This window comes from Mycobacterium fragae (assembly GCF_002102185.1).
In the GTDB taxonomy this organism is placed as follows: Bacteria; Actinomycetota; Actinomycetes; order Mycobacteriales; family Mycobacteriaceae; genus Mycobacterium; species Mycobacterium fragae.
The window spans coordinates 278,892-333,403 of the sequence record NZ_LQOW01000024.1 but is presented as its reverse complement, the minus strand read 5'-3'; the positions used below and the strand labels follow the sequence as shown (position 1 = coordinate 333,403).

The following is a 54,512-nucleotide window of genomic DNA, read 5'->3' as shown; positions in this document are numbered from 1 at the left end:
CGACGAGGATCACTGGTGCCGGGATCTGAGTAGTCGCCGTGGTTTCGCTGTCCACCCGCGCCGAAGTTGCTTGGTAAAGGCGTTGCGCATCGGGCAGGATCTTCGCCTGCATGAGTGCCGAAGCCTCAGACAGATACGACGAGCCGACCGGGTTGCCCGCCCGGTTGTTGGTGCGGGCAATCTCGATCAACCCGGTGTAGACGGCCAGCTCGGCGTTGATCTTGCCCAGCAGTTGCAGGCAGGTCGACGATGTGAACGGCGCGCACGACGTCTCCTCGCTCAGCCCGCCCGACGCCCGGGTCACCGCCACCGCGGCATCGGTGATGGCCTGCTCGTAGCGCTGTCGGACGGCGCGCGGTTCGGCCTGGGCGATGAACGCGGTCGCGGCCGCGGCGTCGGCCACCGACAGCGTGGTGTACAGGCGTCCGGCCGCGAATGCCAGCGGCTCGGTGTGGTTCAACACGGTGGTCAGCGTGACCTGGCGCTGATTGATCGTTGTCGAGGTGGCGAACGCGCTGAGCACGCCCAGCGTTGCCAGGATCACGCCGATCGACAGAATGCGGCCCGGCGTCGTCGCGATGAACCACCACCGCGGATGCACGAATTCAGTCGGCGACCGCGAGCCCAGCGGCTCGGTCGATGGATGCGCCAACTCAACGGTCACGTGGCTCGGACCTCATCTTTCGGGCGTACGTGTCACGAACTCTATAAGCGAAGTCTAAGAGTTCGTTCGCCAGATGCGGGGAGGCGAGCGCTGCTTATCCTGAACGCGTGCGCGGCGACGGTGACGGGTGGGTGGTCTCCGACACCGGTATGCACTACTGGGGTCGCCACGGCGCGGCCGGTTTGCTGCTGCGAGCCCCTCGCCCCGACGGCACGCCGGCGGTGTTGCTGCAGCACCGGGCGCCGTGGAGTCACCAGGGCGGAACATGGGGTCTGCCGGGCGGCGCCCGTGACAGCCACGAAACCGCCGAGCAGGCCGCCGTCCGGGAAGCCCACGAGGAGGCCGGGCTGCCCAGCGAGCAGCTAACGGTGCGGGGCACGGTGATCACGGCCGAGGTTTTCGGGATCGGCGGCGCCCACTGGACCTACACCACAGTCGTCGCCGATGCCGGCGAATTACTGCAGACCGTGCCCAATCGGGAGAGCGCCGAGCTGCGCTGGGTGGCCGAGGAGGAAGTCGCCGAGCTTCCGCTACACCCCGGGTTCGCCGCCAGCTGGCACCGGCTGCGTACCGCGCCGGCAACCGTGCCGCTGGAGGTTGCCGACGAGCGACGGCGTCACTTGCCGCGCACGGTCGAGATCGAGGCGGGGGTCTTCGTATGGTGCACCGCGGGCCGGCCCGATCAGGCGCCGTCGCAGCTGAGCTGCCGGATCAGCTCGCTGCTGCCAGCGCCGAACTGAGCTGCTCGGCGGCCATCCGCGGGTCCTCGGCGGTGGTGATCGCCCGCACCACAACGACGCGGCGGGCACCGGCGTCGAGCACCTCCGGCAGCCGTGCGGAGTCGATACCGCCGATGGCAAACCACGGTTTTTCGCCGGCCAGTTCGGCGGCGCTGCGCACCAGCGCCAGGCCGGGCGCCGGACGGCCCGGTTTGGTCGGGGTGGGCCAACACGGCCCGACGCAGAAGTAATCGACCGCGTCGGTGACGGCGCCGGCCACCTGGTCGCGGGTGTGTGCCGACCTGCCGATCAGTGTGACCGGCCCGACGATGTCGCGCGCCACCGGCAGCGGCAGGTCGTCCTGGCCCAGATGCAGCACGTCGGCGCCGGCCGCGCGGGCGATGTCCGCGCGGTCGTTGACGGCGACCAGCGCGCCGTGCCGGCGGGCGGCGTCGGCGAGGATCTCCAGCGCCGCCAGCTCCGCGCGCGCCTCCAACGGGCCCAGCTGCCGCTCGCCCGCCGAGCCCTTGTCGCGCAACTGGATGATGTCCACCCCGCCGGCCAGGGCGGCGTCGGCGAACTCGGCCAGGTCGCCGCGCTCGCGGCGGGCGTCGGTGCACAGGTAAAGCCTGGCCGTTGCGAGACGTTCGTGCACACCGCGACGCTAGCGGCTAGCGTGGAAAACTGACCAACACGGGAGTCCCGGGAGCGGGGCTGAGAGTGGGCACACCCATCAGGACCTGCCCTTACCGTTCGACCTGATCCGGATCATGCCGGCGAAGGGAGCGAAGGATGCCGAACTCACTGGCCGTCATCGGCGGTGGGGTCATCGGGCTGTCGGTGGCGCGGCGGGCGGCTCAAGCCGGTTGGTCGGTGCGGGTGCACCGCAGCGGGCAGCGCGGCGCATCCTGGGTCGCGGCCGGGATGCTGGCCCCGCATACCGAAGGATGGCCCGGCGAAGAGCGGCTGCTGCACCTGGGGATGGAGTCGCTGCGGCTATGGCAGCAGGGGGGATTCACCGACGGACTGCCTGCGGGGGTGATCACCGCACGGGAGTCGTTGGCGGTCGCCGTCGACAGCGCCGATGTCGCTGATCTGCACACGGTGGCGGACTGGCTGTCCGCGCAGGGCCACCCGGTGATCTGGGAGCCGGCGGCACGCGACGTGGAACCGCTGCTGGCGCAGTGCATCCGGCACGGCTTCCGCGCGCCGACGGAGCTGGCGGTGGACAACCGCGCCCTGCTGGACGCGCTGGCGGCGGCGTGCGAGCGGCTCGGCGTCGAATGGGACGGGCCGGTGCACGACTTGGCCACCGTTGAGGCCGACGCCGTCGTGCTCGCCAACGGGATCGACGCGCCGGCGCTGTGGCCGGGCCTGCCGATTCGGCCGGTGAAGGGCGAGCTGCTGCGGCTGCGCTGGCGCAAAGGTTGTATGCCGGTGCCGCAGCGGGTAATTCGCGCACGTGTGCATGGGCGCCAGGTGTATCTGGTGCCACGCGCCGACGGTGTGGTGGTGGGCGCCACCCAATACGAGCACGGCCGCGACACCGCGCCGACGGTATCCGGAGTGCGTGACCTGCTTGACGACGCGTGTGCGGTGATGCCGGCGCTGGGCGAGTACGAGCTGGCGGAGTGCGTTGCCGGGTTGCGCCCGATGACACCGGATAATCTGCCGCTGGTGGGACGGCTGGACGCCCGAACCCTGGTTGCCGCCGGCCACGGCCGTAACGGCTTTCTGTTGGCACCCTGGACCGCCGAACAGGTTGTGTCCGAACTCATTCCGGTTGGAGCACACGCATGATGATCACGGTCAACGCGGAACGACTCGAGGTCGATGACCGGACCACCGTCGCTGCGCTTTTGCAGTCGCTGGGATATCCCGAGCGCGGTATAGCGGTGGCACTCGATCAGGCGGTTCTGCCGCGATCCGGCTGGGCGACAAGACTTTTCGATGGTGCTCGACTCGAGGTGGTGACGGCGGTGCAGGGTGGCTGACTCCAAACTCACCATCGCCGGGCGCAGTTTCACGTCGCGGCTGATCATGGGCACGGGAGGCGCGACCAACCTCGCGGTGCTGGAGGAGGCGCTGATCGCGTCGGGCACCGAGATGACCACAGTCGCGATGCGCCGGGTCGACGCCGAGGGCGGCACCGGGATGCTCGAGCTGTTGAGCAAGCTGGGCATCACACCGCTGCCCAACACCGCGGGATGCCGCAGCGCCGCGGAGGCGGTGTTGACTGCACAACTGGCCCGCGAAGCACTCGGCACCGACTGGGTCAAGCTGGAAGTGATCGCCGACGAACGCACGCTGCTACCCGACGCCGTCGAATTGGTGCGCGCCGCAGAGCAATTGGTCGACGACGGCTTTGTCGTGCTGCCGTACACCAACGACGACCCGGTGTTGGCCAAGAGGCTGGAGGACACCGGGTGTGCGGCAGTGATGCCGTTGGGCTCGCCGATCGGCACCGGCCTGGGGATCGCCAACCCGCACAACATCGAGATGATCGTCGAGGCCGCCGGTGTGCCCGTCGTGCTCGACGCGGGCATCGGCACCGCCAGCGACGCCGCGCTGGCAATGGAATTGGGATGTGAGGCCGTGCTGCTGGCCAGCGCGGTGACCCGAGCCGCCGACCCGCCCGCGATGGCCGCCGCGATGGCCGCCGCCGTCACCGCCGGCTACCTGGCCCGGCGCGCCGGGCGGATCCCGAAGCGGTTTTGGGCGCAGGCGTCCAGCCCCGCGCTATGACGGGGCGGTATGTCGCGCTGGGCAGTTCGATGGCGGCCGGTCCCGGTATCCGGCCCCGTGCGCCGGGCGCGCCGTGGGGGTCGGGCCGGTCGGCTCGCAACTACGCCCACCTGGTTGCCCAGCGCCTGAACCTCGACCTGGTCGACGTCACGTTCTCCGGTGCCACCACCGCCAATGTCCTCGCCGAACGTCAGCGTGGCGCGCCCCCGCAAATCGACGCGCTGGACGGCTCCGAAGTGCTGGTCACCATCACGATCGGCGGCAACGACGTCGGTTATGTGCCGCTGCTGATGGCCGCGGCGCTAGTGAGCCGGGTGCGCCCGGCTCGGCTGCTGCCCCCGATCGGCGAGGTGCTGAACCGCGACATGCGCGAGCAGGCGCTCGGCCAGGTCGGCGATTCATTGCGTGCGGTCGGCGCGACGGTGCGCAGGCGGGCGCCGCGAGCCCGGATGGTGTTCGTCGACTACCTCACGCTGCTGCCACCGGACGGGGTGAGCGCCGCACCGCTGTCGGCGGCCGACGCGGACCTGGGCCGATACGTCGCCGCGCGCTTGGCGGAGTACACCGCGGCCGCCGCCGCGGCCACCGGCTGCGACCTGGTGCCCGCCGCAGCCGCCAGCCGCGATCATCACCCCTGGTCGAACGACCCCTGGACGGTCGGCCCTGCCTGGCCGCTGCCTTGGCGCCCGGCGCCGTTTCACCCCAACGCCGCCGGTATGCGCGCCGTCGCCGACTTGATCGTGGCGCAAACCGGCGAGACGGGTTAACTCTCAGTGCCCCTGGGTACGCCTACCGAGGCGACACGCAGGAAAAGCACTGCTGAATGGGGACCATCCGTCGACATGTCGATCACCGTGCATCCCCACCGGCGCTCCTATGGTGGCTCCCACGATCACTCGGCGCTGCTATATCACTCGGAGGGCGAGTACATCGACTCGCTGACCCGGTTCATATCGGAGGGTTTGGACCGGGCGCAACCGGTGTTCGTCGCAATACCAGGGGACAAACTGGCGCTGCTCCGGGACGCGTTGGGCGATGCGGCCACACACGTGACCATGACCGACATCACGGAAATGGGCCGCAATCCGGGGCGGATCCTCGCTGCCGAACTCGGTTTTGTCGAACGCCACCGGCCGCGCCATGTCCGCATCGTCGGCGAGCCGGTGTGGCCCGGCCGCACCGCGGTCGAATATCCCGCGTGCGTGCAGCATGAGGCGTTGGTCAACATCGCGTTCGCGGGCTGCAACGCGACCGTCCTGTGTCCATACGACGCCTCCCGTCTTGGCGACAGCGTCCTGGCCGATGTGCGCGTCACGCATCCGCTGATCTGGCAGCGCGGGTCGCAGCAGCACAGCCGTGAGTACGCGCTCGATGCCGCGCTGGATCAGGGCAACCAACCGCTGCCGACCAACCCGGCCGCGGTGACCTACACCGTGTCCCGCCCGGACGATCTGGCCGGCGCACGCAGCCGCACTGGCCGGTATGGCCGGTTACTCGGCATGTCCGCGGAGAAAATCGCCGACCTCAAGCTGGTCGCCACCGAGCTGGCCACCAACAGTCTCGATCACGCCGGCGCGGCATGCCGGTTGGCGTTCTGGTACCAGGCCGGCCATGTGGTCTGCGAGGCGCGCGACATCGGGCGGTGGACCGATCCGCTGGCCGGGCGCCGGCCACCCGCCGCGGCGGGCTCAGGCCCGTACGGACTGTTCGTGGTGAACGCGATCGCGGACTTGTTGCGTACGCACACCACCCCTTCTGGCACCACCATCCACGCCTACCTGCGCCTCGACCACGTCCCCGCGCAGGCCAATTGACCCACTGGCGGCTAATCTGGTCGCGGTGGTCAACAAATGGAAGCCGGTGCTCGTCGTCGTTGCGGCGGTTGCATTGGTGGCTGTCGGGTGCACCTCGTCGGATACCGCGCCACCGGCGAAATCGATATCCGCCCAGGATTACGCGGTCTCGCTGGGTAAGCGAATCAGCACCGACGCGATGATGGCGCACCTGAGGAAGCTTCAGGACATCGCCCGGGCCAACGGCAACACCCGTGCGGTCGGCACCCGCGGGTACGACGCCAGCGTCGACTATGTGGTGGGCAAGTTGCGGGACAAGGGTTTTGACGTTCGAACCGCGCAGTTCGACGCGCGCGTGTTCCACTCCGAACCGGGGTCGGTGACCGTCGCCGACCACACCTTCGAGGCGCACGCACTGGAGTTCAGCCTGGCCACCCCGGCCGACGGCGTGCACGGCCCGCTGGTAGCGGCCCCTGTGGAAGACAGCCCCGGCTGCACCGCCTCCGACTACGACAACCTGCCGGTGCAGGGCGCGGTGGTGCTGGTGGACCGCGGCAGCTGCCCGTTCTTTCAGAAAGAGCAAGCCGCCGTGCAGCGCGGTGCCGTCGCGATGGTCGTCGCGGACAACGTCGTCGCGGAGAAGATGGGCGGCACGCTGGGCGAGAACGCCGACGTCAAGATCCCCGTGGTCAGCGTGTCCAAGACCGACGGGGCGCAGCTGCGGAAAAAATCGGGGATCACCACGGTGAAGCTCAAAGCGGACACCAAATCGGTCCATGCCCGCAATGTCATCGCGCAAACCAAGACCGGCTCGGCCACCGACGTGGTGATGGCCGGCGCTCACCTCGACAGCGTTCCTGAAGGGCCGGGAATCAACGACAACGGGTCCGGGGTGGCGGCGGTGCTGGAGACTGCGTTGCAGTTGGGAAGTTCACCGCCCGTGCGCAATGCGGTGCGGTTCGGCTTTTGGGGCGCAGAGGAACTCGGGCTGGTCGGGTCGCGCAAGTACGTCGAGTCGTTGGACGTCGACGCGCTCAAAGACATCGCCCTGTATTTGAACTTCGACATGTTGGGCTCGCCCAACCCCGGTTATTTCACCTACGACGGAGACCAGTCGCTGCCGCTCGACAAGCGGGGTAACCCGGTGGTGCCCGAGGGCTCGGCGGGCATCGAGCGTTCGCTCGCGGCCTACCTGAACTCGGCCGGCAAGAAACCGGAGGACACTTCGTTCGACGGCAGGTCCGACTACGACGGGTTCACGATGGCGGGTGTCCCGTCCGGCGGGCTGTTCTCCGGGGCCGAGAACAAGAAGTCGAAGGAGCAGGCCGGCTTGTGGGGCGGTACGGCGGACCAACCCTTCGACCCGAACTACCACAAGAGCACCGACACCATCGATCACGTCGACCGCACCGCGCTCGGCATTCACGGCGCCGGCGTCGCTTATGCGACCGGCTTGTACGCCCAGGATCTCAGTGGCCGCAACGGTGTTCCGACTCGCGAGGACCGCACCCGCCACGAGTTGGCCAAGTAGCAGCTGTCGGTAGGCCGCGACGACGATCCACCGGTTAAAGTGCTGCGGCTCAACCGATCTCGGATAGCTTAGCAGCTACTTCGTCGCCGAAATGGCGCACGAAGCCGGCTGGGTCCGGAGTGCCGGGCAGGGGGCCGGTATTGATCATCTCGATGCCTAACTCGGCGTAGCGCTCGAGTGTTTTGAGGTATCCGTCGATGTCGGCGAACGGGTCAGTGATCAGGCCCACGGTTTTGCGGATCTCGGCGGGGTCCCGGCCCACGGTTTCACAATGGCGGGTCAACACGTCGATCTTGTGTTTGAGTACGTCGGGCTCGGAATCCGTGGTGTTCCACACATCGGCGTACTGCGCGACAAGCCGCAGCGTCTTCTTCTCACCGCTACCACCGATGAGGATCGGCGGCCGCCGGATGGGCTGTGGTTCACAGATCGTTTCGGCCAACTGATAGTGCTTGCCGTCATACGGGCCGTTGTCGTCGCTCCACATCTGTCGGCAGATCTGCAGCGTCTCTTCCAGCATCTCGAACCGCTCACGCACCGCCGGGTATGGAACACCCAGGGCGACGTGCTCGCGGTCATACCATGCGGCCCCGATACCGAACATCGACCGGCCCTGCGAGAGCACGTCGAGCGTGGTGACGATCTTGGCAAGAAGTCCCGGGTGACGGTAGGTGACTCCGGTGACCAGCATCGCCAGGGTGATCGTCTCGGTCTGCCCGGCCAGATAGCCCAGCGACGTGTAGCCCTCCAGGAACGGATCCTCAGCGCGCCCAACATTTTCCATCTGGAAGAAGTGATCTGCCAGGGTGAATAACGTCGCGCCGATGTCTTCGGCAGCCTTGGCCGTCGCTACCAGCGTCGGGGCCAACTTCGCCGAATCGCCGGGCAGAAAGTCGATGAAGTGTATTCCCAATTCCATTGGTACTTCCTTTCGTTAATCAATCAAACGTTGAAGCAGGGCCAATGCGTCGAGGATGACGCGGCGTTCCCGCTCGGAGTACCGGTCCTGTATGGCACGAGCCAGCCATTCCTCCCGGACCTGTCGATCACTTTCCGCGCGGCGCCGGCCGGCAGCTGTCAACGAGATCACTTGGCGCCGACCGTCGTCCGGGTCGGGCGTACGCCGGATGAGTCCATGTTGATCGAGGCCGGCCAGTATGGTCGCCATTGACTGCGGCCGCACTCGCTCCGCGGCGGCCAACGCGCTGGCCGACGAGTCGCCCTCTTTCCAGAGTCGGGTGAGCACCGCCGTCTGCGACGGCGTCAGATCGCTGCCGGTCGTGACGTCCTTCAGCCGGCGGCGTAGCCGGCTGAACATCACCCGAAGGTCCCGGGCGGCTGCCCCTGACGACTCGCTGATTCGCTCCACGACCCCACTGTACAGTAGACAGTTCAGACTGTACAGTTACGACTGGCGATTTCTGCTACGTGGCGTCACCGCCCAATTCCCAAAAGCGCGTGCTTTCTTCGCCGGCGCCCGGTTCGGTGCGGACCCAGATCGCCAAGATGACGGTGAGCAACGCCCAGCCGATGATGGTGGTGGGGATCGCCCAGATACGACGCTCGAGCAGTGCAGTGCCGCATTGCGCGACCAGACCGTCTCCGTTGGCGTCGGCGGCCTGAGACAGGTTCGCGCTGAAACCACGGCCGCAGGCGATCTGCATGCCGAATTGGTCGTACTGGCCCAAATACACCGGGAACCAGAGCCCCAACACCCCGACCACAACCAGCAACGCGCCCAGGGCGCCGACCAACAGCTGACGATTGCTCACAGCTTTCCTCTCTCAAATCAGGTTGCGGTGACGGCGGATTCGCCTCCGCACGTCGGCCAGCAGCAGATAGCTACCGCCTTGGCGGATGAACTTGGGCAGGAACCGGTTGACGAAAGCCACCATCAAAAACAGGTATTCGAATCGGCGCTGCTGACTCGGCGTCCAATCGAGGCGCAGGGCTTCGCGGAACACCGGCGCCAGAAATCCCGCGGTAAGGAAGCGCAGCAACGGCGCGAAGATGCGCAGCAGCGGGCTGACCATCCGCAGGTCGATCAAATCTTGCAGGTAGTCGCGCACCACGTCGTCGATCACGACGCGCTGGCAAGCGTAATTCCAATAGCGGTCGAAATCGCGACGGGTCGGCGGCCATTGGTCTTCGCTGACCTGCAGCGTGGTGCCCAACGTGAACGCCGAGCGGTAGAAGTGTTCGGCCAGTTCATCGGTCATCTCGCCACGCAACAGTCGGTAGGTATCTTCCAGGCCGACGAAAAGGCATGCGGCAACCCACATCTGCAGGTCGCGGTCGAAAGCGTTGTAGGACACCGGGCTGTCGGGCCCCGAAAGGACTTGTCGATGCGCGACGTCGACGGCCTCGCGGAAGGCGGTCCGGTCTTCGGAGCGGCCAAGTATTGCGACGGCCAGGTAGCTGAAGGTGGTACGGGCCCGCTTCCACGGGTGTTTGATCAAGCTGCCGGATTCGACCTTGCTCTCCACCACCCCGTAGCCGACGCCGGGCCAGGACAACTGCATGACGACGTTGGCCGCGCCGGCGGCGAACGACCAGAAGTCCATGGCGTCGGCGACGGTGGCCGGCCGGTTGTCCCAGCGCGCGGCGCGGCGGCTGATGTGAATGCGCGTATCGGCGGTGGTCAGTTGAGTGTGGCGGGTCATGTCATGCAGACATCCGAGAACAGCAACACCGGCCACGACACGATCGACCCGAGGAACGACACCACCAGATCGGCCCCTTGCATCCGGTGCAGATGCTCGGTGTGAGTGGTCGACCAAATGGTCCCGACCAGCAGATACGGTGTCCCTAGGATCAAACCGAGGCCGATCAGCTCGGCGATGGTGATTTGGAAGCCAAGCACCTGGCGAACCTTGCCCAGCATGTATCGAACCCCTCCGACATGGACGCCGTCGTAGCAACCGGCGAGTATCGATTATGTTAATGGAGATTCTGACTCGGCGGTAGGGTGTGTGCGGCACCGATCTGAGGCTAGGGTGAGGCCGTGACGACCGCGCGCCTCGGGCCGGCAGCCGACGTGCGCCGGCGTCCGAAAGACCGCAAAGCCCAGATCGCGCGCGCCGCCGCCGAGGCCTTCAGCGCGCTGGGATATCACGCGGTCAGCATGGAAGCCATCGCGGCCAAGGTCGGAATCTCGGCGCCCGCGCTCTACCGGCATTACGCGAGCAAGTACGACCTGTTCCGCGGCGCGGTGCTGGCGCTGGGCCAGCAGCTGGTGGACTGCACCGACTTCGCTGATGCCGAGTCGGCGGATGTCGACCCGGCTGCGACATTGGGCCGGCTGGTCGACGCACTCATCGACGTGACGTTGCCCAACCGCGAGTCCGGTGGGCTGTACCGGTGGCAGGCCCGTTATCTGCACGGCGAAGACCAATCCGTCCTGATGCACCAACTGCGTCTTGTCAACCGGCGAATTCAAAAGCCGCTCATCGCGATTCGGCCGGCGTTGACGTCGTCGCAGCGGTGGATGCTGTCGTCGGGGTTGCTCAGTGTGATCGGCAGCATGGTCGACCACCGGGTTCAGCTGCCGGCCGACGACATCCGCGCACTGCTGACCGAGGCGGCATCGGCGCTGCTCGCTGCGGAGCTGCCACGGCCACAGGATCCGCTGCGGCGTCCGGCGGCCTGGCGGATCTTCGCATCGGACACCGGTGTTTACGAAGCGTTGCTGCACGCGTCGATGGTGTTGTTCAACGCCAAGGGCTATCCGGAAACCAGCATGGCGGACATCGCGTCGGCGGTCGGTATCCCGGTGTCGGGGATCTACCGGTATTTCCCGGGCAAGTGCGACATCCTCTCGACCGGATTGCGGCGGGCAGCCGATCGGGTCTCGGGTCACCTGTCGGCGGTTCTGACCGGTGTTGCCGAACCGCGCCAGATGCTGAGCCTGCTGATCGAGGCCTACGTGGCGACGTCGTTCGCCAACCCGGAACTGGCGGCCATCTACTACACCGAGCGGGTCAGCCTGACCCGAGCCGACCAGGAGCTGCTACGCAGCGTGCAGCGCTCGACGATCGATTCCTGGATGCGGCTGTTGACGGCGGCGCGGCCAACGCTGAGTTCTACGCAGGCCCGCTTTCTGGTACACGCGGCGATGGCCCTGGTGGTCGACCTGGGAAGGCTGGTCCACTACGAGGACTCCGCCGACAACTCGGCCTATCCGCAGGCCTGCGTGCGAAAGTTGATGGAGCTCACGGTATTTGGGCGTGATGCTCAGCTGATGGCGTAGTCGCTCAACGGGAATCGATCGCCGTCGCGCACCGCGTTGCGCACCGACGTAGGCCGCAGCAGGGCCGCCTCGCCGCTGTGGTTGAAGTAGTACGACCGCGACGTCGCACAGTCGCCGGCGTAGAACACCGACTTGTCCAGGTTCCGGGTCATGCGGTCCATGAAGCGGGTGTTGGCCTCCTCGGTGACCTCGAAGGTGGCTGCGCCCCTGCGCTTCACCTCGCCGAACAACCGGCCGATGTGCCGCATCTGGTATTCCATGGTGTTGAAGAACGACAGCCCGGCAAACGCGTACGGGCTGGCCAGGCTCAGGTAATTGGGGAAGTATGGAATCGACAGGCCCTGATAAGTGCGGAAACTGTTCTCCCGCCACCACTTTCCCAAGTTCCGGCCTTCCCGGCCGACCACCTCGATGGCCGGGAAGTTTGCGTCCCACAGATCGAATCCGGTGGCCAGCACCAAGGTGTCGATTTCCGCCTTGTGCCCGTCGTTGGTGACGATGCCGTCGGGCTCGATCCGCTCGATGCCGCCGGTCTCCAGGTGCACATGCGGTTTGGTGAAGCTGCGGTAATAGTCGTTGGACCAGCTGGGTCGCTTACAGCCGATGTCGTAGTCCGGTGTCAGCTTGCGCCGCAGCTCTTTGTCTCGAACCTGCACGAACCGGTGGATCTTGCAGAGGTCCATGGCGGCGACGGGTAGCCGCCGGAAGTATCGGTAGTTCAGCCCGCCGACGAACATCATGAACTCGAGCGCGTTGTCCGTCACCCACCGCAGCACCCGTTGGGTGAGTGGCACTCGGGCGAAAAGCCGCTGCACGGCCGGATGGAACCGGAAGTCAAGCTTGGGCGCGACCCAAATCGCTGTGCGCTGATACACCGTCAGATCGGCCACCGACTTCGCCAGTTCGGGAATGAGTTGGACTGCGGTGGCACCGGTGCCGATCAGGCCGACACGACGACCGGCGAAGTCGTAGCCGGCGTCCCACGCCGCGGTGTGGATGATTTTGCCGTCGAAGTTGGTGATGCCAGGGATGTCGGGTGTGTGCGCTTGGGAGAGGAATCCGGTCGCGGTGATCAGGAAGCGAGCGGTGAGCGTCTGGCCCCCGGCGAGTGCGACCTGCCACAGCTGGGTCTCCTCGTCCCAGCGCGCGCCTTCCACGGTGGTGTTGAACCGCATGTGACGGCGCACGTCATATTTGTCGGCCACGTGATCGGCGTACCGCTTGAGGTCCTGGCCCGGTGCGAAGAACCGTGACCAGTACGGGTTGGGCTCAAACCAGTAGCTGTAGGTGGTCGACGGGATGTCGACTGCGAGCCCCGGATACCTGTTGACATGCCAGGTTCCACCCAGGTCCGCCTCGCGGTCGAGGATGAGGATGTCGGCGTAGCCGAGCTGCTTGAGCTGGATCGCTGCGCCCATGCCGCCGAAGCCCGCTCCCACGATGACGACATCGTGATGCTCCGCAGTCATGAAAAAACCGTACCTTACTTCAGAGTAAGTTATGCGTTTCGTGTGGGCTACGGCCAATGATATCTATGATGCTGCCCCGCAGCGCGCCAGAAGAGGGCCTCCGCGCGCCGCAATGGTCGTGATAGCTGTCACGTGGACGAGCCTCGAAGGAGCTCTAGCGCTGCATCGACCGCTGATGCGGGCACGTCCACCGCCTTGGAACCCAGGTCGTGGCGGGCGCCGGTGATTTCGACGATCCGCGTCGGCGCGGGAATCAGTGCCGCGGCGGCGCGCACCTCGTCGGGGGTGCCGAAGGGATCCGACGTGCCGTGGGTGAACACCGTGGGCACCGAGATGTCGGGCAGGTGCTCGGTGCGGGCCCGTTCCGGCTTCCCCGGCGGATGCACCGGATACGAGAACAGCGTCAGCACGTCTACCGGGATTTGGTCGGCCGCGACCACCATCGACGTCAGCCGGCCGCCGTAGGAATGGCCGCCGGCGATCAGCGGGCCGTCGCCCAGGTTGCGGCACACGGTGATCGCTTCCACGATGCCGGCGCGGTCGGTGGCCGCCGAGCCCGATGGTGGGCCTTTGGGCCGTCGCCGCCGGTAGGGCAGGTTGTAGCGCACCGCCAGCCAGCCGCGCCGCGCCCACTCGTCGCAAAGCCTTTGCAGCAACGGCGATTCCCGGCTACCGCCGGCCCCGTGCGTCAACACCACCACACCGACGGGCTTGCCGTCGGGTTCGTGTGCCACGCCCGCGATCTCGTCGACGTTCATGAGAGCCGGAACAGCGGAGACACCGGGCCGTGCCCGTGGCCGAGCGGATAGGAAGCCCGCAGGCATTGCGTCACCCAGTCCTTGGCGAACCCGATCGCGTCCGGAACGGAATAGCCATGCGCCAGCGCGCAGGCCGTCGCGGCGGCCAGCGTGTCACCGGCGCCGTGATCGTGGATGGTGTCCACCCGCGGTGACTCGAACTCGTGAAAGTCGCTGCCGTCGAACAGTAAATCCTTGCTGCGATCTGACTCGCGCAGATGCCCGCCCTTGACCAGCGCCCACTTCGGCCCAAGCGCGTGCAGGGCGCGCGCCGCTTCTCGCTGGGATTCGGAATCGACGACCTCTATGTCGACGAGTAGCCGCACTTCGTGCAGGTTGGGCGTCACCAGGGTGGCCAACGGAAACAGTTGGGCGCGAAGCGAATCCAGCCCGCCATCATCGAGCAGCGGATCGCCGTGCATCGACGCGCACACCGGGTCGACCACCAGCGGCACGTCCGGAGCGTGGTCGCGCCATGCCCCGGCGACAGCGCCGATGATCTCCGCCGACGCCAGCATGCCTGTCTTGGCGGCCTGCAGCCCGATGTCGTGGCACACCACCTCGATCTGGGCGGCGATCACACCATCCGGCACCACGTGAAAACCCCTGACGCCCACCGAGTTCTGCACGGTCACCGCGGTCACCGCGCACAGTGCATGCACGCCGAGCAGGGTGCACGTCCGGATGTCGGCTTGGATGCCGGCGCCGCCACCGGAATCCGACCCGGCGATGGCCAGCACCCGCAGCGGCGTCTCACCCGGGCCGGGCAGCGGCAGATAGCTCACGCTATAGGTAAATACACCCGGTTGCCGTGCTCGGCGAACTCGGCCGACTTCTCCGCCATGCCGGCGGACAGCGCGGCTTCGATGTCCTCTTCGGTCTCCAGTCCGTGGGCGGCGGCGTAGTCGCGGACATCCTGAGTGATGCGCATCGAGCAGAACTTCGGCCCGCACATCGAGCAGAAGTGCGCGGTCTTGGCCGGTTCGGCGGGCAGAGTCTCGTCGTGGAACTCCCGTGCGGTGTCGGGGTCCAGCGACAACGCGAACTGGTCGTTCCACCGGAACTCGAACCGCGCGGTGGACAGAACGTCGTCGCGCTCCTGCGCGCGGGGATGGCCCTTGGCCAGATCCGCCGAGTGTGCGGCGATCTTGTAGGCGATCACCCCGTCCTTGACGTCCTTGCGGTCAGGCAACCCCAGGTGCTCCTTGGGGGTGACGTAGCACAGCATCGCGGTGCCCGCCTGGGCGATGATCGCCGCGCCGATCGCCGAGGTGATGTGGTCGTAGGCCGGGGCGATGTCGGTGGCCAGCGGGCCCAGCGTGTAAAACGGGGCCTCCTCGCACAGCTCCTCTTCCAGGCGCACGTTCTCGACGATCTTGTGCATCGGGATGTGTCCGGGACCTTCGATCATCACTTGGGCGCCATGGTCTTTCGCGATCTTGGTCAGCTCGCCCAGGGTTCGCAGCTCGGCGAACTGGGCGGCGTCGTTGGCGTCGGCGATCGAGCCGGGCCGCAGCCCGTCGCCGAGTGAGAACGTCACGTCGTAGCGGGCGAAGATGTCGGCCAGCTCGCCAAAATGCGTGTACAGGAACGACTCCTGATGATGGGCCAGGCACCAGGCGGCCATGATGGACCCGCCGCGGGACACGATCCCGGTGACCCGCTTGGCGGTCAGCGGCACATACCGCAGCAGCACTCCGGCGTGCACGGTCATGTAGTCCACACCCTGCTCGCACTGCTCGATTACGGTGTCGCGGTAGATCTCCCATGTCAGCAGCGTGGGGTCGCCCTTGACCTTCTCCAGCGCCTGATAGATCGGCACGGTGCCGACGGGCACGGGCGAGTTGCGCAGGATCCATTCGCGGGTCTCGTGGATGTCCTTGCCGGTGGACAGGTCCATGATGGTGTCCGCGCCCCAGCGGGTGGCCCACACCATCTTGTCGACTTCCTCGGCGATCGAGCTCGTCACCGCCGAATTGCCGATGTTTGCATTGACTTTGACCGCGAACGCCTTGCCGATGATCATCGGCTCGCTCTCGGGGTGGTTGTGGTTGGCCGGGATCACCGCACGGCCGCGGGCGACCTCGTCGCGCACCAGTTCCGCGGGCATGCCTTCGCGCTCGGCGATGAACGCCATCTCCGCGGTGATCTCGCCGGCGCGGGCGCGCTGCAGCTGGGTGCCGCGGTCGCGCACCACGCCCGGGCGCGGCGGCAAGCCGCGATTCACGTCGATCACCGCGTCGGAATCGGTGTAGGGCCCGGAGGTGTCGTACAGGTCGAAGTGCTCGCCGTTGGACAGGTGCACCCGCCGGAACGGCACCCGGGCACCGGGAACGTCATCGAGATCCCGGTAGATCTTGCTGCTGCCGGCGATGGGGCCGGTGGTCACGGTTGGCTCGACTGAAATAGATGTCACTTGGCATCTCCCTACGCCGGCATTACCCGGTCAGGTTCGTACGGTCGACGGCCCCGAGCCGTCCTCTCAGCGCACCGGGCGTGCGCTCCCGCGTGGATAGGTGGACGGTTTCCACGCTAGGCCAAGGGTGCGATGATTCTCAATGTGCAGAAGGCCCGTGAAAAAGATGTGCACGCCGGCGGCGGCGCCACGACGGCGCGGGCAGACGCGGATGTAACCCATGTGAGCGTGGGTGCGTTCCGGTTCTGGTTCGTCGGCCAGCGCTGGGAATGGTCCGACGAGGTGGCCCGGATGCACGGTTATGAGCCGGGCTCCGTGACGCCGACGACCGAACTGCTGCTGTCGCACAAACATCCCGATGACCGCGAACACGTGCAGGATCTGCTCGACCGCGCGCTGCATTCCAAGAGTTCGTTTTCCAGCCGGCACCGCTTCCTTGACACGGCCGGCAATGTGCACGACGCGATCGTGGTGGCCGACCGCATGACGGATGACACCGGCGCGGTGGTGGGTTCTGCCGGGTACTACGTCGATCTGACCGAGACGTTGGACGAGAACCGGCAGGAGATCCTCGACGAAGCCTTGCCCGACCTTTTCCAGGCCCGCGCGGTCATCGAGCAGGCCAAGGGCGTGCTGATGGCGATCTACCGGGTCAGCGCCGATCAGGCCTTCGGGGTGCTGCGGTGGCGATCGCAGGAAACCAACGTCAAACTGCGGGTGCTGGCCAAGCAGCTGCTCGCCGAACTTCCGTCGTTGCCACCACCCGCGGCCGCCGTGCAAAGCGCGTTCGACCACATTTTGCTCACCGTCCACGAGCGGGTTCCTGCGGATCCAGACCCGTAGCCCTGCTTGCGGGTTAGGCTCGGATTCCGATCGAAAACGAGTGGGCGCGATGAAATTATTGGTGGTCGACCGTGAGGTCCACCCAACGGCGGTGATTGTCCGGGCCAAGGGCGAACTGGACTCCAACACCATCGGCGAGCTCACGTCCCACCTCGCTGCCGCACTGGACGATGCCGGCAACCTCGCGACTCGACTGGTGATCATCGATTTGCAGGCCCTGACCTACTTCGGCAGCGCCGGTCTGAACGCCTTGCTGGACTGTCACCAGCAGGGCCGCGAGGCCGGGACGACGGTGCGCCTGGTCGCCGACAACCCGCTGGTGGTTCGCCCGATCGAGGTGACGAACCTTGACAGCGCGCTCGAGCTCTATCCGGGGCTGTCCGACGCGTTAGAAGGGCGAGAAGGGCAGCAGCCCGGCTAAACCTCTTCCATGGCTTCGCCCAGTTCCTCGAGGACGCGGTTGTGGTGGTTATTGGCCAGAATGTGGCCGGCGGCGATCACCACCGCGACCGGCCAGTCGATCAGCTCGAACGCGGCCAGCGCGGCCAGGCCGCCGTAGTAGGCGAGCTGCTCGGGCCGCGGGACCTGCACCCGCCCGACCACAGGCAGGTTGACGGCGAATGACTCGCCCTCGCGGATGTGCTGGACGGCTTCGCGCTGAGAGGTGCCGCGGCGCGACTTCTTTTCCACCATCATTTGCCTTTCTGAAACGTTGGGTTTGCCGTCGAGCCGGGTGTTGCGGTCAACCTCGGACATATGTCGACGACTGATGCTCTCGCCGACCCACTAGCCGAAGCGGCCGGTCTTCTGCTGACCGTTCCGGTGATCGAGTTGTACGCGGTGCTGTGGCGCCTCGGATTTGTCGAGGTTGTGCGGACTCGTCAGACCGATGACCGAGTTCGGCCTCTGCGGGGCGCTGACCGGGTAGCGCGCGGGTTACGACGCCCACCGCGACGGTTGCCACCCCGGCTGATCCCAGCGCCTGCGCCCAGCCGATCGGACCAAGCGGAGTACAGCCGAGCAGCTGGCTGACGCCCGGGATGCTGATCAGCGTCCCCATCACGACTAGCGAACCCGCGGCGGTGAGTACCACCAACGGGGCGCGGGAGTCCAGCAGCGTTTGGCCCAATTCGGCGGATACCAGTGCGACCAGCGCCACCGTGGAGGCACGCTGCGGCCGACCGGTGACCCCGGCCATCATCCACGCCGCGGTCGCCGCCGCCGTCGTCGTCGCGCCGCGGATGGCCACGGCTCGCCACAGCGCGGGCTGATCCGGGCCGCGGCCGCCGCGGTTATCCGAGTCGGTCGTGGGGCTCACGGCCAGCGCCGCGGCGGGCAGCGCGTCGGTCATCATGTTCACCAGCAGCAGCTGGCGGGTGTTCAGCGGCGATCTCCCGGTGATCGCGGCGCCGATGATGGAGAAGGCCACCTCGCCGGCATTGCCGCCGAGCAGCACCGATACCGCCGCCTGGACCCGCCGCCAGAGCTGGCGCCCCTCCTGGATGGCGTTCAGCAGCGCCTCGATGCGCGCGTCGACCAGCACCACGTCGGCCGCGATGCTGGCGGGGTCGCTGCCGCGTGCGACGACGCCGATGCCGACGGTGGCCGCCCGGATGGCGGCGGCGTCGTTGGAGCCGTCGCCGACCATCGCGCACACCTTGCCGGAGCGTTCCAGGGTCTGGACGATCTGCACCTTGTTCTCCGGGGACATCCGGGCGAAGATCACCCGCTCGGCGACCGCCCGTTCCTGGTCCTTGCGGGACAGGGCGTCCCATTCCGCGCCGGTGATGACTTGCTCGGCGGTCACCGGCATGCCCAGCTCCTGGGCGATCGCGGTGGCGGTGATCGGGTGGTCGCCGGTGATCAGCCGAATGCCGACCTCATGCTGGCGCAGGTTCGCCAGCAGCTCTGGTGCTTGAGCCCGCGGGGTATCGGAAATCCCGAGGAACCCTGCCAGCGACAGCTCGCCGTCGGCCAGGCCGGCGATGGCGTCCTCGTCTTGCTGCACCGACTTCGCCTGTTGCGGGCTCAGCCGGCGCCGGGCGACGGCGATCACCCGTAACCCCTGGGCCGCCAGCTGCCCAACCGTGCTGTCGATGTCGGGTCCGGTGTCGCGGCAGGCGGCCAGCACCACCTCTGGTGCGCCCTTGACGGTCAGCTCGTCGCCGGACACCGACGCCGAGAACGACCTGCCGGAACGGAACGGCAGATGCGCGTCGGCCTCGCGGTCGCGGCTAGAGCCGCTGAATACACCGCCGGACAGCGCGGCTTCGGTGATCGCCCGGTCGGTGGCGTGCACGTGCGGGCCGCCGTTGGCCGTCGGCGCGGCGTGGGCGGCGCAGCGCAGCACGTCCTCGCGGGAGTAGCTGCCAACCGGGTGGACCTGGGCCACCCGCAGGCGGTTCTCGGACAGCGTTCCGGTCTTGTCGAAGCAGACCACGTCGACCCGGCCGAGCGCCTCCACCGAACGGGGAACCCGGACGAGTGCGCCGAAGGTCGTGAGGCGCCGAGCCGACGCCGCTTGTGCGAGCGTCGCCACCAACGGCATCCCCTCGGGAACCGCCGCCACCGCGATGGCGATGCCGCTGGCGACCGCTTGGCGTAAACCCGTGCGGCGCAACATCCCGAGCAGACCGACCAGCACACCGCCGCCCATGCTGACCGGTAATGCCCGATTGGTGAGCTGGCTGAGCTGGTGCTGCAGTCCGATCTCGGCCAGCTCACCGGACACCAATTCGGCAGCGCGACGCTCCTGCGTGTCGGGTCCGACGGCGGTCACCACGGCGACGGCGGTGCCCGCCACGATGTTGGTGCCGGCGTAAAGCATGCAGCGGCGTTCGGCCAGGTCCGCGCCCGGGGTGGCGTCGACCTGCTTCTCCACCGGCAGGGATTCGCCGGTGAGCGTTGATTCGTCGACCTCGAGGTCGTCTTCCTCGATCAGCCGGGCGTCGGCGGGCACGACTTCGTGGGTCCGCACCTCGATCACATCGCCGGGCCGTAGTTGCGCGGCGATGACGTTGGTGTACAAGGGCTTGCCGTCCGGGTCGGTGGTGAGCTTGCGGGCGGGCGGGATCTGTTGCGCCAGTAGCCGGTTCAGCCGGCTCTCGGCGCGCAGTCGCTGGCTTGCGGCGAGGATGGAGTTCCCGGTCAGCACCGAACCGACCAGCACGGCGTCGACCGGCGAACCCAGCACCGCGCTGGCCGCCGAACCCAGCGCCAGTACCGGGGTCAGCGGGTCGGACAACTCGGCGCGGACCGCCTTGATGAAGTGCCACACCGCCTGCCGTGGCCGATCGGTCGCTTCCGCGCCGCGTTGGGCCGTCTGCATGGCGCGCGCGGCCAGCGGCCGTTGGGGCTCCGCCGTTTCGTCGTCGGAGTCCGGCGGCGGCAACAGCCTGCGGACCTGCTCGACCGACATGGCGTGCCACTCGTGCACAGGCGCCGGTCGCGGGGTAGGTGCCCGAACCACCCGGCGGGCCAGTAAGTAGCCGGACAGCAGACCGGCCGCCGCACCGGTGGTGACCGGGCCGGGCCCTTGACCGCGCACGCCGGGCAGCATCAGCAGCGCGCCCAAAGCCGTCGCGCCGGTGGATATCTCGATCCCACGTCGGGTCGCCGCCCTGGCCGCGGGCAGCGCGTGCAACACCCGCCAGGCGCCGGCGAGGTCGGTCAGCAGCAGATCGGCTGACCAGGGCGGGGGCTTGGCGCCGGAGTTGGGCATGATGCCCAGCCCCACGTCGGCGGACGAAAGCGCTTGCGCGGCAGCCGACGACAGCACCGCGACAGTGTGGCCGGCCCGTTGCAGGTCGGTGAGCGACGCGGCGAGCGCATCGTCGACTGAGCCGAGCTCCGACGCCCGCAGCTCGTCGAACGCCGGCCGCAGCTCACCGAGGACTTCCATGTCGACGGAGATCAAGTCCAAGTCGGCCCGGCGCGCCTCGGCAAGCACCGCCGAAGCCAATGGATCGTGCGCGGGACAGACCAGTGCCTCGACGCCGTCGGGCCCACCGGGAACCGGATGCCAGCCGGCGCGCGAACCTTTGCCCTGTAATAGCTCCTGGGCGCGGTTCCAAGCCGGGGCCCGCTGGTCCTCGCGTGCGCCGCGGACACGGAGCACCCGCAGCTGGTCGGTACCCAGCACTCGGGGATCGACCAATAACACGTCTACGCGGTCCAGTCGACGCAGGATGTCTGGACGCAATGCCAGCACAGCATGCTGGTCGGCCAACCCACGTCCGAGTGTCGCCGCGAACGACTCGCGTGTGGTGCGGGCGGCCTTCGGCGTGGTCACCAACGCCGCCGTCGAAGCCATGTTGACGTTGCGGGTGGCGGCGCCGACCACTGCGACGCCGATCGCCTGCGCCAACGCGCTGCGCCCGGCGTGGGTTTCGACCGATCCCGCCGGGCGCGGCAGCGGGCGCGACGGCGGGTGGGCCTGTGCATGCTCGGCGTGACGGGCCAAGTCCGGTTCGAGCCGGCTCCATGCCTGTGCTTCGGCGCGGGACTCGATCGCCTTGAGAACTTCCATCGCCAGGTCGACGCCCAGCGACGCCGGCGAGAGCGAAACGATGTGGGCGATCGTCATGGCCAGTGTGAGCACCGTGTCCGTCGCCGACTGGCCGATGCGGTCCTCGAGCAGGCGGCGCAGCCGCGGTTGGTAGTCCACGGCCACCACCGCCGCCTCGACACCGGCAGGCAGGCGCGGCCAGCGCATGGCGCGCCCGGCGAGCGCCGCGCCCATTCCGACGGCGGTTATGCCGACTCCCACCGCTCTGCTGGCCAGCACCAGACCGTCGCCCGGCAGCGCGTGCGAGCGTTTGTCGGCGTGATCGGTTCGGGGGACGCGCTTTTCGGCATCGTCGACCACCCGGCACAGCTCGCTCAGCGGCGTCTGGTTGCCGTCGAGACCGACGACCAGCCGCGACAGCGGACGGTTCAGGCTGACCGACGTCACCCCGGCGCGTGCGCGCACCGCGTCGGCCACGACGCGTCCCAGCTCCACACCGTTCGGGCTGTCCAGGCCGCGGACTTCGATCCAGGCGCGTTGCTCGCCACGCCAGCAGTGCCGTGTCAGTGTCGGCGTGGGCAGCTCGCCGGAGAGCGCTTTGACACCTTCTCGAACCGGGATGGCGGCCAGCGTTGCGGCTGTCGCCGCGGTTTGCACGCCGGCGTCGACGAGGGCGGAGGTTAGTTGTATGCCCATCGTGACCGCGCGCAGCGGCGTGGGTGCTCGCACGAATCCGACGGTACTCACCCGCGCAAATTAACGGCGGGCGCGCGACTGCGTGCCGCGTGTCCGCCGCGCCGGCGCCCGCTTGGCCGGCGATGTGCGCTTGGAGGCGGGCGATGTGCGCTTGGAGGCCGAACCGCTCGACTTGGCGGGGGCCTTTTTCGCCGGAGCACTCTTCGCCGGAGCGGCCTGGGCCGCGGTCGACTTGGCCGGCGCGGCCGAGCCGTCGCGCGAGTGATTGAGCTGCCGCAGCAGCAATGCGCCGCCACCGACGGCCAACACCAACGGCCACTCGACGAGTCCGCTGGCACCGAGTGCGCCCAAGGTCAATGCGGCCGCCGGCACCGAGTGGCTGCCGCTGCCGATGCCGCGCTGCACACCGGCGGCCGCACCGGTTACCGCGCCGACGACGCCGTTGACCGCGGCGCCGCCCACCGCCCCGGCGGCCATGGTGGTCGCCGCCGCGGCTCGGCCCACCGTTCGACTCACGCTGCGTACCGTGCCGCCGACGACGCCCATGATGACTCCCTGATCCTCTGTTGTTCGGGGCTGAAAATTTTATGCCCGCTGGCATAAATCCTATGGCCGAAAAGGGGCGAATGCACCAAATGCATAGAGAATGCTCAACCGTCTGTCAGCAAATAGGTATACAAAAACTCAAACCGGGCGCAGGTCCACCAGCACCGGCGCATGGTCGCTGGGCGCCTTGCCTTTACGCTCCTCGCGGACGATCTGGGCATCGGCGACGCGGGCGGCCAGCGCGGGGGAGGCCAGGATGAAGTCGATCCGCATCCCTTGTCTTTTCGGAAACCGCAGTTGGGTGTAATCCCAGTACGTGTACACGCCGGGCCCGGGGGTGAAAGGCCGCACCACATCGGTGAATTGCGCCTCGACGATCGCGTTGAATGCCTTGCGCTCCGGCTCGGAGACGTGCGTACAGCCCCGGTAATACTCGACACTCCAGACGTCCTCGTCGGTCGGGGCGATGTTCCAGTCGCCCACCAGAGCGATCTGAGCCGACGGATCGGCTTGCAGCCAACCGTGGGCCGTATCACGCAGCGCCGCAAGCCAATTCAGCTTGTAGGTGTAATGCGGATCGCCCACGGCGCGGCCGTTTGGCACATAAAGGCTCCACACGCGAACGCCGCCGCAGGTGGCGGCCAGGGCGCGGGCCTCCGCGGCGGCGGCAACGTCCGGCTTGTTGCTCCAGCTGGGCTGGCCGTCGAAGCCGACCTCGATGTCATCGAGGCCGACCCGCGACGCGATCGCCACGCCGTTCCACTGGTTGAACCCGCAGTGCGCCACCTCGTAGCCGAGTTCGAAGAACGGCAGGGTCGGAAACTGGTCGTCGGCGCACTTGGTTTCCTGCATGGCCAGCACGTCGACCTCGGCGCGCGCCAGCCAGTCGAGCACGCGGTCGAGCCTGGTGCGAATGGAGTTCACGTTCCAGGTGGCCAGCCGCATGATTACACGGTATGCGCGTCGAGGTAGCGAGCCCGGTGATGCAGTGTGAAGCCCAACGATTCGACCACGCCGGGAGTGGCGTGGTCGGCGTCGAGCACCCGTACCCAGCCGCGGGTGGCGCCGCGCGCGGCGCCCCATGCCAGCAGCGCCTCGCAGAGTTGAGCATCGGCCGTGCCGGCCGTCGAGAGGCCCACCCAGCGGGTGCCGTCCGGCGCGTCGGTCACCGCCGCGCGCGCCGCCGTCGCGTCGTCCATCCCGAATGCCAGCTCACCGTCGAGGACCGCGGTCAATTCGTCGATTGGCACGTTGCCGCCATAACGGGTCAGCCAGGCGTCGTCCGGGCGGGCGGTCAGCCGGATCGACGGGTCCGTTGCCGCTGTGCGCACATCGCGCACCAGCATCCGATTAGCATGCTCACCGCCACCTGGAAGCCGCAACAGCCGATCCGGCAGAGCCAGCCGCGGCGTCAGGCCGCGCTGCGTGTACCAGTCGACGATCACCGCGATCGCCGCCGACTCAGCCGAAATACTCAGCGGCACAGCAGAATTCGACTCGAGCGTGGCTCCGTGCCCGGCGCGCAGCAGCCAGCCGTGCAGCCACTGTCGTTCGATGCCCGGCCAAGCGTTAGCCGCGGCGTGCTCGAGTGCGCGGATCTGCGAGGTCCGCACCGGCGCATCGGTCAGCGCGCGCACCACCACCGCGTCGCCGGGCGAAAACTCCACTACCACTCCGGTCTTCGTCTGGATCTGCACGAGCGGCTCGATGCTCAGCAGGCGCCCCACCGCGTCGGTCAGCGGCGGGACCGAGCCGGCCGGCCGGCGGTAACGCACCGCCACCCGGGTGCCGAGCTCGGGCCACGAAACCATCAGTGACCGAAGGGGTCCGGCCCCTCGCCCGGTGTCCAGGACAACCCGGGAACACCCCAGCCGTGGGATTTGACCGCCCGTTTTGCGGCGCGCGCGTGCCGACCGATCAAGCGATCCAGATACAGAAACCCATCCAGATGCCCGGTCTCGTGCTGCAGCATCCGCGCGAACAACCCCGTGCCTTCGACCGTGACCTGGTTGCCGTCGGCGTCCAGGCCGGTGACCCGCGCCCATTTCGCCCGTCCGGTCGGAAACGACTCGCCCGGCACCGACAGGCAGCCCTCGTCGTCGTTTTCGGGGTCGGGCATGGTCTCCGGCACTTCCGAGGTTTCCAGCACCGGGTTGACGATCACACCGCGTCGGCGCTTCGTTTGCCCGCGCTCGTCGGCGCAGTCGTAGACGAATACCCGCAAGCCCACACCGATCTGGTTGGCGGCCAGCCCAACCCCGTATGCGGCGTCCATGGTGTCGTACAACGTGGTGATCAGATCGGCCAAATCGGCGGGCAGCGAACCGTCCGCGGCGACCGGCACCGGTTCGGTGGGGGTGTGCAGAATCGGATCGCCCACGATGCGAATGGGTACGACTGCCATGGTCGGAGCCTAAGCTGAGCGACTCGCGGGGCGGGGTTCCGGGTCAACAGTTGCAGGCGTGGTTGAATATTCGCGCAGAACCGCGAGCATTAAGAAGCACTGAAGAATTCGCCGGAAGGGTCGAGGAAGCGATATGGACAGCGCTGAGGCGCGGGCTAATCGATCGGGGGACGACTCTGAAATCGCCGATGGGCTAACCCGCCGCGAACACGACATTCTGGCGTTCGAGCGCCAATGGTGGAAATACGCCGGAGCTAAAGAAGAAGCGATCAAAGAGTTGTTCGCGATGTCGGCGACGCGTTATTACCAGGTGCTCAATGCGCTGGTGGACCGGCCCGAGGCATTGGCCGCCGACCCGATGCTGGTGAAACGGCTGCGGCGGCTGCGCGCCAGCCGGCAGAAGGCAAGGGCGGCGCGACGGCTCGGCTTCGAAGTCACCTGAGGTTTTCCCCGGCCGCTGAGCGCCGGTGTGGGTTCTGGCGCACTCCTGGATACAGTGGCGTCGATGAATGAGCGTGTTCCGGACTCGTCCGGGCTACCCCTGCGGGCCATGGTGATGGTGCTGCTGTTTCTCGGCGTCATCTTCTTGCTGGTCGGACTGCAGGCCATGGGGTCGAGCAGCAGCTCCGACGACGAAGACTCGTCGGTATCCACGTTGACGACGAGCCGAATGGCGCCGAAGACCTCGCCGAGGCCGGCGGCAAAGTCGGACGTGCGGGTGTACAACATCTCCGGCCACGAGGGTGTTGCCGGGCGCACCGCCGACCAGCTGAAGGGCGGCGGTTACAACGTCACCGAGGTCGGCAATATGTCGTTGCCCGATGTCTCGGCCACCACGGTGTACTTCAGCAACGCGCCCGGGGAGCGCGAAACCGCCGATGCGATCGGCAAGCTGCTCAAAGCGGCCGTCGAACCGCGAATTCCCGAAATCGCCGACAAGCCGCCCGGCGTCATCGTGGTGGTAGCGGGATAGTCTTGGCCCATGGTCAAACCCGCCGCGGGCCGCAAGATCGCCGCCGTCACCGCAATGAGTTCGCTCGCCGTTTCGACCGCGCTGTTGAGCGCGTGCACGCCGAATCAACCGCCGGCGACCAGTCCCGGGACCACGCCGTCGGTCTGGACCGGGTCACCGGCGCCGTCGAAGACGCAGCCAACCGAAGGGCCGGGGGCGCCGGAGAGCCTGACCACAAATCTGAATGCGCCCGACGGCGTCCGGGTGGCGACGGCCAAATTCGAGTTCGACAACGGCTATGTCACCGTCACCGTGAAGACCACCGGGCTGGGTCAGCTGACCCCTGGATTCCACGGCATGCACATCCACTCGGTGGGCAAATGCGAGGCCAACTCTGTCGCCCCGACCGGCGGCCCGCCGGGTGACTTCTTGTCCGCGGGCGGGCATTTCCAGGTGCCCGGGCACACCGGAATGCCGGAAAGCGGTGATCTGACCTCGCTGCAGGTGCGCAAGGACGGCGCGGCGCTGCTGGTGACCACCACCGACGGGTTCACCAAGAAGGATCTGCTGGCCGGTAAGGGGACATCGATCGTCATTCACGCCGGTGCGGACAACTTCGCCAACATCCCGGGCGATCGCTACACCCAGGCCAACGGCGCGCCCGGGCCCGACCAGATGACGATGTCCACCGGTGACGCCGGTAAGCGGGTGGCGTGCGGTGTCATCAAGTCCGGCTAACACGCCGGTCAGCAGGGCAGCCGCCCGCATCGATTTCGCCCGCTCGCCGCGGCCGACGGTCGGCGTGGAATGGGAGTTCGCGCTCGTCGACGCCCAGACCCGCGACCTGAGCAACGAGGCCACCGCGGTCATCGCCGAGATCGGCGAAAACCCGCGGGTACACAAGGAGTTGCTGCGCAACACCGTCGAGATCGTCAGCGGTGTCTGCGAGTGCACTGCGCAGGCGATGGAGGATCTGCGCGAGACCCTGGCCACCGCTCGCCAGATCGTCCGGGATCGCGGCATGGAGCTGTTCTGTGCCGGCACCCACCCGTTCGCGCGGTGGTCCACCCAAAAGCTGACCGACGCGCCACGCTATGCCGAATTGATCAAACGCACCCAATGGTGGGGCCGGCAGATGCTGATCTGGGGAGTGCATGTCCACGTTGGGATTTCGTCGGCGAACAAAGTGATGCCGATCATGACGTCACTGCTCAACTACTACCCGCACCTGCTGGCGCTGTCGGCGTCCTCACCGTGGTGGGGCGGCGAGGACACCGGCTACGCCAGCAATCGGGCCATGATGTTTCAGCAGCTGCCCACCGCCGGGTTGCCGTTTCATTTCCAGACCTGGGCCGAATTCGAAGGCTTCGTCTACGACCAGAAGAAGACCGGCATCATCGACCACATGGACGAAATCCGTTGGGACATAAGGCCTTCGCCGCATCTGGGCACGCTGGAGGTGCGCATCTGTGACGGGGTGTCCAACCTGCGTGAGCTGGCCGCGCTGGTGGCGTTGACGCATTGCTTGATCGTCGACCTGGACCGCCGGTTCGACGCCGGTGAGATGCTGCCGTCCATGCCGCCGTGGCATGTTCAGGAGAACAAATGGCGCGCCGCCCGCTACGGGCTGGATGCGGTCATCATCCTCGACGCAGAAAGCAACGAACGGCTGGTCACCGACGACCTGCCCGACCTGCTCAATCGTTTGGAGCCGGTGGCGAAGTCGCTGCACTGCGCCGACGAGCTGGCCTCGGTGGCCGACATCCCCCGGCTGGGCGCGTCGTATCAGCGGCAGCGCCGCGTCGCCGAGGAGCACGACGGAGATCTGCGCCCGGTCGTCGATGCGCTGGTCGGCGAGCTGGATATCTAACAATGACAGCCGCTGACCCCACCGAGCTGGCGATGTTCCCGCTGCAATCGGCGCTGCTGCCCGACGAGGAGCTGCCACTGCGGATCTTCGAGCCGCGCTACAGCGCTCTGGTCCGAGATTGCCTGCGCGACACGGATCCCCGCTTCGGTGTGGTGCTGATCGCCCGCGGCCGCGAGGTCGGCGGCGGCGACGTGCGCTGCGACGTGGGCGCCGTGGCCAGGATCACCGAATGTGTCGACTTCGGCGCCTCGGGCCGGTTCGCGCTGCGCTGCCGGATGGGCGAACGAATCCGGGTGTGCGAGTGGCTGCCCGACGATCCCTATCCGCGCGCGATGGTGCGACCCTGGCCCGACGAGCCGGGCGAGCCGGTGACAGCAGGCCAGCTGCGAGAGCTGGAGGACCGGGTTATAGCCCTGTTCGAGCGGATCGCCGCGGTCCGTGACGTGCCGTTACCGGAGCGCGACGTGCTGCTCGGCAACCGAGATGCCGATCCCGGTGCGCGGCTCTATGTGTTGGCGTCCCGCCTCCCGATCGGCCAGGCGGATCGCTACTCCGTGCTGGCCGCGCCGTCGGTCGCGGACCGGCTGGCGGCGCTCGGCGAGGCCGTGGAGACCATGGCCGCGATGATCGAATTCCAGCTCTCCGAATGACCGGCTAGGCCGGACTGCCGGCCAGAGGGAGCCGGGCCTCGATGAACACGCTGCGCGGTGTGAGGTCTTCGTCGTCGGCGGACGGTGCTCGGTCGTAGCGTTCCATCAGGGACAGCGCCTCGACCGCGGTGACCTCCCAGCCGCGTTCGGTCAGCCATTCGGTGAGGTCGGCGCGCTCCTCGATGAACCACAGGTCCGCGGTATCCGGACCGCTCGAGTCGATGCCCGCGCGGCGCAGTTGTTCGCGGCGGCGCTCCAGATACTCCGGGTCGAAGGTGTTCGGGCCCAAAGCTTCAACGGCGATCCGGCTACCCTCTGCGCTGAGCTCTGCGACCCGCTCGAACAGCAGATCCTGGCCCGCCGCCGGCAAGTATGGCAACAACCCTTCGGCAGACCACGCCGTCGGCGTCGACGGGTCGAAACCCGCTTCCTGCAAGGCTTTCGGCCAATTCGCCCGCAGGTCGACCGGCACCGCGCGATATGCGGCGGCCGATTTTGCGCTGTGTGCGGTCAGGGTGTCGGCCTTGAATGCCAGCACCTGCGGCTGGTCGATCTCGTAGACGGTGCTGCCATCCACCCATGGCAGCCGCCAGGCCCGGGCGTCCAGGCCCGCGGCCAAGATCACCGCCTGATCGATCCCGTTGGCCCCGGCGGCGATGAAGTACTCGTCGAACCACTTGGTGCGCGCCGCGGCGTACCCTCCGACGATGCGCACCCGTTCGGTCATCGAAGCCGTTGGCTGCCAGCCGTGTTCGGTTGCGGCCTCGATGAAGAGTTGCGCGTAGGGATCGGTGAACAGCGGGCAGTCGCACGAGGACTCGGCGGCTCGTGCCATGGCCACCCCGAGCGCCGTTGCGCCGACGCTCTCAGTGATGTTCCAGTTGTCGTCCTCGGTCCGTGCCATGCTTCGAGGGTTCTAACCGCGGGGCGCCGAAGTCAAGTCGCAGCGGACGCTGAGCTGCATAAGCCGCGGTGCCACGGCCCGATGCAGTGGACCGACCACCGCCCAGACCATTCGGCCGGCGATTCTGTGACGGTAACGCAGGCGAGTGACGAGCACGGCCCGCCTACCGTCCTGACGTCGTAGGGTCAGTTCGCCGCGCATGAGCGGCCCGTCCGCCACCAGAACGATCTCGTCATCATCCGACTGCGTGATCGTCCACCCGATTGTGTGGTCACGAGAAGTAATCGGGCCCAAACGAAATCTCAGGACGTGGCGGTGGATCCACAACACAAGACCTCCCAATGCGCCCGGTGTCTGCCCCAGCGCGTCACGGAACAATTGTTCGGCAGTGCGCATGTCGCCAGGCAGGATCGAGGCTTCGAACACGTCGACGTAGTCGGGCGCGGTCCGGGCCTGCCCGGCAATGCGTTTGAGCGTCCAGCGCACCGCCACGCGGTGGCCGCCGGTTCCGATGACCAGCGCGCGATAGATCTTGCCGTGCAGACCGGGAAAGTTCGCCCACGTCTGCGAGCGCACCCGGGTGCGCAGCGGGCCTTCGGCATCCAACTCGAACACCCATCGGTAGACCGCGAACGGGTGGCGGCCTTTCAGCGCGAACCGTTCCAGCGGTCGCGCTTCATCCAAGACGAAACCAGTCGGCACGGTCGACGGATCTTGCGGGTCCCGGCACATCGCCCGCAATAGCGCGGACCACGTTTCTCCCGCGGATGCATCGATGTATATGGCATGCTCATCGATATAGGATAACCGTTCCATATAGAAGGACTGTACTAGATCGTGGCGCCTCCGCGAAAGCACCAAACCGATGTGATCCTGGACGCAACGCGGGCGCTGGTGCTTGCCGAAGGACCGCGGGCGGCGAGCGTCGCCGCGATCGCGAAAGCAAGCCGAGCGCCCGCCGGCACCCTTTATCACCGGTTCGGCAACCGCAACGGGATCCTGACGGCCGCCTGGCTGCGCGCGCTCGAGCGGTTCCAGTCGCGAGCCCTGGCCGCCGGGGCCGACACCGTCCTCGAGTCCGCCGTCGCGATGGCCGTTGCGGCGGTCGGCTTCCTGCGCGAACGTCCCGAGGATGCGCGGCTGCTGCTGACCGTCCGGCCGGGCGACCTGCTCGACGGCGAACCCGACGCGGCCTTTCAGCAGACCCTCGCCGCCAGGAATGCGCCGCTGTTGGACCGGGTCGGTGCTTTCGCGCGACAGCTATACGGCAGCAGTCAGGCACGATGCGTCGACGCAGTCGCGCGAGCGGTTGCCGACCTGCCGTACGCGGTCGTGCGCCGCCACGCTCACGACGACCCGATCCCCGCGTGGCTGGAGGACGACGTCGGCGCGGCGGCGCGCGCGTTGCTGACTAACTTCGAGCCGTGATCACCGATCCGCGGCGAACTTGCGCAGCGCCTCGACCTGAGCGGGATCCAGTGACGGACGGACGGTTTCGCGTGCCGCCGCGACGTCGGCGGCGGTGATGTTCGCGGCCTCGATGGAGCGCCGCATCGCAGTGAGCGCCGCTTCGCGCAGCAATGCCACGCAGTCGGCGGCGCTGTAGCCGTCCAGCTCGGCGGCCAGCGCGTCCAGGTCGACGTCGTGCAATGGCACCGATTTGCCTGCGGTGCGCAGGATGTCGAGACGGGCCTGCGCGTCGGGCGGTTCGACGAACACCAACTTCTCCAGGCGGCCCGGGCGTAACAGCCCCGGATCGATCAGGTCGGGCCGGTTGGTGGCGCCGACCACCACCACGTCGCGCAGCGGGTCGATGCCGTCGAGCTCGGTGAGCAGCGCGGCCACCATCCGGTCGGTCACGCCCGAATCGAAGCTCTGCCCGCGCCGCGGCGTCATCGCGTCGACCTCGTCGAGGAACACCAGCGACGGCGCGGAATCGCGGGCCCGGCCGAACAGTTCGCGTACCGCCTTCTCCGATGCGCCCACCCACTTGTCCATCAGCTCAGAGCCTTTGACGGCGTGTACCGAGAGCCGTCCGGTGCTGGCCAGGGCGCGGACCACGAAGGTCTTGCCGCAGCCCGGTGGGCCGTACAGCAAGACGCCGCGCGGAGGATCGACACCGAGCCGCGCGAAGGTGTCGGGATGCTGCAGCGGCCACAGCACCGCTTCGGTCAGCGCCTGCTTGGTGTCGGCCATATCCCCGACGTCGCCCAACGTGACCGAGCCGACCGACACCTCGGTGGCCGCCGAGCGCGACAGCGGCCTGATCACGCTGAGCGCGCCTACCAGGTCGTCCTGGGTCAGCCTCGGCGGTGTGCCGTCGGAGCTCGCCCTGGCGGCAGCGCGCAGTGCCGCCTCACGCATCAGGGCGGCCAGATCAGCGACGACGAAACCTGGTGTGCGGTCAGCGATTTCGCTGAGGTTGACATCCGCGGTGGGGACCTCTTTCAGCAGTGACTCCAGCAGGGCGATGCGGGTGGCCGCATCGGGCAGGCTGAGGACCAGCTCGCGGTCGCATAGGTCCGGGGCGCGCAGCCGCGCGTCGAGGTTCTCCGGCACCGCCGAGGTGACGATCAGCGCGACCCCAGCGGTGGCGACGGCCTTGCGCAATTCGGTCAGGATCAGCGTCGCCACCGGCTCGGCGGTGGCCGGTAGCAACGCGTCGATGTCGGTGACCAGCAGCACTCCGCCGCCGTCGCGGGCTTCCGCCGTCGCGGAGGTCACCCGCTTGAGCCGGTCATCGGCGGCCAGCGCGCCGACCTCCGGGCCGTCGAGCTCCACCACCCGCCGGCCCGCGCAGACGGCTCGCACCAGCGTCGTCTTGCCGACACCGGCCGGGCCGGACACCAGCACTCCCAGGTTGGTCCCGGCGCCCAGGGTTTCCAGTAGGTGGGGTTCGTCGAGGGCGAGCTTGAGCCACTCGGTCAGCTTGGCCGCCTGCGCGCCGACGCCCTTGAGGTCGTCGACGCTGACGGATTCTGTTGCGCCGCCGGCTTGTTCGGCTGTTTCGGAGTCGACGCCGGATCCCCACGTCACCAGCGAGTTCGGCTGCACGCTCACCGGTCCGGTGGGATCGACGCCGGTGACGGTGAGCAGCTCCGATGTCCAGCTGATGCCGACGGCCGACGCCAGCGCGCGAGTCGCCGCCGACGTGGAGGTGCCCGGCCCGAGGTCGCGCGGCAGCAGCGACACGGCGTCGCCGACCGTCAACACCTTGCCGAGCAGTGCCTGCCGCAGCGTGGCCGGTGAGACTGAGTGGGTGGCCAGCGACGAGCCGCTCAGCGCCACCGATCGCGCGCCGTACACGGTAACCGCCGCGACGATGACGGCGGTGTTTTCGCTAAGCCCGGCGTTGGACAGCGTCACGTCGTCGAGCAGCGCGGTGCCGACCGGGGTGTCGGGGCCGGCGACGCCCGCGACCGCCGCCGTCGTCCGCGATCCGGTCAGCGACACCGCGTCCCACTCCCGAATACCAAGGGCGGCAATGGCGTTCGGGTGCAGCCGGACGACGCCGCGACGGGAGTCGACGGCCGAGGTGTTCAGCCGGGCGGTCAGGGTGAGTTGCGGGGCCGTCATGTTGTTCGGCCCGGCTTGCGCAGCCCCAGCCGCGCCATCGACCGGCGGTTGGGCTGCGCGCGGCGGATCGCGCGTCGCGTGGCGCGCCGCTGTTTGGGCGCCTCGCCCCACGCTTCGGGGTGCGCCGCCAGCCAGCGGTGGCTGCGCATGGAGAACGGGATATGACACAGGTAGGCGACGATCGCCACCATGATCAGGATGTAGGGGAAGAGGAACGCCGCCGCCGCGACGATGGCCAACACGGCCAACAGCACCGCGGCCAGGTTCGGCGGCACTGAGACGGCGTGCATCTTCTTCATCGGGATCCGGCTGACCACCAGCATCGAACACGCTGCCACCCAGGCGCACACGAACCACGGCGACGTCCACCAACCCACACCGAACTGCAATTTGGCGGCCAGCGGCCCGAGCGCCGAGATGGCGCCGGCCGGCGCCGGCATGCCGACGAAGAATTCCCGGGTGTAGGAGGGCAGGGTGGCGTCGTCGAGCAATGCGTTGAACCTGGCCAGCCGCAATACAATTGAGACCGCGTAGAACAGCACCACCACCCAGCCCGCCTGCGAGGTCGACAACAACGACACGTAGACCACCACAGCGGGCGCCACCCCGAAGTTCACCGCGTCGGCCAGCGAGTCGATCTCCTCACCGATCCGCGACTCGGCGTCCAGGATGCGCGCCACCCGGCCGTCGAGCCCGTCGAGGATCGCGGCCGCGGCGATCAACGCCATCGCGACGTGCGGCTGGGCCTCCAGCGCGAACCGGATCGAGGTCAGCCCGGCGCAGATCGCCAGCACGCTCATCGAGCTGGGCAGGATGCGGAGGTTGACGGATCGGCGGGTCTTGGTCGTCATGTCAGTTCGGCCAGCACCGTTTCGCCGGCGACGGCTCGTTGACCGACGCTGACCAACACTTCGGTGCCGGCCGGCAGGTAGGTATCCAGCCGGGACCCGAACCGGATCAGGCCGTAGGTGTCGCCGATCGACAGTTTGTCCCCGGCGTGTGCGTCGCAGACAATGCGCCGGGCCAGCATCCCGGCGATCTGCACGACGACGATCTGCGCACCGTCGGCGGTGCGGATCAGCATGCTGGTGCGTTCGTTGTCGTCGCTGGCCGCCGCCAGATCGGCCGAGCCGAAGCGACCGGGCCGGTGCTGCACGGCGATGACTTCGCCGCTGACCGGGGCCCGCTGCACATGGGCGTCCAGCAACGAGAGGAAGATGCTGACCCGGGGTAGTGGTGTGTCACCCAGCTCGAGTTCGGCGGGCGGAGCGGCCGAGTCGACGACGCAGATCAAGCCGTCGGCGGGCGCGACGACGGCGCCGGGCCGAGTGGGCGGCACCCTCGGTGGGTGCCGGAAAAACCCGGCGCAGGCGCCCGCGGCAAGCAGGCCCGCCCGGCGCAGCCAGCGGTAGTTGCGCCCGACCAATGCGAGGCCCAGCCCCGCGGAGACGAACGGCAGCCCGGCCGGATGCACCGGCGGAACCGTCGAACGCAGCAAGGCCACCAGGCGTTGCGGGCCAGACTTCAGATCTGGGCGTCGTGCCACGCGGTCATCTTACGGAGCCGCCGCGGCTAGCCGAGGTCCCAGACTTCCACCTGCGACCCGGGCGGGATCTCCGTGACATCTTCGGCGATGTCGAGCAGGCAGTTGGCCGACGCCAGATAACGCAGATGATGTGACCCGGGCGGCCCGTAACCGCTGACCGTGCCGGCGTCGGCGTCGAGCACGCCGCGGCGGAACTGCCGCTTGCCGGGCGGCGAAGTCAACTTCTCCGTGAGCACTGCTGCCCGCCGCGGCCGCTCGGCGTCCGGCAACCCCATGGCCCTGCGCAGCGCGGGCCGGACGAAAACCTCGAACGACACCAGCACGCTGACGGGGTTGCCGGGCAGCGTGACGATCGGCGTCCCGGCCACCCGACCGCTGCCCTGCGGCATGCCCGGCTGCATGGCCACCTTGACGAAGTCGACTCCCTGGTCGCCTGCGCGACCGAACGCGTCCTTGACCACCTCGTAGGCGCCCGCGCTGACGCCGCCGCTGGTGATGATCAGATCGGAATCGCCGGCGTAGCGGTCCAGCACGGCGGCGAACTGGGCGACCTCGTCGCTGACGGCCGGGGTGGCGACGACGGTCGCGCCGGCGTCGCGCACGGCGGCGGCAAGCATGGGTGAATTGGACTCATAAATCTGGCCCGGCCGCAGCGGACTGCCCGGGGACACAAGTTCCGACCCGGTGGAGATCACCAGCACCCGCAGCCGCGGGATCACCGTCAGCTCATGCCGTCCCAGCGCCGCGGCCAATCCGACGACGGCCGGGCTGACCTGCTGACCCGTGCGCAGCACGGTGCTGCCCTTGGCGACATCCTCACCGGCTCGGCGGATGTGGCGGCCCTCGGCGCTGGCGTCGTTGATCGTCACCACGTCGGTGCCCCCGTCGGTGGCCTCGACCGGCACCACCGCCGTCGCCCCGGCCGGGATCGGCGCGCCGGTCATGATGCGGTGCGCACTACCCGGCTCCAACGTGGGGATGTCCGTGCGCCCGGCCGGAATGTCCTCGGCCACTGGGAGTTTCACCGGGCGGTCTGCACTCGCCGACGCTATCTCGTCGGCTCGCACCGCGTAGCCGTCCATCGCCGAGTTGTCGAAAACCGGCAGCGATACCTCGGCGACGACATCCTCCGCGAGTACCAGACCCTCGGCGTCGGCTAGGCCGACCGTGGCGGCGGGCCGAGCCGTGATCAGCCCCGCGACGACGCGCTGATGTTCCTCGACCGAGCGCATCAGACCGGGTACTTGACGCCGGTGAGCTCTTCGGACACCGTCCACAGCCGACGTTGCAGCTCCTCGTCGTGGGACTGCGCGCTGGAGGACACCAGCTTTGGGTGGCCGCGCTGCTGGGCGAAACCGTCTGGGCCGTAGTACTGCCCGCCCTCGACTTCCGGGTCGGTCGCGGCCCGCAGCGTGGGCAGCGCGCCCATGGCTGGGCTTTGGAAGAGCAGCGGGGCGAGCAGCGCGTTGGCCGGCTTGAGGATGCCGGGCAGATTGCGCATGAGTTCGGTATTCGAAGTGCCGGGGTGGGCGGCCACGGCGATGGTGTTCTTCTGCTGAGCGGCCAGCCGGCGCTGTAGTTCATAGGTGAACAGCAGGTTGGCCAGCTTGGACTGTCCATATGCGGCGATGCGGTCGTAGTGGCGTTCCCACTGCAGGTCGTCGAAGTGGATGGCGGCGCGAAACCGGTGACCGTTGCTGCTGACCGTCACCACCCGCGAACCCCGGACACGCAGCAGGTTGTCCAGTAGCAGCCCGGTCAGCGCGAAGTGGCCGAGATGGTTGGTGCCGAACTGCATTTCGAACCCGTCGGCGGTGAGCTGCTTGGGCGTGTACATCACGCCGGCGTTGTTGATCAGCAGGTCGATGCGCGGGTAGGCATCGCGCAGGGATTTGGCGGCGGCGCGCACCGACGCCAGCGAGCCGAGGTCGAGTTCCTGCAAGGTGACATCGGCGCGTGGATGCGCGGCGACGATGCGCGCCAGCGCCGCATTGCCCTTCTCGAGGTTGCGCACCGCCAACACGACGTGCGCGCCGCGGTGGGCGAGGGTTGCGGCGGTGTGGTAGCCGATACCGGTGTTGGCGCCGGTGACCACGGCTATGCGATCGCTTTGGTCAGGGACGTCGGCGGTGCTCCATTTGCCGTTGGAACCCATGGCCGACAACGATACCCAGGGCCGCGCCGGGGCCACCGGGTGGCATTCTCGATGAAGTGGACATGGGTTCTGGCGGGGTCATCCCCACTCCCGCCATTGCGGGCATGGCCGATCCGGCTCATCCGCCCAGTCGGCGCGCACCGCTGCGGTGGGCGGTGGGCGGCGCGGTCCCCTGGTCGATGCTGGCCGTCGGCCAGCTGGTGTGGGTCGGGGTCGACCAGCGCAACCTCTGGTTGCACGCGCTGGTCGCCGTGGTCACCGGTCTCGGCGGGGCGGTCTCGGTCGCCGTGGTGCCGTGGTGGCGGTATCGGGTGCACCGCTGGGAGATCAGTCCGCAGGCGGTATATACCCGCACGGGTTGGCTGGTTCAGGAACGGCGTATCGCTCCGATCTCGCGGGTGCAGACCGTCGACACCCATCGCGGCCCGCTGGACCGGTTGTTCGATCTGGCCAACGTCACCGTCACCACCGCCTCGTCGGCGGGGGCGGTGCACATCGTGGCGCTGGACGTCCCGGTCGCCGACCGTCTCGTCGCGCAGTTGACGGATATCGCCGCGATCGGCGCCGGGGACGCGACATGAACTGGCAGCGGCTGAGCCCGCGCATGCTGCTGGTTCACCCCGTGCACGAACTGTTGCGACAGCTGCCGTTACTGGTCGGCGGGGTGGTGCTGGGTTCGACCACCGGCAACCAGTCCTGGACGGTCGCAGTGCTCGTGCTGACCGCCGTGCTGGGCGTGGCGCGCTGGTTCACCACCAGCTACCGCATCGACCCGGATCAGGTGCAGCTGCGGACCGGTCTGCTGCAACGCAAGGTGTTGTCGGTGCCGCGCAACCGGATTCGCTCTGTACAGACCGACGCGCGGCTGCTGCACCGGCTGCTGGGGTTGGCCGTGCTGCGGGTGAGCACTGGCCGAGAAGCTGCCGAAGACAACACTTTTGAGTTGAACGCCGTCGAGGTTTCGCAGGTGCCGCGGCTGCGGGCGATCCTGCTGTCCGAATCGCCGCAGCCGGTCGAAGAGCCGGCGCCCGTCACAGTGTTGGCCCGCTGGCAGCCGGCATGGCTCCGGTTTGCGCCGCTGAGCCTATCCGGGCTGGTGACCATCGCCGCAGCGGTCGGCGTGGTCTATCAGACCGGATTCGGTGCGGCGCTGGGCCAGTCGGGTTTGCACACCGCACAGCGGTTCGGCGTCGTGACGACCGCGGCGGTGATCATCGCGGTGGTACTCGCGACGTCGGTACTTCTGTCGCTGGTCACCTACGGCAACCTGGTCCTGCTGCGCCGCACCGACGTCCTGCACCTGCGGCACGGCCTGCTGCGGTTGCGCGAGCACACCTACGACATGAGCCGGCTGCGCGGCGGGACACTGCGGCAACCGCTGTTGGTGCGTGCCCTCGGCGGTGCGCGGCTGGATGCGGTGATGACCGGTGTGCACGGCGCCGGCGAGTCGTCGCTTCTGCTGCCGCCGTGTCCGGTTCCCACCGCAGAGTCGGTGCTGACCGGGCTGGTCGGCGACCCCGACGTGGTCACCGGCGCGCTGCTTCGCCACGGCCGTCGGGCGGCGGCCCGGCGGTGGACACGCGCCGTGGGGCTGCCGGTGCTGGCCGGTGTGGCACTGGCCGTGGTGTCCGCGCTGGCCGGCGTACCGGCCTGGTGGTGGGCGGCGTGGGCGGTGGTCACAGCATGCTGCGCGTTGCTGGCGGCCGACCGGGTGCGCGCGCTCGGGCACCGCGTTGATGGCCGCTGGCTGGTGGCGCGCGCGGGCAGTCTGGAGCGACGCCGCGACTGCCTCGCCACCGCGGGCATCATCGGCTGGACCGTGCGGCAGTCGCTTTTCCAGCGCCGGGCCGGGGTGGCCACCGTGGTGGCGGCCACCGCCGCAGGCACCAAGCGCTACCCGCTGATCGACGTGCCGGAAAACCAGGCCTGGGCGGTGGCGGCGACCGCGTCGCCGTGGGTGGCCGAGAGTGTGTGGGCGAGGCGCTGAGGAGGTCGAGTGATTACCGGACTGGCTCATACCGGGGTCTGCGTGCCGGATTGCGAAGCGGCGGTGGCGTTTTACCGTGACGTGTTGGGCATGCGCGTGCTGTCACCGCCGTACGTGATGGCCGGTGACGCGATTCGCGACGACATGGGCGAGCTGGTGTCCGACCCGACCATGAAAGCGGCCATCGTCGGATTCGACGACGACGGCGACCGGGTGCTCGAGGTGATCGAGTACCTCGGTGTGGCCGGCGGCGAGGCGCGAAGCGCCGCGCCCATCTCCGACCACGGGTTGTCGCATGTCGGGCTGATCTGTGAGGACCTCGATGCCACCCGGGCACACCTGGAGGCCAACGGGGTGCGCTTTCTGGTCTCCGGAATCGCCGACGTCGCGAGGGTCCGCACCACCTGGTTCGTCGACCCCTGGGGCGTGGTGTTCATCCTCGTCGAGAAGAGCCGGCCCGAGCGGCCCTACTTTGCGCAATTCGGCTGACGCGCTAGACGAAGAAGTTGTCGTGGCGGACGAACCACTCCCGCCGCTCGTCGTCGGTCATATCGGCCAACGCGCCGAAGCCCTCGAAGTAGGCCTCCCGCGGAGCGCCGGGGGCGAACAGCATCAAGATCGAGGCGGGGTCGTCGGCCTCGTTGCGAAAGCCATGGATGCCGCCGGGCGGGACATACAGGAAGTCGCCCTGATGGCCGTCGACCCAATCGTTGCCGTCGTAGAGCTTCATCGTTCCGGCCAGCACGAAGAAGGCTTCCGACATGGCGCGGTGGAAATGCGGTCCGGGCCCACCGCCTTGCGGGTTGATGTCGACGCGATACAGGCCGTAGTCGCCGGCAGTGGCCTGCTGGTTGGCCAAGTAGTGGTATTTGACGCCAAACGTCTCGTAGTCCGGCGGGTCGTCGGTGCGTTTCATCCAGGCGCTGACTTCCGGTTCGTCTTTGGTGTAGCGGCGTTCCGGATAGGGCGGTACGACAAGCGACATCGTCCCAGCCTGCCACGGCTACCTGACCTTGCACTCTCCATAGGCGAGTGCTAAGAATGACGTTGGCACTCGCGACCGGTGAGTGCTAGGTCGGGACGGTGAGATCCAGCTCAGGATCGTCCGTCGCGGGCACTGCACCCGGCCAGGACGTGTCATCCCCAATCGGAGGAATCACTTCGCAATGGCCAAGACAATTGCGTACGACGAAGAGGCCCGGCGCGGCCTCGAGCGGGGCCTGAACAGCCTCGCCGACGCGGTAAAGGTGACGTTGGGGCCCAAGGGCCGCAACGTCGTCCTGGAGAAGAAGTGGGGTGCTCCCACGATCACGAACGATGGTGTGTCCATCGCCAAGGAGATCGAGCTGGAGGACCCCTACGAGAAGATCGGCGCCGAGCTGGTCAAGGAAGTCGCCAAGAAGACCGACGACGTCGCCGGTGACGGCACGACGACGGCCACCGTGCTCGCTCAGGCGCTCGTGAAAGAGGGTCTGCGCAACGTGGCGGCCGGGGCAAACCCGCTCGGCCTGAAGCGCGGCATCGAGAAGGCCGTCGAGAAGGTCACCGAGACGTTGCTCAAAGGCGCCAAGGAGGTCGAGACCAAGGAGCAGATCGCTGCCACCGCGGCCATCTCCGCCGGTGACCAGTCGATCGGCGACCTGATCGCCGAGGCGATGGACAAGGTCGGCAACGAGGGCGTCATCACCGTCGAGGAGTCCAACACCTTCGGCCTGCAGCTCGAGCTCACCGAGGGTATGCGGTTCGACAAGGGCTACATCTCGGGGTATTTCGTCACCGACGCCGAGCGTCAGGAAGCGGTGCTCGAGGAGCCCTACATCCTGCTGGTCAGCTCCAAGGTGTCGACGGTCAAGGACCTGCTTCCCTTGCTGGAGAAGGTCATCCAGGCCGGCAAGCCGCTGCTGATCATCGCCGAGGACGTCGAGGGCGAGGCTTTGAGCACCCTGGTCGTCAACAAGATCCGCGGCACCTTCAAGTCGGTGGCGGTCAAGGCCCCCGGCTTCGGTGACCGCCGCAAGGCGATGCTGCAGGACATGGCGATCCTCACCGGCGGCCAGGTGATCAGCGAAGAGGTCGGCCTGACGCTGGAGAACGCCGACCTGTCGCTGCTGGGTAAGGCCCGCAAGGTCGTCGTCACCAAGGACGAGACCACGATCGTGGAGGGCGCCGGTGACACCGACGCCATCGCCGGCCGGGTGGCCCAGATCCGTCAGGAGATCGAGAACAGCGACTCCGACTACGACCGCGAGAAGCTGCAGGAGCGGCTGGCCAAGCTGGCCGGCGGCGTTGCGGTGATCAAGGCCGGCGCCGCGACTGAGGTGGAGCTCAAGGAGCGCAAGCACCGCATCGAGGACGCGGTGCGCAACGCCAAGGCCGCCGTCGAGGAGGGCATCGTCGCCGGTGGTGGTGTGACGCTGCTGCAGGCGGCCCCGACGCTCGACGAGCTCAAGCTCGAGGGCGACGAGGCGACCGGTGCCAACATCGTCAAGGTGGCGCTGGAGGCTCCGCTGAAGCAGATTGCGTTCAACTCCGGGCTGGAGCCCGGCGTGGTGGCCGAGAAGGTTCGCAACCTGTCGGCGGGTCACGGTCTCAACGCGCAGACCGGTGAGTACGAGGACCTGCTGAAGGCCGGCGTCGCCGACCCGGTCAAGGTGACGCGTTCGGCGCTGCAGAACGCCGCGTCGATCGCGGGGCTGTTCCTGACGACCGAGGCCGTCGTCGCCGACAAGCCGGAGAAGGAGAAGGCCGCTGTGCCCGGTGCGGGCGACATGGGCGGCATGGACTTCTAAGTCCTTTTCGGAAAAGCCCGGTCTGCGCTGCAGGCCGGGCTTTTTCGTGCGTCGAGCGTGGGGTCGCGCCGCTCGGTTGTGCGGTTTCATACGCGACTCGCCGGTGTCGTCGTATCAATCCGCACAGCAGGGCCGCGGGTCTGTGGATGACCGTCGACGGTGCTGTGGGCCGTCATGCCACTGTCCGGTCATGCAGACCATCGACTGGCCATTTCGGGCGGCGGAGGCGCTCGATGCCGGCGCATTGACTTTCCGCGAGCTACGCCGTTTTCACGCCGCGGTCTACCCGGGCGTGTGGGCGCCGAGAGAAGTCGAGCTGTCCGCGGATCAGCGTGCCCGAGCGGCATGGCTATGGTCGGGTCGCAAAGGCGTGCTCGCCGGACTCTCGGCGTCAGCGATGTTGGGCGCCAAGTGGATTGAACCGGCCACACCCGCGGAGCTCGTCCACACCAATCGGCGACCGCCCCCGCTGATTATCGTGCACACCGACGCCTTGCTGTCTGACGAAATACAAGCGGTAAGTGGGATGCCCGCGACGACGCCTGTTCGCACCGCCTTCGACCTCGGCAGGCGGCTCGGGCGCAAGGAGGCGGTTCAGCGAATCGACGCGCTGATGAACGCCACCAACGTTAAAGTCAAGGACATCGAGGCGGTGATCGGCCGGCATCGTGGCGTTCGGGGTCTTCGGCAACTGTGTAAGACGTTGGAGCTTGTCGACGGCGGCGCCGAGTCGCCCTACGAGTCGCTGACTCGTTTGCTCTTGGTGCAAGCCGGGTTTCCCCGGCCGCAGACCCAGATTCCGGTGTACGACGAATACGGCTTCGTGGTCGCGCGTATCGATATGGGTTGGCCGCAATGGCGCGTTGGGGTCGATTTCGAGGGCGCCCACCACTGGACCGACCCACGACAGCGGGATTGGGACGTCGAGCGATACGCCAAGTTGTCTGAACTGGGTTGGACCGACGTGCGATTGACCGCCGGCACGCTGCACCACAACCCGCGGCTGTTCCTCAACCGCGTCGGCGCCGCCCTCATCGGCCGCGGCTGCCCAAAGACATGGAAGGACCGGTGACTGTGCGGATTCATACGCCGAGCCCGGCGAGTCGCGTATGAAACCGCACAGTCGAGGGGGAATTGAGGGTGGGTTATGCGGGCTCGGAGAACACCACGCAGTCGTGCAGGCAGCCTTTGGCTGCGGAGGGGGAGTCTGCATTGCGATGCAGCAGCGCGCGAGTGGGGACGACATCGAGCCGGATCGTGTCGTCACCCGCGTCGGTCACCGCAGCCCGGCCGTCGACGATCAGCGAGTAGCCGCCCAGCTCGCGCGGAGGCCATAGCAGGGTGACGTCGCTGCGGTTAGCGAGGTTTTTGGTGGTGCGGCCGCCGATGAGCCCAACGTCCAAAACCCCGTCACGCAGCTTCGGCTCGACTGTCACGGTGTGCGCGCGATGGTCGTCGCCGACGGTGATGAGGTAGGCGAATGGAAAGTCGCCCAGCGCCGCGGCCAGGCGTTTCAAATCCACCTTCTTCGCGCTCACGACGTCGGCGCGGGTTGGCGGCCGCGGACCAGCCGACCCGGACGGGCGTCGGTGGGCACGCCGTTCTCGGCGATCACCTCGCCGGAGACGATCGTCGCGACGTAGCCCTCGGCGGTCTGGTCGAGCCGGCGGCCGCCGGCGGGCAGGTCGTGAGTGATCACCGGCTTGTGCAGCCGCAGCGCCGCGTGGTCGATGACGTTGAGGTCGGCCTTGTAGCCCGCCGCGATGCGCCCACGGTCGCCAAGCCCGGCGACGCGGGCCGGCACCGACGTCAGTTCGCGCACGGCTTCGGGCACGGTGAACCGCCCGGATGCCCGGTCGCGGGCCCAGTGCGCCAGCAGGAATGTCGGGTAGCTGGCGTCGCAGATCATCCCGTAGTGTGCGCCGCCGTCGCCGAGACCGAGCACCACATCGTCGCGGTGCAACAGCTCGCCGACGGTGTCCAGCGAATTGTTCTCCAGGTTGCTGGTGGCGACGAGCAGCATGGCGTGGCCTTCGTCGTCGAGGAGACGGTCGTAGGCCTCCTCCATCGGGCTGACGCCGCGGGCCCGGGCCCGCGCCGCGATGGACGTCGACGGGTCCGGCTCGTATCGAGGGTTGTCGCCCAGCGGGAAAATCCAGTCCCAAGCCTGGGCCACATACAAGATCGGATGACCCTTGCCGGGCTTGTCGGCCAGGATGCGGGCGCGGACCTCCGGCTTGCGCATCTCCGCCACCCGCTCGGCAAGCGGTAGGTGCGCGATCTCGCGGTAGCTGGGGTAGAGCACGAACGGGTTGCCGGTGAGCTCCAGTCCGATGATCAGCCCGATGGGACGAGGCAGCAGCTGCGCCGTCACATCGCCACCCGCGGCGTTGGCCTTCTCGATCATCGTGATGGCTTCCGGCCAGGTCGGGTCGCCGGAGTTGGCGACGACCAGTGTGAAGGTGACCGGCAGCCCGACTTCCTCGGCGACGTCGAACACCGTCTGCAGCACCGGCTGGTAGCCGCCGGCGGGAATGTCGGGCACGAACTGCAGCAGCCCGCCGCCAGCGTCGACGACGCCGCGGGCGATCTGCTCGATCTCCTCGCCGGCCGCGTCGTAGCTCGGGATCGGCGAGCCGCTCTCGGTCTTGTGGATGGTCAGCCGCGACGACGCGAAACCCAACGCGCCGATCTCGACGGCCTCCTTGGCCAGCGCCCGCATCTTCGCGAGGTCCTCGGCGGTGGCCGGCTCGCGGTCGGCGCCGCGCTGACCCATCACATAGACCCGCAGCGGCGAATGCGGGAGATACGCGGCCACATCGATATCGCGTTTGCCCGCCTCCAGCGCGTCCATGTACTCGGGGAAGGTCTCCCAGGTCCACGGCAGGCCGTCGGTCATCACGACACCGGGGATGTCCTCCACACCGGCCATCACGTCGACGAGCACGTCGTGGTCTTCCTGGCGGCAGGGCGCAAAACCGACCCCGCAGTTACCCATCACCACCGTCGTCACCCCGTGCGCCGAGGACGGCGTGAGCCGCTCGGACCAGATGGCCTGGCCGTCGTAATGGGTGTGTAGGTCGACGAAGCCCGGGGTGACCAGCAGACCCCTCGCGTCGATCTCGCGCTTGGCAGCGGCGCCGTTCACAGCGCCCACGCCCGCGATAACGCCGTCGCGCACCGCGACGTCACCGACGTACGGCTCACCTCCCAGCCCGTCGACGATGGTGCCGTTGCGGATGATGAGGTCGTAGGTCATCTAAATAATCTACGACCGTGTCGGTGGCGGATGCCAGGATCAGTTCGTGATCGATCACTTCGGAATCAACTGCTCCGACTTCCCGAAATCGCAGGAGTTCTACGACAGGGTGCTGGGTGTGCTGGGGTATTCGCGGCAGATGGATGTTGGCGAGGCCATCGGCTACGGGCGTGACGGCCGTCCTACATTCTGGATCGCCGAGGGTGCCGGGATGGGCCCCAACCGGGAGGTGCACGTCGCGTTCCAAGCCGCCGACTCCGATGCGGTCAAGGCGTTCTACGACGCCGCGCTGGAGTTGGGCGCCGAGTCCTTGCATGCCCCGCGGGAATGGCCGGAATATCACCCGGGCTATTTCGGCGCCTTCGTGCGCGACCCCGACGGCAACAACGTCGAGGCCGTCTGCCACGCGTAGGGTCGCCGGTATGGCCGAAAACGATGCTGCCGCGCGGGAGTTGCTCCGCGACGCGTTCACCCGGTTGATCGAACACGTCGACGAGCTCACCGACGGGCTCACCGACGAGCAGGCCAGCTACCGGCCCAGCCCGAACGCCAACAGCATCGCGTGGCTGATCTGGCACAGCGCCCGAGTGCAGGACATCCAGCTCGCCCCGATCGCCGGCGTCGAGCAGGTGTGGACGCGCGACGGGTGGGTCGACCGCTTCGGGCTGGACCTGCCGCGAAACGACACCGGCTACGGCCACAGTCCCGAAGACGTGGCCAAGGTCCACGCCCCCGCCGAGCTGCTGGCCGGCTACTACCACGCCGTGCACAAGCTGACGCTGGAATTCGTCGCCAGCGTGACCGGCGACGATCTTGCCCGCATCGTTGACGAGAACTGGGATCCGCCGGTGACCGCCAGCGCGCGGCTGGTCAGCATCATCGATGACTGCGCCCAGCATCTCGGCCAGGCCGCCTACGTGCTGGGCATCGCACACCGGCGGGCCTGAGCGACCGTACCCTAGACCGCGTGCGATTCGCGGTGACAGTGCTGTTGTGGCTGTTCACCACCCTGGCGCTGGCCATCGCGGTGCCGACGGCGTGGGCGCAGAAGAACATCATCGACGCCGACGGCTACGCGGCGCTGGCCCAGAAAGCCGCGAGCGATCCAACGCTGCAGGCCGCTGTGGCATCCGAACTCTCCACGCGGGCAATGGCTCTCATTCACCAGCGCGGCTATGCGATCCAACCGGCAGAGGTACACGCTGTGGCCACCCGCTATACCGCCGGCCCGAGCTTTCCGCCGCAGTTCGCCGACGCCAACCGGCTGGCGCACAGCTGGATGTTCACCGGCGCCGACGCGCAGTCCGACGGTGACCAGTGGGTCATCGATCTGACAAAGATGCTCAACGACAGCGCGTTTGCGCCGATGCTGGCGAAGTTCGACGTCCGGGTGCCGGCGAAGGTGACAGTGCCGGTTACGGTGTCCACACCAAAGGTGTTGCAGCCGGGGAAGTTACGACCGCTGGCGACGTGGGGTCCATGGGTGAGCATCGGCGCGGCGGTCCTGACCAGGTTGTGCGCGCTGCTGACCTTGGCCGCCGCGCGTAGCCGCGGCCGGGCGCTGACTGCCCTGGGCGTCTCGGCGCTGCTGGTCGGCGCCGCCGGGTGGGCGGCGATCGAAGTGGCCCGCCGCCGGATCAACCACGCGCTCAACCACACCACCGGTGACATCCGACGCATCGCCGACGTTATGGTCGGCGACGCCGAAAGCAGCCTGCACCAATGGCTCAACCTCACCCTGGCCGCGGGCGGCGCGTTGGTGGTGTTCGGTGTGTTCGTCGCGGCGCTGGGCAGCCTGCGTGCCAAGGACTAGGTCAACGGCAACTTGGCCAGGATGGTGCCGGTCGGCTGAGGCGAGCCGTTGCCGGGTTCGACGGTGAACGCAAGCGCACTGGAACTCCCGAGGTTCGGCAGCACCTCGGTGGTCGACGGCCTTACGGCGGTGGCGTTCATCGTGCCCGCCGACTGCGGGGCCTTGTCGCTCAGCAGCCACATCTGATAGACGGTGCCCGACGACGGCGGGGGCACGTTGTTCATCACCAGTACACCGGCGTTGCGGTCGCGGGAGAACATCACCGTCGCCGTCCCGCCGGCCAGCTGGCCGGATACCGTCCGCACGTCCGGCGCTGCCATGATCTGCTCGGCGACCGTCGGTGTGGTCGACGGTCGCATCGCGATCCCGACGCCGAAGGCGGCCAACCCCACCACGATTGCCGCTGCTGCGGCCAATACAGTTGCGCGCCAACGGGAGCGACGGCCAGCTTCGGTCTGCACCGCGGCCAGCACCGCGGCGCGCAGATGCGTCGGGGGCTCGGCGGCTGTGGCCGCCGAGACGGCAGTCATGGTCTCCTGCACGGCGCGCACCTCGTCGCGGAAGGCTGCCGCGAGCGGGGCCGGCGCCGCCGCGACCTGCCGGTCGATGGCGGCCCGTTCGGCGTCGGACACCGCGTGCAGCGCATACGGCGCGGCCAGCTCGAGCAGCTCGAATTCGGTCGGGTCGGTCATGGCACACCCAGGCAGTTGCGGAGCGCGCGCAAGGCGTCGCGCATCCGGGATTTGATCGTCGACAAATTGGCCGCCAACCGCTGCGACACTTCGGCGTAGGTCAGCCCGCCGTAGTAGGCCATTTCGATGCATTGCCGCTGCGCGTCGGTGAGCCCGCCCAGGCACTCGACGACCCGGCGGCGCTCATCCCCGGCGATCGCCGAGTCGGCGACCACATCACTGGATGACTCGACGTTGGCTGCGCCGTAACGAGATTCGCGTTGGCTGGCCGCTTGCTCTGCACGCACCCGGTCGACCGCACGCCGGTGCGCCATCGTCATCAGCCAGGACAGCGCCGAGCCCTTGGCCGACTCGTAAGCGTCCGCGGTTCGCCACACCTCCAGGTAGACCTCCTGGGTGGTCTCTTCGCTGTAGCCCGCGTCGCGGAGCACTCGGACTATCAACCCGTAAACCCGGGCGCGGGTCTGGTCGTAGAACGCGGCGAACGCATCGGCGTCACGGCGCGCCACCCGGCGCAGCAATGCGTCGAGGTCGCTGCCCAGCCGCGATCCGGTCATCGGTCGGTAGCCTAGTCGCTCTGCAGCGAATGCCTGTTGCACATCAGGTATTCGGACCCGACGGCCGCGCGGACGGCGTCGGCGGGCTACGGCGTGATGATGTGCGACGGGTCGGGCCGAAGCTCCGGCGGCGCCTGGCTGTAGTCGCCGAACGGCCCGTCGCGGCGCTCGACGGCGGCCCGCACCCCTTCGGTGGCGGCGGTCTTGATGAAGTCGAGCGCATCGGGCGTGTTGCGCATCAGGCCGTCAAGAATCCCGCCGAGCATCTGGGTGGTCGCCAGGCCCATGTTCTCGTAAGCCTGGTTGACGATCAGTTTCTGAGCCCGCAACTGCGACAAGGGAATTCGCGCCAGCTCGGCGGCTATCTCGGCGACGCGGGCCTCCAGCCGCTCGAATGGCACCGCCTCGTTGATCAACTCGACCTCGGCGGCCTGCACCCCGGTCAGTGGCCGGCCGGTCAGCGAGTGCCATTTGACCTTCGCCAGGCTGAGCCGATACAGCCACATGCCGGTCAGGTAGGCGCCCCACATCCGGCTGTACGGAGTGCCGATCACGGCGTCCTCGCTGGCGATCACCAGGTCGGCGCACAGCGCGTAATCGCTTGCCCCGCCCACACACCAGCCGTGCACCTGCGCGATCACCGGCTTGGAGGCGCGCCAGATTGCCATGAACTTCTGCGTCGGCCCGGTTTCCCGGGCGGTGACCATCGCGAAATCCTTGCCCGGATCCCAGTGCCCGTCGGTCATCATGGCCTCACTCCAGTGCTGAAAGCCGCCGCCGAAGTCATATCCGCCGGAGAAGGCCCGCCCCGCGCCGCGCAACACGATCACTTTGACGTCCGGGTCGCGTTCGGCGGACCCGATGGCGGCCTCGATCTCGTCGGGCATCGGCGGAACGATCGTGTTGAGCTGCTCGGGGCGATTCAGCGTGATGGTGGCGACTGGGCCGGCCGTCGTATACAGCAGCGTCTCGAATTCAGGCATAGCCGAAGCGAAGTCGCTGCCGGACCGAGGTGTCAAGACACGGTGTCCTTACTGTTACCTTAAAATCCTTACAATTCTCTTAATCTCTGTGTAGGGTGAGCTGGCATGGCTGACCGCTTCGATGTGGCGATCGTCGGTGCACGATGTGCCGGATCCCCCTTGGCGACGATGCTGGCGCGGCAGGGCTTGAGCGTCTGCTTGCTCGACCGGGCGCATTTTCCGTCCGAGACCCCGTCGACGCACATGATCCAGCCGTGCGGCGTTCAGATGCTGGACCGGCTGGGCGTGCTCGACGGGATTCTTGCCGCCGGTGCTGCACCGCTCGACCGGCTCACGTTGGTCAACGACGACGTTCGGATCGACGCGACGGTCGATGCGACAGCTCAGCACCCCGCGCTTTGCATTCGGCGCGTGACGTTGGATGCGCTGCTGGTCGACGCCGCCGGTGCGGCCGGTGCGGAAGTGCGCACCGGTTCGCGGGTCACGCAGCTGATCACCGACGACGGTCGGGTAACCGGTGTCCAGACTTCCTCGGGACCTGTTCACGCCGGCTTGGTGGTGGGTGCAGACGGCCGCCACTCGACGGTCGCTTCGTGCCTGGGCACGCGCGAGTATCACGTCACATCTCCGGGAAAGCTTTACGCCTGGGCGTATTTCGAGGGCGTCGGCAACAGGAACGGGCATGCGCGGTTGGGTCGCCAAGGCGCGGTGGGCTTCCTGTCCGGTCCCACCGACGGCGATCTGTACATGGCGGCAGTCGGGATAGACATGGCCGACCAAGCTCGATTTCACGCCGACCGCGACACCCACTTCGCCGCTGCGATCCGGATGTGGCCGGAGTTGGCGGATCTGCTTGCCGGCGCGCGGCGTGTAGGCCCGATCCGGGTGGTCGCCAACTGGCATGGCTATTTCCGGCAGTCCGCCGGGCCCGGATGGGTGTTGGTCGGCGACGCTGGGCACTTCAAGGATCCGGCGCTCGGGCAAGGCATCGCCGACGCGTTGCGCCAGACCGAAAAGCTCGCGACGGCCATCGTCGACGGACTCGGCAACAGTAACCTCGATACGTCCATGCAGCGGTGGTGGCGATGGCGCGACCGCGACGCCTACGAAATGTACTGGTACGCACGCAATGCGGGAGCGCCGGGCGTCACGTCTGCGTTGATCACCCAAACGTTGCGCGATATCGCCGCCGATCCCGACGCCACCCGGATGTTTCTTCAGATCTTGAACCACGACGTACGCCCGTCGCAGTTGTTTACGCCGGCAAGGCTCGCCCGCGCCGCGGCACGGGTATTCCGGCATGAACCCGGCCGAATAGTGGCTACCGTCAAGGAGATCGTCAGCGCAGGAAGACAAAACGCGCGGCAAGGACGGCAAAGACGGCTGCGGCCGCCGGGTATGACCGATGTTGCCTGGCAGGCGTGAACTTCACTTGCGGAGCCAGAGTTCGACGCCAATCTCGTCGTTGCGAACTTCCTTTTCCCGGAAGGGGATATCGGTGAGCATTCGCTCGAATTGCGCTCGCGTATAGGCCCGCCTGAGCAGCAGGAGGCGAAATGTGGCGAGGGTCATCCAGCGTTCGAAGGTACTCAGGCCCACTGTGCGGAAGTACCTTCTGATTGCGGACATGGGCACGTCCTTGCGCAAGTCGAGGATCACCGCCGTGCCGCCGGGCCGCAACACGCGATACATCTCCTGAAGTGCTCGACGCGGCTCGGAGAAGTTCTTGAACGCGGCACTGCACGCAAGAAGATCGAAGCTCTCGTCCGGGAAGGGCATCGCCGAGACGTTGCCCTGCCGGAAGTCGGCCTCGACGCCGGCCTCCGCCGCATTCTTACGCGCCAGCTCCACCATCGTCTGGCTGATGTCGAGACCGGTGACCCGAAAAGCTCCGCCCTTAGCCATCTCGATCGTGACGTAGCCGGGGCCCGGCGCCACCTCCAGCATGTCGCCGCCCTGCGGCAGCACCGCGCGCAGTCGCGTGGCCAGCGTGCGGAAGCGCTCCATGTCCTTGCGGGTGCTCTTGTCATACCAGCGCGCGATGGCGCCTTCCATCCCGATTCCCCTGTACCCTTTGGTCGTCGCGGCCGCCATGCGAGGGACTCCTTAGCTGAAATATATCTTAGTTAGTAAGTTAGTTAGAGAGTAGGCGAACTGAAGGCGATGTCAAGCTCGAATCACGCCGGGTTGCGTGAGGCCGTGATCCGCTGCCTCAGGCAGTTCATCGCGGGGAGCATTCTTAACAACCAGCAGATCGCCGACCGGTTGGGCTTGCGGCTCACCGACGTACAGTGCATCAACGTGCTCGACCTGTTGGGACCGTCGACACCTGGCGAGCTGGCTCGCTGCACCGGGCTTACCACAGGCGGCGTCACCGTGATGCTCGACCGACTGGAGAAAGGCGGCTATGTAAAGCGGCAGCCCAACCCGCGCGACCGGCGAAGTGTTCTGGTGCGCTTGAATCCTGCGAAGTTGAAGAAGATCCGTGCTTTTTACGGAGAGATCGAGCGGCGGATGGAGATCCTGCTGGATGGAATACCAGAATCCGAGCTGCGCTCAGTCGTGAACCTGTTCTCGAAAATGAACGAGTTCCCGATGGAACCTGGAGCTGAATAGTGGAACCGGGCAATCGCGTGTATCGCCTGCTGATGCGGATGCTCTCGCTGCGAACCATTGTCGTGATCGGTGCGCTGTCGGTGATCGCTGTGGTCCTGACGCTCGGTGCATGGGTGTGGTTCGGCGTCACCAATGATCAGCACAGTCAGCTGGACCGACGGCTGGACTCGGTGAGCAGCCTGGGCGATATCAGCACGCTGCTGAGCAACCCAGACCAGCCCACAGCCAATGGCGATCTGGTGCGTACGGCACGGATCGGCCCCGTGACGGTATCGGTGCCCAGCAACATCGTGCTGCCCGAGCTCGCCAACGGCTTCGCCAATACGACGATCAACGGCGTCGAGTACCGGGTCCGCACCTTCACCGCCGGCCACGCCTCGATTGCGCTCGGCGCGCCGTTGGCCGAAGCCCAGCGTCGAATCAACGAACTTCATCTGCGGGTGCTGTTGATCTGCGGCAGCGTCATCGTCGGCACGGTGCTGGCCGCCTGGGTCATTTCGCTGGTCATGGTCAACCCCTTCCGGTTGCTCGCCCAGCAGGCGCGGGCCATCAACGCCCAGTCCAACCCGGATGAGGTTCAGGTCCGCGGCGTGCAAGAGGCGGTGGAAATCGCCGAGGCGGTCGAGGGAATGCTGGCCCGCATCGGTAACGAACAACAGCGCACCAAGGCCGCATTGGAGTCGGCGCGCGACTTCGCCGCCGTCGCCTCCCATGAGCTGCGGACCCCGATGACGGCCATGCGCACCAACCTCGAGGTGCTGTCCACCCTCGAGCTGCCCGCCGAGCAGCGCAAGGAAGTGATCGGCGACGTCATGCGCACCCAAAGCCGGATCGAAGCCACGCTGAGCGCGCTGGAACGGCTGGCGCAAAGCGAACTGACCACCGTCGATGATTTCGTTCCCTTCGACATCACCGAGCTGTTGGACCGCGCCGCACACGATGCGCTTCGCGTCTACGCAGGCGTGAACGTGTCGTTGGTGCCATCGCCCACTGTGCTGATGGTGGGCCTGCCGGTGGGGCTGCGGCTGGTGGTCGACAACGCGATCGCCAACGCCGTCAAGCACGGTGTCGCCACCGAAATCCTGCTCAGCGCAACCAGTTCCGCCTACGGCGTGGATCTGGTCGTCGACGACAACGGCAGCGGGGTCCCGGAGGACGAACGCGTCGCGGTCTTCGAGCGGTTCTCCCGCGGGTCGACGGCCTCGCGCTCCGGCTCGGGGCTTGGGTTGGCGCTGGTCGCCCAGCAGGCCGAACTACACGGCGGCACCGCCTCGTTGGGGGAAAGTCCGCTAGGTGGCGCGCGGCTGGTGCTGCGCCTGCCCGGTACCCACGAGAACTAGCGGCTAGTGTCGGGTCATGACGCGAGTGCTTCAGACCCAAGTCTGTGTGGCCGGTGGCGGTCCCGCCGGCCTGGTCCATGCTCTGCTGCTTGCCCGTGCCGGGATCCAGGTTGTCGTTTTGGAGAAGCACAATGACTTCCTGCGCGACTTCCGCGGCGACACGGTGCATCCGACCACCCTGCGAATCATGGACGAGCTGGGGCTGATCGATGAATTCCTGCGTCTGCCCCACACGAAGATCAACCGTGTTGCCTTCGATACCGACGGCTCACTTCGAACGTTCGGCAACTTCAAGGTGCTCAAGTGGCTGCGCTTCAAGGAGCCGTATATCGCCTTGATGCCGCAGTGGGACTTTCTGGACTTCCTCGCCGAAAAGGCCTCTGCCTATCCGGAATTCACTTTGATCCGTAACGCTGAGGTCAAGGAGCTTGTCTTCGACGGCGATCGGGTGGCGGGTGTGCGCACGCCGGAACTGGAGGTGCGTGCGGACTTGGTGGTAGGCGCCGACGGGCGAGCGTCGGCGGTGCGGGCTGCCGCGGGACTGGAGACCGCCACTGCGCACTCCCCGATGGACGTGTTGTGGTTCCGGCTGAAGTGGCGCCCCGGCGATCCCGAAGAGCTCTTCGCAATCATCCGTAAGGGCCTGCTCATGGCCATGATCTATCGGGGCGACTACTGGCAGGTCGCGCATCTGATGCCCAAGGGGGCCGATCCCCGGGACGGCTCGCTGGAGGCGTTCAAGGAGCGGCTGGTCTCGGCGCGGCCGGAACTGCGTGAACACGTCGATGATCTGCGTTCCTGGGACGACACCAGCCATCTCGACGTGCGGGTGGACCGGCTCAAGACGTGGTGGCGTACCGGCTTGCTGTGCATCGGCGACGCCGCGCATGCCATGTCACCGGCGGGTGGGGTGGGCATCAACCTCGCTGTGGCCGACGCGGTGGCTGCAGCCAACATCCTCTGCGCCCCGCTGCGGGAAGGTCGATTAACCAACGCCGATCTCGCCAACGTGCAGCGCCGACGCGAGCTACCTACCCGGATCATCCAGGCCGGTCAGGTGTTCATCCAGAACAGGGCGGTCGCCCCCAATTTGACCGGTGACCTGTCCCCGATCCGTATCCCGAAGATCGTCGGCCGGGGCCCGCTGCAGTTCATTCCGCCGATTGTCGTCGGGCGGGGCTTTCGCCCTGAGCATGTACGCACCCCCGACGTACACGCTTAGCCGCCCAGCATCCGGTGCAGGAACGCGAAACTCAGCGCCGACTTGAACGCGATCTGCGCGTTGTCGGCGGCGCCGGCATGTCCGCCCTCGATGTTCTCGTAGTACCAGACCCGATGCCCGGCGGCTTCCAGGGCCGCGGTCATCTTGCGGGCATGCCCGGGATGCACGCGATCGTCCCGGGTCGACGTGGTGAGCAGCACCGGCGGGTAACGCACATCCGCT

The 54,512-nt window shown here is 67.7% G+C and carries 60 protein-coding genes, 1 pseudogene and 2 riboswitches (2 of these 63 cut by a window edge); of the genes and pseudogenes, 29 read left to right on the top strand and 32 right to left on the bottom strand.

Going from position 1 to position 54,512, the window contains the following annotated elements; genetic code table 11:
- Window positions 1–664, bottom strand: partial view of a protein kinase G-activating protein GlnX gene (gene glnX / locus AWC06_RS12670; protein ID WP_085197809.1) — the beginning only. 683 nt of this gene lie to the left of the window's left edge; only the first 664 of its 1,347 coding nucleotides appear in the window; the start codon lies at window positions 662–664; its stop codon lies off the left edge, out of view.
- Window positions 665–771: 107 nt separating this feature from the next.
- On the opposite strand from glnX, the gene AWC06_RS12665 reads away from it, so the two are divergent.
- Entirely contained in the window at window positions 772–1,404 is a 633-nt protein-coding gene (locus AWC06_RS12665) for an NUDIX hydrolase (protein ID WP_085197807.1), read from the top strand.
- On the opposite strand, the gene thiE is transcribed toward AWC06_RS12665, so the two are convergent.
- Window positions 1,376–2,038: a thiamine phosphate synthase gene (thiE, locus tag AWC06_RS12660; protein WP_085197805.1), complete on the bottom strand. Its 663-nt coding sequence runs from the start codon at window positions 2,036–2,038 to the stop codon at window positions 1,376–1,378. The two genes, AWC06_RS12665 and thiE, sit on opposite strands and share 29 nt — an antisense overlap.
- Window positions 2,039–2,066: 28 nt before the next feature.
- A riboswitch (TPP riboswitch) is annotated at window positions 2,067–2,185 on the top strand.
- Here thiE and thiO point away from each other — a divergent pair.
- From thiO to AWC06_RS12630, 6 genes are all read left to right on the top strand, one after another.
- Window positions 2,176–3,183, top strand: coding sequence for a glycine oxidase ThiO (gene thiO / locus AWC06_RS12655; protein ID WP_085197803.1), 1,008 nt, complete (start codon window positions 2,176–2,178; stop codon window positions 3,181–3,183). It overlaps the preceding riboswitch by 10 nt.
- On the top strand, window positions 3,180–3,377 hold the full coding sequence (gene thiS / locus AWC06_RS12650; RefSeq protein ID WP_085197801.1) for a sulfur carrier protein ThiS: 198 nt from the start codon (window positions 3,180–3,182) through the stop codon (window positions 3,375–3,377). The genes thiO and thiS overlap by 4 nt, the downstream gene beginning before the upstream one ends.
- Window positions 3,370–4,128, top strand: coding sequence for a thiazole synthase (thiG, locus tag AWC06_RS12645; RefSeq protein ID WP_085197799.1), 759 nt, complete (start codon window positions 3,370–3,372; stop codon window positions 4,126–4,128). Before thiS ends, thiG begins: the two co-directional genes overlap by 8 nt.
- On the top strand, window positions 4,125–4,895 hold the full coding sequence (locus AWC06_RS12640) for an SGNH/GDSL hydrolase family protein (RefSeq protein WP_085197798.1): 771 nt from the start codon (window positions 4,125–4,127) through the stop codon (window positions 4,893–4,895). The genes thiG and AWC06_RS12640 overlap by 4 nt, the downstream gene beginning before the upstream one ends.
- A 75-nt stretch (window positions 4,896–4,970) precedes the next feature.
- A complete protein-coding gene (locus AWC06_RS12635; protein WP_085197796.1) occupies window positions 4,971–5,942 on the top strand; it encodes an anti-sigma factor RsbA family regulatory protein in 972 nt (323 codons plus the stop codon).
- Between the two features lie 76 nt (window positions 5,943–6,018).
- Window positions 6,019–7,452 carry a M28 family metallopeptidase gene (locus AWC06_RS12630; RefSeq protein WP_372458150.1) on the top strand — a complete coding sequence of 478 codons (1,434 nt, stop codon included), beginning with the start codon at window positions 6,019–6,021 and terminating at the stop codon, window positions 7,450–7,452.
- 49 nt (window positions 7,453–7,501) lie between these two features.
- Here AWC06_RS12630 and AWC06_RS12625 read toward each other — a convergent pair whose 3' ends face one another.
- The 5 genes from AWC06_RS12625 to AWC06_RS12605 form a co-directional block, all read right to left on the bottom strand.
- Complete coding sequence (locus tag AWC06_RS12625; protein WP_085197792.1) at window positions 7,502–8,371, bottom strand: LLM class F420-dependent oxidoreductase; 870 nt, start codon at window positions 8,369–8,371, stop codon at window positions 7,502–7,504.
- 15 nt (window positions 8,372–8,386) lie between these two features.
- On the bottom strand, window positions 8,387–8,770 hold the full coding sequence (locus AWC06_RS12620) for a MarR family winged helix-turn-helix transcriptional regulator (RefSeq protein ID WP_264480214.1): 384 nt from the start codon (window positions 8,768–8,770) through the stop codon (window positions 8,387–8,389).
- 106 nt (window positions 8,771–8,876) lie between these two features.
- The gene (locus AWC06_RS12615) at window positions 8,877–9,224 is read right to left on the bottom strand and encodes a hypothetical protein (protein ID WP_227371082.1); all 348 of its coding nucleotides are present in this window, start codon (window positions 9,222–9,224) and stop codon (window positions 8,877–8,879) included.
- Window positions 9,225–9,236: 12 nt separating this feature from the next.
- The gene (locus AWC06_RS12610) at window positions 9,237–10,115 is read right to left on the bottom strand and encodes an oxygenase MpaB family protein (RefSeq protein WP_085197788.1); all 879 of its coding nucleotides are present in this window, start codon (window positions 10,113–10,115) and stop codon (window positions 9,237–9,239) included.
- A complete protein-coding gene (locus tag AWC06_RS12605; protein WP_085197786.1) occupies window positions 10,112–10,336 on the bottom strand; it encodes a hypothetical protein in 225 nt (74 codons plus the stop codon). Before AWC06_RS12605 ends, AWC06_RS12610 begins: the two co-directional genes overlap by 4 nt.
- Before the next feature lie 153 nt (window positions 10,337–10,489).
- Between AWC06_RS12605 and AWC06_RS12600 the strand changes: the two genes are divergently transcribed.
- The gene (locus AWC06_RS12600; protein ID WP_085198108.1) at window positions 10,490–11,701 is read left to right on the top strand and encodes a TetR/AcrR family transcriptional regulator; all 1,212 of its coding nucleotides are present in this window, start codon (window positions 10,490–10,492) and stop codon (window positions 11,699–11,701) included.
- On the opposite strand, the gene AWC06_RS12595 is transcribed toward AWC06_RS12600, so the two are convergent.
- From AWC06_RS12595 to thiC, 4 genes are all read right to left on the bottom strand, one after another.
- Window positions 11,686–13,170: a flavin-containing monooxygenase gene (locus AWC06_RS12595; protein ID WP_085197784.1), complete on the bottom strand. Its 1,485-nt coding sequence runs from the start codon at window positions 13,168–13,170 to the stop codon at window positions 11,686–11,688. The genes AWC06_RS12600 and AWC06_RS12595 overlap by 16 nt on opposite strands.
- Window positions 13,171–13,298: 128 nt before the next feature.
- Complete coding sequence (locus AWC06_RS12590; RefSeq protein WP_085197782.1) at window positions 13,299–13,928, bottom strand: alpha/beta hydrolase family protein; 630 nt, start codon at window positions 13,926–13,928, stop codon at window positions 13,299–13,301.
- Complete coding sequence (thiD, locus tag AWC06_RS12585; protein ID WP_085197780.1) at window positions 13,925–14,752, bottom strand: bifunctional hydroxymethylpyrimidine kinase/phosphomethylpyrimidine kinase; 828 nt, start codon at window positions 14,750–14,752, stop codon at window positions 13,925–13,927. Before thiD ends, AWC06_RS12590 begins: the two co-directional genes overlap by 4 nt.
- The gene (gene thiC, locus AWC06_RS12580; protein WP_085197778.1) at window positions 14,749–16,383 is read right to left on the bottom strand and encodes a phosphomethylpyrimidine synthase ThiC; all 1,635 of its coding nucleotides are present in this window, start codon (window positions 16,381–16,383) and stop codon (window positions 14,749–14,751) included. The genes thiD and thiC overlap by 4 nt, the downstream gene beginning before the upstream one ends.
- Window positions 16,375–16,485: riboswitch (TPP riboswitch) on the bottom strand. (Overlaps the previous gene by 9 nt.)
- Window positions 16,486–16,515: 30 nt before the next feature.
- On the opposite strand from thiC, the gene AWC06_RS12575 reads away from it, so the two are divergent.
- Both AWC06_RS12575 and AWC06_RS12570 read left to right on the top strand, forming a co-directional pair.
- Window positions 16,516–17,226, top strand: a complete 711-nt coding sequence (locus AWC06_RS12575) for a PAS and ANTAR domain-containing protein (RefSeq protein WP_139820033.1) — start codon at window positions 16,516–16,518, stop codon at window positions 17,224–17,226.
- A 49-nt stretch (window positions 17,227–17,275) separates the two neighbouring features.
- Window positions 17,276–17,647, top strand: coding sequence for an STAS domain-containing protein (locus AWC06_RS12570; RefSeq protein WP_085197776.1), 372 nt, complete (start codon window positions 17,276–17,278; stop codon window positions 17,645–17,647).
- Here the strand turns inward: AWC06_RS12570 and AWC06_RS12565 are convergent.
- Window positions 17,644–17,919, bottom strand: coding sequence for a hypothetical protein (locus tag AWC06_RS12565; protein ID WP_139820044.1), 276 nt, complete (start codon window positions 17,917–17,919; stop codon window positions 17,644–17,646). The genes AWC06_RS12570 and AWC06_RS12565 overlap by 4 nt on opposite strands.
- Window positions 17,920–17,982: 63 nt before the next feature.
- Between AWC06_RS12565 and AWC06_RS23620 the strand changes: the two genes are divergently transcribed.
- The gene (locus AWC06_RS23620) at window positions 17,983–18,258 is read left to right on the top strand and encodes an Rv1535 domain-containing protein (RefSeq protein ID WP_244899085.1); all 276 of its coding nucleotides are present in this window, start codon (window positions 17,983–17,985) and stop codon (window positions 18,256–18,258) included.
- Here AWC06_RS23620 and AWC06_RS23975 read toward each other — a convergent pair.
- From AWC06_RS23975 to AWC06_RS12540, 5 genes and pseudogenes are all read right to left on the bottom strand, one after another.
- A pseudogene (locus AWC06_RS23975) lies at window positions 18,227–20,554 on the bottom strand (cation-translocating P-type ATPase); the annotation flags it as partial. The gene AWC06_RS23620 and the pseudogene AWC06_RS23975 overlap by 32 nt on opposite strands.
- 1,935 nt (window positions 20,555–22,489) lie before the next feature.
- On the bottom strand, window positions 22,490–22,975 hold the full coding sequence (locus tag AWC06_RS12555) for a hypothetical protein (protein ID WP_085197774.1): 486 nt from the start codon (window positions 22,973–22,975) through the stop codon (window positions 22,490–22,492).
- A gap of 138 nt (window positions 22,976–23,113) precedes the next feature.
- On the bottom strand, window positions 23,114–23,920 hold the full coding sequence (locus AWC06_RS12550; RefSeq protein WP_085197772.1) for an exodeoxyribonuclease III: 807 nt from the start codon (window positions 23,918–23,920) through the stop codon (window positions 23,114–23,116).
- Window positions 23,921–23,922: 2 nt separating this feature from the next.
- Window positions 23,923–24,786, bottom strand: a complete 864-nt coding sequence (locus tag AWC06_RS12545; protein WP_085197771.1) for an N-acetylglutamate synthase, CG3035 family — start codon at window positions 24,784–24,786, stop codon at window positions 23,923–23,925.
- A complete protein-coding gene (locus tag AWC06_RS12540; protein WP_085197769.1) occupies window positions 24,786–25,379 on the bottom strand; it encodes a peptide deformylase in 594 nt (197 codons plus the stop codon). Before AWC06_RS12540 ends, AWC06_RS12545 begins: the two co-directional genes overlap by 1 nt.
- A gap of 133 nt (window positions 25,380–25,512) precedes the next feature.
- Here AWC06_RS12540 and AWC06_RS12535 point away from each other — a divergent pair, with 133 nt between their 5' ends.
- The 5 genes from AWC06_RS12535 (at window position 25,513) to AWC06_RS12515 (ending at window position 28,851) form a co-directional block, all read left to right on the top strand.
- Window positions 25,513–25,821 (top strand): nucleoid-associated protein NapA, encoded by a 309-nt coding sequence (locus AWC06_RS12535; protein WP_085197767.1) that lies wholly within the window; start codon window positions 25,513–25,515, stop codon window positions 25,819–25,821.
- Between the two features lie 63 nt (window positions 25,822–25,884).
- Entirely contained in the window at window positions 25,885–26,352 is a 468-nt protein-coding gene (locus AWC06_RS12530; RefSeq protein WP_085197765.1) for a LytR C-terminal domain-containing protein, read from the top strand.
- A 9-nt stretch (window positions 26,353–26,361) separates the two neighbouring features.
- Window positions 26,362–27,069: a superoxide dismutase[Cu-Zn] gene (gene sodC, locus AWC06_RS12525; protein WP_085197763.1), complete on the top strand. Its 708-nt coding sequence runs from the start codon at window positions 26,362–26,364 to the stop codon at window positions 27,067–27,069.
- The gene (locus AWC06_RS12520; RefSeq protein WP_085197761.1) at window positions 27,050–28,201 is read left to right on the top strand and encodes a glutamate--cysteine ligase; all 1,152 of its coding nucleotides are present in this window, start codon (window positions 27,050–27,052) and stop codon (window positions 28,199–28,201) included. The genes sodC and AWC06_RS12520 overlap by 20 nt, the downstream gene beginning before the upstream one ends.
- A 2-nt stretch (window positions 28,202–28,203) precedes the next feature.
- Complete coding sequence (locus tag AWC06_RS12515; RefSeq protein ID WP_085197759.1) at window positions 28,204–28,851, top strand: LON peptidase substrate-binding domain-containing protein; 648 nt, start codon at window positions 28,204–28,206, stop codon at window positions 28,849–28,851.
- A 4-nt stretch (window positions 28,852–28,855) separates the two neighbouring features.
- Here the strand turns inward: AWC06_RS12515 and AWC06_RS12510 are convergent, their stop codons facing one another.
- Together AWC06_RS12510 and AWC06_RS12505 are read right to left on the bottom strand one after the other, a co-directional pair.
- Window positions 28,856–29,755, bottom strand: coding sequence for an SAM-dependent methyltransferase (locus AWC06_RS12510; RefSeq protein ID WP_085197757.1), 900 nt, complete (start codon window positions 29,753–29,755; stop codon window positions 28,856–28,858).
- A 12-nt stretch (window positions 29,756–29,767) separates the two neighbouring features.
- The gene (locus AWC06_RS12505) at window positions 29,768–30,571 is read right to left on the bottom strand and encodes a DUF2867 domain-containing protein (protein ID WP_085197755.1); all 804 of its coding nucleotides are present in this window, start codon (window positions 30,569–30,571) and stop codon (window positions 29,768–29,770) included.
- 21 nt (window positions 30,572–30,592) lie between these two features.
- On the opposite strand from AWC06_RS12505, the gene AWC06_RS12500 reads away from it, so the two are divergent.
- On the top strand, window positions 30,593–31,183 hold the full coding sequence (locus AWC06_RS12500; RefSeq protein ID WP_085197754.1) for a TetR family transcriptional regulator: 591 nt from the start codon (window positions 30,593–30,595) through the stop codon (window positions 31,181–31,183).
- Here AWC06_RS12500 and AWC06_RS12495 read toward each other — a convergent pair whose 3' ends face one another.
- Genes AWC06_RS12495 through AWC06_RS12475 form a run of 5 tightly spaced genes read right to left on the bottom strand, consistent with a single transcriptional unit; the run spans window position 31,184 to window position 37,032 of the window.
- Complete coding sequence (locus AWC06_RS12495) at window positions 31,184–33,331, bottom strand: AAA family ATPase (protein ID WP_085197752.1); 2,148 nt, start codon at window positions 33,329–33,331, stop codon at window positions 31,184–31,186.
- The gene (locus AWC06_RS12490; RefSeq protein WP_085197750.1) at window positions 33,328–34,182 is read right to left on the bottom strand and encodes a CDP-alcohol phosphatidyltransferase family protein; all 855 of its coding nucleotides are present in this window, start codon (window positions 34,180–34,182) and stop codon (window positions 33,328–33,330) included. Before AWC06_RS12490 ends, AWC06_RS12495 begins: the two co-directional genes overlap by 4 nt.
- On the bottom strand, window positions 34,179–34,877 hold the full coding sequence (locus AWC06_RS12485) for a phosphatidylserine decarboxylase (RefSeq protein WP_085197748.1): 699 nt from the start codon (window positions 34,875–34,877) through the stop codon (window positions 34,179–34,181). Before AWC06_RS12485 ends, AWC06_RS12490 begins: the two co-directional genes overlap by 4 nt.
- Window positions 34,878–34,903: 26 nt before the next feature.
- Window positions 34,904–36,109, bottom strand: coding sequence for a molybdopterin molybdotransferase MoeA (moeA, locus tag AWC06_RS12480; RefSeq protein ID WP_085197746.1), 1,206 nt, complete (start codon window positions 36,107–36,109; stop codon window positions 34,904–34,906).
- The gene (locus AWC06_RS12475) at window positions 36,109–37,032 is read right to left on the bottom strand and encodes an SDR family NAD(P)-dependent oxidoreductase (protein ID WP_085197744.1); all 924 of its coding nucleotides are present in this window, start codon (window positions 37,030–37,032) and stop codon (window positions 36,109–36,111) included. Before AWC06_RS12475 ends, moeA begins: the two co-directional genes overlap by 1 nt.
- Before the next feature lie 104 nt (window positions 37,033–37,136).
- On the opposite strand from AWC06_RS12475, the gene AWC06_RS12470 reads away from it, so the two are divergent.
- From AWC06_RS12470 to AWC06_RS12460, 3 genes are read left to right on the top strand one after another with little or no spacing between them, the layout of a single operon-like run.
- The gene (locus AWC06_RS12470; RefSeq protein ID WP_085197742.1) at window positions 37,137–37,613 is read left to right on the top strand and encodes a PH domain-containing protein; all 477 of its coding nucleotides are present in this window, start codon (window positions 37,137–37,139) and stop codon (window positions 37,611–37,613) included.
- Entirely contained in the window at window positions 37,610–39,019 is a 1,410-nt protein-coding gene (locus AWC06_RS12465; protein ID WP_085197740.1) for a PH domain-containing protein, read from the top strand. Before AWC06_RS12470 ends, AWC06_RS12465 begins: the two co-directional genes overlap by 4 nt.
- 9 nt (window positions 39,020–39,028) lie before the next feature.
- Window positions 39,029–39,508: a VOC family protein gene (locus AWC06_RS12460; RefSeq protein WP_085197738.1), complete on the top strand. Its 480-nt coding sequence runs from the start codon at window positions 39,029–39,031 to the stop codon at window positions 39,506–39,508.
- Window positions 39,509–39,512: 4 nt separating this feature from the next.
- Here AWC06_RS12460 and AWC06_RS12455 read toward each other — a convergent pair whose 3' ends face one another.
- Complete coding sequence (locus AWC06_RS12455; protein WP_085197737.1) at window positions 39,513–40,004, bottom strand: cupin domain-containing protein; 492 nt, start codon at window positions 40,002–40,004, stop codon at window positions 39,513–39,515.
- A 181-nt stretch (window positions 40,005–40,185) separates the two neighbouring features.
- Between AWC06_RS12455 and groL the strand changes: the two genes are divergently transcribed.
- Together groL and AWC06_RS12445 are read left to right on the top strand one after the other, a co-directional pair.
- Window positions 40,186–41,808: a chaperonin GroEL gene (gene groL / locus AWC06_RS12450; protein WP_085197735.1), complete on the top strand. Its 1,623-nt coding sequence runs from the start codon at window positions 40,186–40,188 to the stop codon at window positions 41,806–41,808.
- A gap of 190 nt (window positions 41,809–41,998) precedes the next feature.
- Window positions 41,999–42,880, top strand: coding sequence for a hypothetical protein (locus tag AWC06_RS12445; protein WP_085197734.1), 882 nt, complete (start codon window positions 41,999–42,001; stop codon window positions 42,878–42,880).
- Between the two features lie 73 nt (window positions 42,881–42,953).
- On the opposite strand, the gene AWC06_RS12440 is transcribed toward AWC06_RS12445, so the two are convergent.
- The gene (locus AWC06_RS12440) at window positions 42,954–43,346 is read right to left on the bottom strand and encodes a hypothetical protein (protein ID WP_085197732.1); all 393 of its coding nucleotides are present in this window, start codon (window positions 43,344–43,346) and stop codon (window positions 42,954–42,956) included.
- Window positions 43,343–45,067: an N-acyl-D-amino-acid deacylase family protein gene (locus AWC06_RS12435; protein WP_085197730.1), complete on the bottom strand. Its 1,725-nt coding sequence runs from the start codon at window positions 45,065–45,067 to the stop codon at window positions 43,343–43,345. The genes AWC06_RS12440 and AWC06_RS12435 overlap by 4 nt, the downstream gene beginning before the upstream one ends.
- A 46-nt stretch (window positions 45,068–45,113) precedes the next feature.
- Between AWC06_RS12435 and AWC06_RS12430 the strand changes: the two genes are divergently transcribed.
- The 3 genes from AWC06_RS12430 to AWC06_RS12420 are packed head-to-tail and all read left to right on the top strand — an operon-like array spanning window position 45,114 to window position 46,880.
- Window positions 45,114–45,479 (top strand): VOC family protein, encoded by a 366-nt coding sequence (locus AWC06_RS12430; protein ID WP_085197728.1) that lies wholly within the window; start codon window positions 45,114–45,116, stop codon window positions 45,477–45,479.
- A gap of 10 nt (window positions 45,480–45,489) precedes the next feature.
- Window positions 45,490–46,014: a mycothiol transferase gene (locus tag AWC06_RS12425; protein ID WP_085197726.1), complete on the top strand. Its 525-nt coding sequence runs from the start codon at window positions 45,490–45,492 to the stop codon at window positions 46,012–46,014.
- Window positions 46,015–46,034: 20 nt separating this feature from the next.
- Window positions 46,035–46,880 (top strand): hypothetical protein, encoded by an 846-nt coding sequence (locus AWC06_RS12420; RefSeq protein WP_085197724.1) that lies wholly within the window; start codon window positions 46,035–46,037, stop codon window positions 46,878–46,880.
- Here the strand turns inward: AWC06_RS12420 and AWC06_RS12415 are convergent.
- The 3 genes from AWC06_RS12415 to AWC06_RS12405 form a co-directional block, all read right to left on the bottom strand.
- Window positions 46,877–47,572 (bottom strand): anti-sigma factor, encoded by a 696-nt coding sequence (locus tag AWC06_RS12415; protein WP_085197722.1) that lies wholly within the window; start codon window positions 47,570–47,572, stop codon window positions 46,877–46,879. The genes AWC06_RS12420 and AWC06_RS12415 overlap by 4 nt on opposite strands.
- Window positions 47,569–48,129 (bottom strand): ECF RNA polymerase sigma factor SigK, encoded by a 561-nt coding sequence (sigK, locus tag AWC06_RS12410; RefSeq protein WP_085197720.1) that lies wholly within the window; start codon window positions 48,127–48,129, stop codon window positions 47,569–47,571. Before sigK ends, AWC06_RS12415 begins: the two co-directional genes overlap by 4 nt.
- An 86-nt stretch (window positions 48,130–48,215) precedes the next feature.
- Entirely contained in the window at window positions 48,216–49,112 is an 897-nt protein-coding gene (locus AWC06_RS12405; RefSeq protein ID WP_085197718.1) for a crotonase/enoyl-CoA hydratase family protein, read from the bottom strand.
- A 105-nt stretch (window positions 49,113–49,217) separates the two neighbouring features.
- Here AWC06_RS12405 and AWC06_RS12400 point away from each other — a divergent pair, with 105 nt between their 5' ends.
- Window positions 49,218–50,537, top strand: coding sequence for an NAD(P)/FAD-dependent oxidoreductase (locus AWC06_RS12400; protein WP_085197716.1), 1,320 nt, complete (start codon window positions 49,218–49,220; stop codon window positions 50,535–50,537).
- A gap of 3 nt (window positions 50,538–50,540) precedes the next feature.
- Here the strand turns inward: AWC06_RS12400 and AWC06_RS12395 are convergent, their stop codons facing one another.
- Window positions 50,541–51,206: a class I SAM-dependent methyltransferase gene (locus AWC06_RS12395; RefSeq protein WP_211281957.1), complete on the bottom strand. Its 666-nt coding sequence runs from the start codon at window positions 51,204–51,206 to the stop codon at window positions 50,541–50,543.
- Window positions 51,207–51,311: 105 nt separating this feature from the next.
- Between AWC06_RS12395 and AWC06_RS12390 the strand changes: the two genes are divergently transcribed.
- Genes AWC06_RS12390 through AWC06_RS12380 form a run of 3 tightly spaced genes read left to right on the top strand, consistent with a single transcriptional unit; the run spans window position 51,312 to window position 54,290 of the window.
- Entirely contained in the window at window positions 51,312–51,728 is a 417-nt protein-coding gene (locus AWC06_RS12390) for a MarR family winged helix-turn-helix transcriptional regulator (protein WP_169715341.1), read from the top strand.
- Between the two features lie 32 nt (window positions 51,729–51,760).
- Window positions 51,761–53,068, top strand: a complete 1,308-nt coding sequence (locus AWC06_RS12385; RefSeq protein WP_085198097.1) for a sensor histidine kinase — start codon at window positions 51,761–51,763, stop codon at window positions 53,066–53,068.
- 16 nt (window positions 53,069–53,084) lie between these two features.
- The gene (locus AWC06_RS12380) at window positions 53,085–54,290 is read left to right on the top strand and encodes an FAD-dependent oxidoreductase (RefSeq protein WP_085197712.1); all 1,206 of its coding nucleotides are present in this window, start codon (window positions 53,085–53,087) and stop codon (window positions 54,288–54,290) included.
- On the opposite strand, the gene AWC06_RS12375 is transcribed toward AWC06_RS12380, so the two are convergent.
- Window positions 54,287–54,512 carry the 3' end of a prolyl oligopeptidase family serine peptidase gene (locus tag AWC06_RS12375; RefSeq protein WP_085197710.1) on the bottom strand. 1,769 nt of this gene lie beyond the right edge of the window, so the window shows 226 of its 1,995 coding nt (coding positions 1,770–1,995); its start codon lies beyond the right edge, outside the window; the stop codon is at window positions 54,287–54,289. The genes AWC06_RS12380 and AWC06_RS12375 overlap by 4 nt on opposite strands.

Excerpts from the sequence above, each read along its gene's own strand:
- sigK (WP_085197720.1), bottom strand. The coding sequence starts at position 48,129 with ATGACCGGATCGCGGCTGGGCAGCGACCTCGACGCATTGCTGCGCCGG.
- AWC06_RS12495 (WP_085197752.1), bottom strand. The coding sequence starts at position 33,331 with ATGACGGCCCCGCAACTCACCCTGACCGCCCGGCTGAACACCTCGGCC.
- AWC06_RS12455 (WP_085197737.1), bottom strand. The coding sequence starts at position 40,004 with ATGTCGCTTGTCGTACCGCCCTATCCGGAACGCCGCTACACCAAAGAC.
- AWC06_RS12640 (WP_085197798.1), top strand. The coding sequence starts at position 4,125 with ATGACGGGGCGGTATGTCGCGCTGGGCAGTTCGATGGCGGCCGGTCCC.
- AWC06_RS12575 (WP_139820033.1), top strand. The coding sequence starts at position 16,516 with ATGATTCTCAATGTGCAGAAGGCCCGTGAAAAAGATGTGCACGCCGGC.
- AWC06_RS12465 (WP_085197740.1), top strand. The coding sequence starts at position 37,610 with ATGAACTGGCAGCGGCTGAGCCCGCGCATGCTGCTGGTTCACCCCGTG.
- AWC06_RS12635 (WP_085197796.1), top strand. The coding sequence starts at position 4,971 with ATGTCGATCACCGTGCATCCCCACCGGCGCTCCTATGGTGGCTCCCAC.
- AWC06_RS12435 (WP_085197730.1), bottom strand. The coding sequence starts at position 45,067 with ATGACCTACGACCTCATCATCCGCAACGGCACCATCGTCGACGGGCTG.
- AWC06_RS12530 (WP_085197765.1), top strand. The coding sequence starts at position 25,885 with ATGAATGAGCGTGTTCCGGACTCGTCCGGGCTACCCCTGCGGGCCATG.
- AWC06_RS12505 (WP_085197755.1), bottom strand. The coding sequence starts at position 30,571 with ATGGAACGGTTATCCTATATCGATGAGCATGCCATATACATCGATGCA.
- AWC06_RS12565 (WP_139820044.1), bottom strand. The coding sequence starts at position 17,919 with ATGGTGGAAAAGAAGTCGCGCCGCGGCACCTCTCAGCGCGAAGCCGTC.
- AWC06_RS12545 (WP_085197771.1), bottom strand. The coding sequence starts at position 24,786 with ATGGTTTCGTGGCCCGAGCTCGGCACCCGGGTGGCGGTGCGTTACCGC.
- AWC06_RS23620 (WP_244899085.1), top strand. The coding sequence starts at position 17,983 with ATGTCGACGACTGATGCTCTCGCCGACCCACTAGCCGAAGCGGCCGGT.
- thiO (WP_085197803.1), top strand. The coding sequence starts at position 2,176 with ATGCCGAACTCACTGGCCGTCATCGGCGGTGGGGTCATCGGGCTGTCG.
- AWC06_RS12555 (WP_085197774.1), bottom strand. The coding sequence starts at position 22,975 with ATGGGCGTCGTCGGCGGCACGGTACGCAGCGTGAGTCGAACGGTGGGC.
- AWC06_RS12625 (WP_085197792.1), bottom strand. The coding sequence starts at position 8,371 with ATGGAATTGGGAATACACTTCATCGACTTTCTGCCCGGCGATTCGGCG.
- AWC06_RS12380 (WP_085197712.1), top strand. The coding sequence starts at position 53,085 with ATGACGCGAGTGCTTCAGACCCAAGTCTGTGTGGCCGGTGGCGGTCCC.
- AWC06_RS12395 (WP_211281957.1), bottom strand. The coding sequence starts at position 51,206 with ATGGCGGCCGCGACGACCAAAGGGTACAGGGGAATCGGGATGGAAGGC.
- AWC06_RS12510 (WP_085197757.1), bottom strand. The coding sequence starts at position 29,755 with ATGGCACGGACCGAGGACGACAACTGGAACATCACTGAGAGCGTCGGC.
- moeA (WP_085197746.1), bottom strand. The coding sequence starts at position 36,109 with ATGCGCTCGGTCGAGGAACATCAGCGCGTCGTCGCGGGGCTGATCACG.
- AWC06_RS12605 (WP_085197786.1), bottom strand. The coding sequence starts at position 10,336 with ATGCTGGGCAAGGTTCGCCAGGTGCTTGGCTTCCAAATCACCATCGCC.
- AWC06_RS12490 (WP_085197750.1), bottom strand. The coding sequence starts at position 34,182 with ATGACGACCAAGACCCGCCGATCCGTCAACCTCCGCATCCTGCCCAGC.
- AWC06_RS12445 (WP_085197734.1), top strand. The coding sequence starts at position 41,999 with ATGCAGACCATCGACTGGCCATTTCGGGCGGCGGAGGCGCTCGATGCC.
- AWC06_RS12515 (WP_085197759.1), top strand. The coding sequence starts at position 28,204 with ATGACAGCCGCTGACCCCACCGAGCTGGCGATGTTCCCGCTGCAATCG.
- AWC06_RS12590 (WP_085197782.1), bottom strand. The coding sequence starts at position 13,928 with ATGAACGTCGACGAGATCGCGGGCGTGGCACACGAACCCGACGGCAAG.
- AWC06_RS12385 (WP_085198097.1), top strand. The coding sequence starts at position 51,761 with ATGCGGATGCTCTCGCTGCGAACCATTGTCGTGATCGGTGCGCTGTCG.
- AWC06_RS12415 (WP_085197722.1), bottom strand. The coding sequence starts at position 47,572 with ATGACCGACCCGACCGAATTCGAGCTGCTCGAGCTGGCCGCGCCGTAT.
- AWC06_RS12405 (WP_085197718.1), bottom strand. The coding sequence starts at position 49,112 with ATGCCTGAATTCGAGACGCTGCTGTATACGACGGCCGGCCCAGTCGCC.
- AWC06_RS12620 (WP_264480214.1), bottom strand. The coding sequence starts at position 8,770 with ATGTTCAGCCGGCTACGCCGCCGGCTGAAGGACGTCACGACCGGCAGC.
- sodC (WP_085197763.1), top strand. The coding sequence starts at position 26,362 with ATGGTCAAACCCGCCGCGGGCCGCAAGATCGCCGCCGTCACCGCAATG.
- groL (WP_085197735.1), top strand. The coding sequence starts at position 40,186 with ATGGCCAAGACAATTGCGTACGACGAAGAGGCCCGGCGCGGCCTCGAG.
- AWC06_RS12535 (WP_085197767.1), top strand. The coding sequence starts at position 25,513 with ATGGACAGCGCTGAGGCGCGGGCTAATCGATCGGGGGACGACTCTGAA.
- AWC06_RS12475 (WP_085197744.1), bottom strand. The coding sequence starts at position 37,032 with ATGGGTTCCAACGGCAAATGGAGCACCGCCGACGTCCCTGACCAAAGC.
- AWC06_RS12425 (WP_085197726.1), top strand. The coding sequence starts at position 45,490 with ATGGCCGAAAACGATGCTGCCGCGCGGGAGTTGCTCCGCGACGCGTTC.
- AWC06_RS12540 (WP_085197769.1), bottom strand. The coding sequence starts at position 25,379 with ATGGCAGTCGTACCCATTCGCATCGTGGGCGATCCGATTCTGCACACC.
- AWC06_RS12550 (WP_085197772.1), bottom strand. The coding sequence starts at position 23,920 with ATGCGGCTGGCCACCTGGAACGTGAACTCCATTCGCACCAGGCTCGAC.
- AWC06_RS12595 (WP_085197784.1), bottom strand. The coding sequence starts at position 13,170 with ATGACTGCGGAGCATCACGATGTCGTCATCGTGGGAGCGGGCTTCGGC.
- thiS (WP_085197801.1), top strand. The coding sequence starts at position 3,180 with ATGATGATCACGGTCAACGCGGAACGACTCGAGGTCGATGACCGGACC.
- AWC06_RS12610 (WP_085197788.1), bottom strand. The coding sequence starts at position 10,115 with ATGACCCGCCACACTCAACTGACCACCGCCGATACGCGCATTCACATC.
- AWC06_RS12470 (WP_085197742.1), top strand. The coding sequence starts at position 37,137 with ATGGCCGATCCGGCTCATCCGCCCAGTCGGCGCGCACCGCTGCGGTGG.
- AWC06_RS12570 (WP_085197776.1), top strand. The coding sequence starts at position 17,276 with ATGAAATTATTGGTGGTCGACCGTGAGGTCCACCCAACGGCGGTGATT.
- AWC06_RS12400 (WP_085197716.1), top strand. The coding sequence starts at position 49,218 with ATGGCTGACCGCTTCGATGTGGCGATCGTCGGTGCACGATGTGCCGGA.